This is a genomic window from Occultella glacieicola (genome assembly GCF_004353825.1).
Lineage (GTDB): Bacteria > Actinomycetota > Actinomycetes > Actinomycetales > Beutenbergiaceae > Occultella > Occultella glacieicola.
Map to the genome: position 1 here is coordinate 1 of NZ_SMNA01000019.1, position 41,916 is coordinate 41,916.

The window sequence follows — 41,916 nt, forward strand, 5'->3', positions numbered from 1 at the left end:
GGGCCGCCAAGGCGGAGCGGCACGCCCGCGAGGTGGCCGCCCAGCGGGCCCGGCGCCGCGCCGAGCAGTCCCGGGTGGCCGCCGCCGTGCGGGCCGGCGCCGGCCGCGCGCTGGAGCTGATCGAGTCCTCGCTCGCGCTCGCCCACACCCAACGCCAGGAAGCGGAGGACGCCCGCGCGCAGCGGGACGCCGAGCTGACCACGGTGCGGGCCGAGCTCGACGAGCTCTCCAAGCAGCACTCCGAGCTCACCGACGTGGTGCACCGCGACGAGGTCGCCCGCGCCCAGCAGAAGCTCCGGATCGAGCAGTACGAACAGCGTGCCGTCGACGAGCTCGGCCTGGACCCGCAGGTCCTGATCGCCGAGTACGGACCGGACCAACTGGTGCCGGCGGTGCCCGCACCGGGAACCCCGCAGGACGAGATCCCCGAGCCCCGGCCGTACGTGCGCGCCGAGCAGGAGAAGCGGCTGCGGGCGGCCGAGCGGGCGTTGTCGCTGCTCGGGCGGGTGAACCCGCTGGCCCTCGAGGAGCATGCCGCGCTCGAGGAGCGGCACCGGTTCCTCACCGAGCAGCTGAACGACCTGAAGAAGTCCCGCGCCGATCTCCTGGAGATCGTCAAGGAGATCGACGAACGCGTCGAGCGGGTGTTCACCGACGCCTACACCGACACGGCCGCGCAGTTCGAGGGGGTCTTCGCCCGGCTGTTCCCGGGTGGCGAGGGCCGGCTCGTCCTGACCGACCCCGACAACATGCTCACCACCGGCATCGAGGTGGAGGCGCGCCCACCCGGGAAGAAGGTCAAGCGGCTGTCCCTGCTCTCCGGCGGCGAGCGCTCCCTGACCGCCGTGGCGCTCCTGGTCGCGATCTTCAAGGCCCGGCCCAGCCCGTTCTATGTCATGGACGAGGTGGAGGCCGCGCTCGACGACGTGAACCTGGGCCGGCTGCTCGACATCTTCCGAGAACTGCAGGAGGACTCCCAGTTGATCGTGGTCACCCACCAGAAACGCACCATGGAGATCGCGGACGCCCTGTACGGGGTCACGATGCGCGGCGACGGCGTCACCACCCTGATCAGTCAGCGGCTGCACGAGAACGTCGGGTGAACGCTGCACCACGTGTGAGCGACATCATGATCACGATCGGGTGACGGCTCGGCGGGTCCGGCGCGGCGGACCGCCGCGCTGGTGATACTTGGGGCGTGATTGATGCACTGCTCGTGGTCGCCGTCGGCGTGTTGCTCGCCGTCGTGGTGGTGGTCGTCCTCGTGCGCCGGCACGTCCCGGCCGAGGGCATGCGGACCTGGCTGGGCGAGTCGCTGCGGTCCGTGCGCGAGCGGCAGGACCCTGCGGCCCAGGCCGATCTCCTGGAGCGTGCCGCGGCCGGCGCCCAACGTCCCCTCAGCGTCTCCGACATCCTCGACCTCGCCGAGGAAGGGCCCGCCTATCACACGCCGGTCGACCTGCGTGAGGTCATGGAGCGGGCCCGGCCCGGCCGCTGATCCCCGGTTCCCGCCGGGAAGTGGCTGTGCACCGGCGGTGTGGGCCACACTGAGTCCGTGCTCGAAGACATCTGGATCTATCTCGTCCTGGCCGTCGTGGTCATCGGCGGCGGCGCCGTCGCCCTGTTCGCCGGGCGCGGTCGCAAGCCGCGCGACCTACCGCCCGGGTCGGGCGACAGCGGCGGTGCCAGGTCCGGGACCGCCACGCTCGACACCGGCACCGACACTGCTGCGGGGCCGGTAGCCCCGCCCGAGGCGGACACCGACACGACGGCGCCACCCCCCGCCGTCGAGCAGGAGTCCGACGCCCCGCAGGCCGCGGCGCTCGAGCGGCCGGAACCGGCGGCCGGCCGGATGGTCCGGCTCAGGGAGCGGCTGGCCCGCTCCGGGGCCCTCGGGTCGACCCTGCTCAGGTTGCTGTCCCGCGGGGACATCTCCGAGGCCGACTGGGAGGAGATCGAGGAGACCCTGCTCCTCGCCGACATCGGCGCCGGACCCACCGACGAGTTGATGACGGCGCTGCGCACCCGGGTCAAGGTCCTCGGCACGACGGACCCGGAGCAGGTCCGCGACATCCTCCGCGAGGAACTCCTGACCCTGGTGGACCCGGACATGGACCGCCGGCTGGCCGCGAGCCCCGTCGTCGGGGACGACGGTGAACCGCACCCCGCTACGATCCTGATGGTCGGCGTCAACGGGACCGGGAAGACCACCACCGTCGGCAAGCTCGCTCGGCTCCTGGTCGCCGAGGACCGGGACGTGCTCCTCGGTGCCGCGGACACGTTCCGGGCCGCCGCCGCGGACCAGCTCGCCACTTGGGGCGAACGCGTCGGGGTGCCCGTGGTCCGTTCGGACCGGGACGGCGCCGACCCGGCCGCGGTGGCCTTCGACGCCGTCAAGGCCGGCCGCGAGGCCGGCGTGGACGTGGTCCTGGTGGACACCGCCGGCCGCCTGCAGAACAAGGCCGGCCTGATGGACGAGCTCGGCAAGATCAAGCGGGTCGTGGCCCGGCAGGCGCCGGTCTCGGAGGTGCTGCTCGTCCTCGATGCGACCACCGGGCAGAACGGCATGCGGCAGGCCCAGGTCTTCGCCGAGGTCGTCGATGTCACGGGGATCGTGCTGACCAAGCTCGACGGCACGGCCAAGGGCGGCATCGTGGTCGCGGTCCAGCGTGAGCTCGGGGTGCCGGTGAAGTTCGTCGGTCTCGGCGAGGGTCCGGACGACCTGGCCCCGTTCGACCCGAAGGGCTTCGTCGACGCGCTGGTCTCCTGACCCTCTCGCGCTCTGCTCCGACGTCCCAGGATTCGAGACCAGCATCTCGTGAAACCTGACGTTCACACCGAACGGGAATCTGTCACACCCCCGTAACACGGGTGGTGGGGCGGTGAAACGACGCTCCACGAGTCTTCTCCACAGACCGGCCGCCCGAGCCGGTGTGTGGAGAGGCGAGCGAATGGAAGAGCTCAATTTCGGAGCCACCGCCTGGATGCTGACGTCGGCGTCCCTGGTGCTTCTGATGACACCCGGTCTGGCGTTGTTCTACGGCGGCATGACCCGGAGCAAGTCCGTCCTGAACATGATGATGATGTCGTTCGGCGCGATGGGCGTCATCGGCGTGATCTATGTGCTCTGGGGCTGGTCGATGTCCTACGGAGCGGACGTCGGTGGCATCTTCGGCAACCCGTTCGACCAGTTCGGGCTGGTCGGCACGATCTACGACGAGAACGGTGAGTTCCTCATCGACTCCTTCGGCGTCCCGGGGATCGTCGGGGTGGCGTTCCAGGTGACGTTCGCGATCATCACCACCGCGCTGATCAGCGGTGCGATCGCGGACCGCACCAAGTTCTCCTCCTGGATGGTGTTCGTGGCCATCTGGGTCACCCTCGCCTACTTCCCGATGGCCCACATGGTCTGGGGCGGCGGGCTGCTCTCCGGCGACGGACCGTTCGCCTCGATCGCCGCCCCGATCGACTTCGCCGGCGGCACCGTGGTGCACATCAACGCCGGGGTCGCGGGCCTCGTGCTCGCGCTGATCATCGGCAAGCGCAAGGGCTTCGGCACCGACCCGATGCGTCCGCACAACCTGCCGCTGGTGATGCTCGGCGCGGCGCTGCTCTGGTTCGGCTGGTTCGGCTTCAACGCCGGCTCGGCGTTCACCGCGGACGGCACCGCCGGCCTCGCCTGGGTGAACACGACCTCGGCGACGGCGGCCGCCATGCTGGGCTGGCTGCTCACCGAGCGCATCAAGTACGGCAAGGGCACCTCGCTCGGCGCCGCGTCCGGCGTGGTCGCCGGCCTGGTCGCGATCACGCCCGCCGCCGGTGCGCTGAACCCGGTCACCTCGATCGCGCTCGGTGCGATCGCCGGGGTGCTCTGCGCCCTGGCCGTGGGACTCAAGCACCGCTTCGGCTACGACGACTCGCTCGACGTGGTCGGCGTTCACCTGGTCGGTGGGCTGGTCGGCACCGTCCTGATCGGGGTCTTCGCCACCGACACGGGGCTGATCTTCGGCGGCGGCCTGAACCAGCTCGTCGTGCAGGTCATCATCGCCCTGGTCGCGATCGTCTTCTCCGGGGTCATCACCGCCGTCATCGGGCTCGCCATCAAGGCCACCATGGGCTGGCGGGTGCCGGAGGAGGATGAGGTCCGGGGGATCGACCTGTCCGAGCACGCCGAGACCGCCTACGAGGAGATCAACTCATGAAGCTCATCACCGCAGTGATCCAGCCGCACAAGCTGGACGAGGTCAAGTCCGCCCTGGAGGCCGCCGGCGTCCGCGGGATGACGGTCAGCGAGGCCAGCGGCTACGGCCGGCAGAAGGGCCACACCGAGGTCTACCGGGGTGCCGAGTACACGGTGGACCTGGTCCCGAAGGTGCGCGTGGAGGTGCTCGTCGAGGACGGCGACGCCACCACCCTCGCCGGGGTCGTGGTGAGCGCCGCGCAGTCCGGGAAGATCGGCGACGGCAAGGTCTGGGTCAGCCCCGTCGAGGACGTCATCCGGGTCCGCACCGGAGCCAGCGGTCCGGATGCCCTGTAGGCGATGACCGCCTCACCTTCCAGGCACCAGGAGGCCCCGCAGTCATTGCTGCGGGGCCTCCGCCAGGCCCGCCTGGCGCACCCCACCAGTCCGGCGGGCGCCCGGTACCGGTCCGCGCTCGCCGCCCTGGTGGACGGCGCGCTGACCGACCTCTGGCACGACGCCGCCGCGCGGTCCGGCGTGGACGTGGGCACCGGCATCGCGTTGAGCGCCGTCGGCTCCCACGGGCGCCGAGATGCCGGACCCACCAGCGACCTCGACCTGATGCTCGTCCACGACGGGCAGACCCACACGCCCGAGCAGGTCGCGGCCCTCGCCGAGGCGCTCTGGTACCCGATCTGGGACTCCGGGCTGGACCTCGACCACTCGGTACGGAGCCTGGCCCAATGCCGACACGTCGCGTCCGCGGACCTGCCGGCCGCCGTCGGCCTCCTCGACGTGCGCTGCCTCGCCGGTGACGCCGGAGTCCTGCACCGGGCCAGGTCGGCGGTCCTCGCGGACTGGCGCTCGGCGGCCCGGCGCCGGCTGCCCGAACTGCTGAACTCGACCCGCGCGCGAGCCGAGCGGCACGGTGAGCTCGCGTACCTGATCGAGCCGGACCTGAAGGAGGCCCGCGGCGGGATCCGCGACGCCGTGGTGACCTGGGCGCTCGCCGCCACCTGGCTGACCGACCGGCCGCACGGGGACGTCGACGCCGCCTACGAGCACCTGCTCGACGTGCGCGACGCGCTCGCTTCCGTGACCGCAAGGCACACCAACAGGCTGCTGCGGGTGCATCAGCCGGACGTGGCCGCGCGCCTGGGGTACGGCGATCCCGACGAGCTGCTGGCCGGGATCGCGCAGTCGGCCCGGGTGGTCGCCTACTCCCTGGACACCACGGTGCGGCACGCCAAGCAGGCGTTGCGGCGCCCTTCGTTGCGGCTGCGCCCGGCCCTCGTCCGGGGCCGGCGGATGCCACCCCGCCTGCGCACAGTTGCGGACAACCTGGTCGAGCACGACGGCGAACTCGTCCTCGGGATCGGCGCCCGCCCCGAGGCGGACCCCGAGCTCGCGCTGCGGGCCGCGGCGACGGCGGCTCGCAGCCGGCTGCCGCTGTCACCGGTGACGGTCGCGTCGCTGCAGCGGACGACGTCCCTGCCCACGCCGTGGCCGGCGACGGCCACCGAGCACCTGCTCGCGCTCCTGCGCAGCGGCGACGCGCAGATCCCGATCTGGGAGGTCCTCGACCTGGCCGGCCTGGTCACGCGCTGGTTCCCCGAGTGGGCCGCCGTGCGGAACCGGCCGCAGCGCAGCCCGGTGCACATCTACACCGTCGACCGGCACCTGGTGCAGACGGTCGCGAACGTGCACGCCGTCACCCGCCGGGGCGAGCTGGTCAGCACCGAACCCGCCGAACCTGCCGAACGGGACACCGTGCTCTGGGCGGCCCTGTTCCACGACATCGGAAAGGTCGCGGGGGCGGGCGATCACGCCGCGGTGGGGGAGCGACTCGTCGGCCCGATCCTCGAACGGCTCGGCCTGGCCGAACAGACCCGCCACGACGTGCGCCTGCTGGTGCGCCACCACCTTGTCCTCGCCGAGACCGCCACCAGTGCGGACCTGGACGACCCGGCCGTCGCCGCCCGCGTGGCCGCGACGATGGAGGACCGCCCGGCGATGGTCGCCCTGCTGCGGGTGCTCACCGAGGCGGACGCCCGAGCCGCGGGCCCGAAGGCCTGGACGGCGTGGCGTGCGCGGCTGGTGGACACCCTGACGGCGCGGGTGCTGGCCCACCTGGGCTGAGGGCTGGCCCCGGGCGGATATCCTGGAAGGCAGTCCCGCCCACTCGCTTAAGGAATCCGCGTGTTCGCCAGCCTCTCCGATCGGCTCTCCGCCACCTTCAAGTCGCTACGTGGCAAGGGGCGGCTCTCCGAAGCGGACATCGAGACCACGGTCTCCCAGATCCGCCGGGCCCTACTCGATGCCGACGTCGCGGTCCCGGCCGTGCGCGCATTCACGTCCGCCGTGCGTGAACGGGCGAGCTCGGCCGAGGTCTCGCAGGCGCTGAACCCCGCGCAGCAGATCGTCAAGATCGTCAATGAGCAGCTCATCGAGATCCTCGGCGGGGAGAGCCGCGAGGTGCGGTTCGCCAAGCACCCGCCGACCGTGATCATGCTGGCCGGTCTGCAGGGTGCCGGTAAGACGACGCTCGCCGGAAAGCTCGGGAAGTGGCTGAAGGAGGAGGGCCACACGCCGCTGCTGGTGGCCTCGGACCTGCAGCGCCCGAACGCCGTCACCCAGCTCCAGGTGGTCGGTGGCCAGGCCGGCGTGCCGGTCTGGGCGCCCGAGCCGGGCAACGGGGTCGGCAACCCGATCGAGGTTGCCCGCACCGGGGTGGCACACGCCCGGGAGAAGTACTACGACGTCGTCGTCGTCGACACCGCCGGACGTCTCGGCGTCGACGCCGAGCTGATGCAGCAGGCCGCGGACATCCGCGACGCGGTGAACCCGGACGAGATCCTGTTCGTGGTCGACGCCATGATCGGTCAGGACGCGGTCACCACCGCCCAGGCGTTCGCGGACGGCGTCGGGTTCACCGGGGTGGTGCTCTCCAAGCTGGACGGGGACGCCCGTGGTGGTGCGGCGCTGTCCATCCGGACCGTCACCGGTAAGCCCGTCCTGTTCGCCTCGACCGGTGAGAAGCTCACCGACTTCGAGCGGTTCCACCCGGACCGGATGGCTTCGCGCATCCTGGACATGGGTGACGTGCTGACCCTCATCGAGCAGGCCGAGAAGGCCTTCGACGAGGACCAGGCGCAGGAGATGGCGAACAAGATCGCCGGCGACGGCGACTTCACGCTGCAGGACTTCCTCGGCTACATGCAGCAGATGAAGCAGCTCGGCTCGATGAAGAAGATGCTCGGCATGCTGCCGGGCATGGGCCAGATGCGCGAGCAGCTGGAGAACTTCGACGAGCGTGAGGTCGTCCGGGTCGAGGCCATGGTGCAGTCGATGACACCGGGTGAGCGTCAGAACCCGAAGATCATCAACGGCTCCCGCCGGTCCCGGATCGCGAAGGGGTCCGGTTCCACCGTGAGCGAGATCAACGGGCTCCTGGACCGCTTCGAGCAGGCCAAGACGATGATGCGCTCGATGGCCCGGGGCGGGATGAAAGGTGGCATGCCAGGCGCGATGGGCGGGTTGCCCGGCATGGGCGGCATGCCCGGCGGTGGGAAGAAGTCCCGTGGCCGGATGGCCCCGCCGCCCAAGCGCGGCAAGAAGGGCAAGTCCGGGAACCCGGCCAAGCGGGCCCAGCAGGAGCGGGAGGCCGCCGAACGCGCGGCCGCCGGCCCGAAGGCGCCGGCCGGTTCGGCGTTCGGCATGGGTTCGGCCGACCCGGCCTCCGTCGACCCGTCGGCGCTGGAACTGCCGAAGGGCTTCGAGAAGTTCCTCGGCCGCTGATGCCGCGGCCGGCATGAGCTCCTCCGGCGACCCGATCGCCCTGGTCGGCACGATCGTCGCCGACAGTGAGCGCGAGCACCGGCGCGCCTGGGTGCGCGAGGGGCGCCTCACGCTCACCGAGCCCGGTTCGAGCCCGACGGCGGAGGTCACCGTCTCCGGGTGGGTGCTACCAGGTCTCGTGGACCTCCACTGCCACCTCGGCCTCGGCCCGGACGGCGGGGTCGACGAGGCCACCACCCTGGCCCAGGCCGCGACCGACCTGGCCGCCGGCACCCTGCTCGTCCGGGACGCCGGGTCGCCGATCGACAACCGCTGGCTCCAGCGCGGGCCCGGGTCAGCTCCGGGCCCTCGCCTCGACGCCCCGGAACTGGTCCGGGCCGGGCACCACCTGGCCCGACCGAAACGCTATCTGCGGTACTACGCCAGTGAGCTCGACGACGTCGCCGACCTGCCCGCCGCGATGGCCGAACAAGCCGCCTTCGGGGACGGCTGGGTCAAGATCGTGGGGGACTGGATCGACAGGGCCCGCGGCGCCGACAGCGACCTCGAGCCGCTCTGGCCGGCGGACCTGATTGCCGCGGGCATCGCCGCCGCCCACGACGCCGGGGCGCGGGTCACCGTGCACACGTTCGCGACCGAGACGATCGACCCGGTGCTGGACGCCGGAGTGGACTGCCTCGAGCACGGCACGGGCATGACCGGGGCCCAGATCGAGCGCGCCGCGGCAGCGGGTGTCGCGGTGGTGCCCACGCTGCTGCAGATCGACCGGTTCGAGGCGATCGCGGCGCAGGGCGCGGCGAAGTACCCCCGCTACGCGGCCCGGATGCGCGCCATGTACGCCCGGCGGTACGCGCAGGTCCGGGACCTCCATGACGCCGGGGTGCGGTTGTTCCTCGGCACCGACGCCGGCGGCACGATCGCCCACGGACGGATCGCCGACGAGGCCGCCGAACTGGTCCGGGCCGGACTGCCGGCGACCGACGTCGTGGCCGCCGCGAGCTGGCTCGCCCGTGACTACCTCGGGCGCCCCGGCATCGCTGAGGGTGCGCCCGCGGACCTGGTCGTCTACCCGGCGGACCCCCGCGAGGACATCGCCGTCCTCGCCCACCCCAGCGCCGTCATCCGGGCCGGGCACCTCCTCCCGCGCTGACCCCGGTTGCTCGCCCTAACCTGTCCTCATGGGCCAGGTGCGGGTGGGCATCTCAGGTTGGCGATACCGGCCGTGGCGCGGAACGTTCTATCCGCCCGGCCTCGCGCAACGCCGCGAACTCGGCTACGCGGCCGAGCGGGTGACGTCGATCGAGATCAACGGAACGTTCTACGCGCTGCAGCGGCCGGCCAGCTTTCGCGCGTGGCGGGCGGACGTCGGCGACGACTTCGTGTTCGCGGTCAAGGGCGGCCGCTACATCACGCACCTCAAGCGCTTGGCCGACGCCCGGACGGCGCTCGCGAACTTCTTCGCCTCGGGCGTGCTCGCCCTCGGTCCCACCCTCGGACCGATCCTCTGGCAGTTGCCCCCGAACCTCGCGTTCGACGCCTCGCGGATCTCGGAGTTCTGTGCGGCACTGCCCCGCACGAGCACGGAGGCCTCGACCCTGGCGGCGGAGCACGACGACAAGCTCAAGGCGGAGGCGTGGACCGAGGTCGAGTCCGACCGGCCCCTGCGCCATGCCATCGAGGCACGCCACCCCTCGTTCGCGGATCCCGAGTTCGCGCGCATCCTCACCGAGACAGGGGTCGCGTCCGTGGTGTCCGACGGGGGGTCGGCCTGGCCCGCGTTCGAGTTCGTGACCACGGATCTGGTGTACGTGCGCCTGCACGGCGCCGACGAACTGTATGCGAGCGGCTACGACCCCACCGCGATCGACGCGTGGGCCGCCAAGGTCGCCGGGTGGGCGCAGACCGCGGATGTGCTCGTCTACTTCGACAACGACGCCAAGGTGCGCGCGCCCTACGACGCGCAGGCGCTGCTCGCGCGCCTTCGCGAGGACCACGGCCCGCCCGGCCTCGGGTAGCACCTCGCGGCGGGTCATCTCCGCATCACGATTGACACCCCTTCGGTTCTGTGGTTCATTAGTCGAGTAACGAACCAATGAACGGAGGTCGTCGTGTTCGACGGTCGTGAACCGATCTACATCCAGATCGCGGATCAGATCCGCGGCGACATCCTCGCGGGCAACCTCGCGGAGGGGGAGCAGGTGATGTCCACGACCCAGTACGCGACGACGTTCCGGATCAACCCGGCCACCGCGGCCAAGGCCTTCGCCCAGCTCGTGGACGAGGGCGTTCTCTACAAGCAACGAGGAGTCGGCATGTTCGTCGCCGAAGGGGCACCCGCCCGGCTGCGGTCCGATCGGCGGGAGACGTTCCTGGCCGAGCGGCTCGAGCCGGTCCTCGCCGAGGCCCGCGTCCTGGGCATCGGCTCGGCGGACCTGATCCGCTGGATCGAGCGCGCGGGCGACGACCCCGAACAGACCACCACCGAAGACACGACCACCGAAGGAGAACAGCGATGAGCGGCTACGCCGTCTCCGTCCGCGACCTGACCGTACGGTACGGCCGGACCACCGCCGTCGACCGGGTGTCGTTCGACCTCGAGGCCGACGGCATCTACGGCCTGCTGGGCCGCAACGGGTCGGGTAAGACCAGCACCCTCTCGGTGCTCGCCTCGTTGCGTCGCGCCACTGCGGGCACCGTGCTCGTCGACGGTGCGGACCCGTTCGAGAACGAAGCGCTGATGGCTGGGATCGCTCTGATCCGGGAGAGCGGCGACGTCCTGGCGAACGCGAAGATCTCCGTGAACTTCGACTACTTCCGCCGCGTCCGGCCCGCCTGGGACCCGGACTTCGCGGAGGAACTCGTCGACGTCTTCGGGCTCAACCGGAAGAAGCCGATCAGTACGTTCTCGCGCGGGCAGAAGTCCGCGTTCGGTGCCGTGATCGGCCTCGCGAGCCGCGCGCCGTTGACCATGTTCGACGAGGTCTACCTCGGGATGGACGCCCCGTCGCGGTACCGGTTCTACGACCTGCTCCTGGCCGACTACGCCGAGCACCCGCGCACGATCATCCTCTCCAGCCATCTGATCAGCGAGATCGAGCGGCTGTTCTCGGGGGTCGTCGTCATCGACGAGGGCCGGCTGCTGCTGAGCGAGGACGTGGACGAGTTCCGCACCCGCGGCGCCACGTTCACCGGACCGGTGGCCGCGGTCGACGCGGTGACCGCCGGCCTGCGGGTGGTGGCGAGCCGGTCCCTCGGCCCCACCAAGGAGGTCACCGTGTACGGCGACCTCGACGAGACGACGCTGGCCGGTGCCCGGTCCGCCGACATCGCGATCGGCGGCGTCAGCGTCCAGGACCTGTTCGTGCACCTGACCGAGAAGGAGTCCCGATGACCACCGACGCTCCCCAGTGGGTCCGCGTGACCCTCCGGATGACGAGGTCCGCGCTCATGTCGCTGGCCTGGTTCTGGGCCATCTGCCTGATCGCCGCCACCGTGGTCACGATCGTCCTGGCGTGGCGGCTCGGCGAACCGCCGTTCTCGATCATGTCCACGGTCCGCTACGGCGGGATCTGGTACCCCTTCAGCGTCGGGCTCATCCTGGTGACCGCCACCATCAACGTGCACGTCGCGGCCGGCCAGACCCGCCGGTCGTTCGTCATCGGGTCACTGCTCAGCGGCGCCCTCGCCGGCCTGCTGAGCGGGGTCATCATGACGGTGCTGCTGCCTCTCGAGGCCGAGGTCTACCTCGCCCAGGGCTGGCCGCACCTGACCACGTCCGCCGCTGCGATCCCCGAACCCTGGGGCACCTCCCTGCTCCTGCACTGCGCCATCTTCGTGACCGGGTCGGTGTCCGGGGTGCTCGTCGGCCTCACCTACTACCGCTGGTCGGCCTGGGCCACCCTGGCCCTGCCCCTGACCGTCCTGGCGCCCGTGATCGCCTCCGGTATGGACGGCCGGTCCCTCACGATCGCCGCCATCTGGGCGGCCTCCGCTGTCACCGCCGTGGCCGCGTACGTCCTTGCCCGCACCATTCCGATCCGCAAACCCCTGGAGATGTCATGACCACTGTCGTGCAGGTCGAGAACCTGCGTAAGTCCTACGGAGCCAAGGTCGCCGTCGCAGACGTCAGCTTCGCCGTCGAACGCGGAGAGATCTTCGGGATCCTCGGCCGCAACGGCGCCGGCAAGACCACCTCGGTCGAGACCCTGGCCGGTCTGCGCCGGGCCGACGGCGGATCGGTCAGGGTGCTCGGCGTCGACCCCCGGAAGGACCCACAGGCGATCAGGACCGTCGTCGGCGTGCAGTTGCAGGAGGCCCGCCTGCCGGCCCGGATCACCGTGATCGAGGCACTCCACCTGTTCGCCTCGTTCTACCCGGACCCCGCGGACCCGGAGGAACTGCTCGGCATGCTCGGGCTCACCGAGCACCGCGGCAAGCAGTTCGCCAAGCTGTCCGGCGGACTCAAGCAGCGGCTGTCGATCGCCCTGGCGCTGGTCGGCAATCCCCAGGTCGCGATCCTGGACGAACTGACCACCGGCCTGGACCCCCAGGCTCGACGAGAGGTCTGGGACCTGGTGGAACGGGTCCGCGACTCCGGCGTCACGATCATCCTGGTCACTCACTTCATGGACGAGGCCGAGCGGCTCTGCGACCGCCTCGTCGTGATCGACGAGGGCCGCGTCGTGGCCGCCGGGTCGCCCGCGGAGCTGATCCGCGGCGGCAACGACGAGCGCACCTTCCGGATGCGCCTACCCGACGGCGCGGCGGACCAGTTCGACCTGATCGGCTCGCTCGCCGACGTGCACACCGTGATCGCCGTCGAAGACGAGGTGGAGGTGACCGGCAGCACCCACGTGCTGCCCGCCGTCATCCTCGCCCTCGCCGAGTCCGGGATCGTCCCGGACGAGATCCGCACCATGACCAGAACGCTCGAGGACGTCTTCGTGGACGTGACCGGGCACGCACCGGAAGAGGAGTTGGCAGCATGAGTGCCACGACCGCAGTACCCACGACCGCCGGGCGGCGCCCGATGCGCGGGCTGGGCGCCCTGACCGCCTCGGAAGCCAGGCTGTTCCTGCGGGATGTCGGCAGCGTGGTGTTCGCCGTGCTGTTCCCGGCGCTCCTCGTGGTCGGCGTCGGATACGCACTGCCGGGGATGCGCGACCCGATCGAGGGGATGGGGGCGCCCTGGGACGGCCATCTGGCCATCCAGCTGTACATCCCGATCGCCCTGTCCCTCGCGGTCGCCACGGTCGCATTGAGCACCCTGCCGACGCAGATCGTCACTGCCCGTGAGCTCGGGGTGCTTCGGCGGATCTCCACCACACCGATGCGCCCGCAGGGCGTGCTGATCGCGCAGGTCGTTGTCAATCTCGGCGTGCTCGTGCTCGCCAGCCTGCTCGCCCTGGTCGCCGCGGCGCTCGCGTTCGGGCTCCCGGCACCCCAGTCCCCGGCGGTCGCGGCGCTCGCGTTCCTCGTCGGGGCGGCAGCGACCGCGGGTGTCGGACTCCTGATCGCGGCTCTCGTACGGAAGGCCTCCGCGGCCGGCGGCATCGGGATGATGGTCTATTTCCCGATGCTGTTCTTCGCGGGCATGTGGACGCCCGGGCCGTTGATGCCGGACACGGTCGCCGCGATCGCCCAGTTCACGCCGCTCGGAGCGCTCAGCCAGGCGCTCACGGCCGCCTGGTTCACGGGCGAGTTCCCCGCCCTGCAGCTGGTGGTGATGGTCGCCTACATCGTGGTCCTGTACCCGCTGGCGGCGAAGCTGTTCCGCTGGCAGTGAGCCGGCGGAGGTGACCCGGCCACGGTGATCCGGGCTGCCGGACGCGCCCGGGGTGAGGCATCTCACCCCGGGCGTCGCCGGGTCGGCCCACGGCCGGGTGGAACGCACCCGTGCGGGTCTGGCAGAATGGCCCGCTGTACACCGCTGGTGTTCGGCCCTCTCACCGAACAGCCGGCGTGTCCCGAACCCGATCCGCAGCGCCGGCCCCACTGGTGCCCTCGAACGGGCTCACCCATACATGAACCAGGAGTGACCACCACAGTGGCCGTCAAGATCCGTTTGAAGCGTCTCGGCAAGATCCGGGCGCCGTTCTACCGTGTTGTCGTGGCCGACTCGCGCACCAAGCGCGATGGCCGCGTGATCGAGGAGATCGGGAAGTACCACCCGACCGAGGAGCCCTCCCTGATCGAGATCGACCGCGAGCGGGTGCAGTACTGGCTCGGCGTCGGCGCGCAGCCGAGCGAGCAGGTCCTCGCCCTGCTCAAGGTCACCGGCGACTGGCAGACCTTCAAGGGTCTCCCGGGCGCCGAGGGGACCCTGAGGCTCAAGGAGGGGGCCGCCGAGGCCGCCGCTGCGATCAAGGCTGCCGAGGACGAGGCCGAGCTCCGCAAGGCCAAGGTGTCCGAGGCGAAGGCCGAGCAGGCCGCCGCCGATGCCAAGGCCGCCGAGGACGCGAAGGCAGCCGAGGAGGCCGAGGAGGCCGAGGCCACCGAGGCACCGGCCGAGGCGAGCGCCGACACCTCCGAGGCGCAGGCCTGATGTTGGCCGATGCCCTCGAGCACCTCGTGCGCGGCATCGTCGACCACCCCGACGACGTCGAGGTCACCTCGCGCACGCTGCGCCGGGGGGATCTGCTCGAGGTCCGGGTGAACCCCAGCGACCTCGGCCGGGTGATCGGCCGCTCCGGTCGCACCGCCCGCGCGCTGCGGACCGTGATCGGCGCCCTGTCCGCCTCCGGCGCCGTCCGGGTGGACGTGGTGGACGTCGACCGCCGCTGAACCACGAGTGCCATCGAGTCAGGCCCGCCCCGGCCACGCCGGGTGCGGGCCTGATCCGTCCGCGGGCCGGACCGGTACCGCGGGGCGGGACGGGGTGGCCCCGTTTCCCCGCCACCTCGCCGATAGGACATGATCGACGCGTGAACGCTTCTGAGAGCCTGCTCCGGGTCGCGACCGTCGGGGGCGCCCACGGACTGCGCGGCGAGCTGCGCCTGGCCGTGCACACCGACGACCCCGAGAACCGCCTGGCCCGTGGCGCCGTACTGCAGACCGAACCCCCCGCCGTCGGACCCCTGACGATCGCCGCCGTGAGCCACCGGCAGAACCACTGGTACGTCCGCTTCGACGGCGTCGCCGACCGGACCGCGGCCGAGGGCCTGCGCGGCGTGGTGCTGCTCGCCGAACCCGTCGACGACGAGGAGGAGGACGCCTGGTACCCGCACGAGCTCGCCGGACTGCGCGCCGAGTCGCCCGACGGCGCCCACCTCGGTGCCGTCGAGGGGATCCGGCACCTGCCCGCGCAGGACGTGCTGGTCCTGCGCGAGGTCACCGGGGAGCGCACCCTCATCCCGTTCGTCCGCGCCATCGTGCCGACCGTCGACCTGCCGGGCGGACGGGTCGTCATCGACGCCCCGCCCGGCCTGCTCGCGGGCACCGAGCCGGAGGCCGGCCGGTGAGCGGGCGCATCGACGTCCTGACGATCTTCCCGGGCTATCTGGCACCGCTGGAGCTCTCCCTGGTCGGTAAGGCCCGCCGTGACGGCCTCCTCGACATCGGCGTGCACGACCTGCGCGACTGGACCAGCGACCGCCATCGCACCGTCGACGACACCCCGTTCGGCGGTGGGGCCGGGATGGTGATGCGACCGGACGTGTGGGGTGACGCTCTCGACGGTGTGCTGGTCGCCGACAGCCCGTCCCGCACCCTGCTCGTGCCGACCCCGGCAGGGGCCCGGATGACCCAGGCCCTCGCCGAGGAACTGGCGCTGCTGGTGTCCGCCGGCGGTCAGCTCGTGTTCGCCTGCGGGCGGTACGAGGGCATCGACGCGCGCGTCACCGAGCACTACTCCGGGCGCGAGGACGTCACCGTCCGGGAGATCTCCCTCGGTGACTATGTGCTCAACGGCGGCGAGGTGGCTGCGCTCGTGGTCATCGAAGCCGTCGCGCGGCTGCTCCCGGGGGTGATCGGGAACCCGGAGTCCCTGGTCGAGGAGTCCCACGGTGCCGCAGGACTGCTCGAGTACCCCGTGTACACGAAGCCGCCGTCCTGGCGTGGGCTGGACGTGCCGGACGTGCTGCTCTCCGGCGATCACGGCCGAATCCGGTCCTGGCGTCGCGCCCGCGCCGTGGAACGGACGGCACTGCGCCGGCCCGACCTGATCACCGGTCAGGGTTCGCCGCAGATCCGGCTGGCCCGTCCCGTGGACGCCGAGGCGATCGCCGACGTTGCCGCTCGGACCTTCCCTCTCGCCTGCCCACCCCAGCTGCCGGCCGCGGACGTCCGCGCGTTCATCGACGAGCACCTGACCGCGGTCGACTTCCGCCGGTACCTGCGCGACCGCGATCGTGACGTCCACGTGGCCGAGGTCGCGGGCGCCGTCGTCGGCTACACGATGACCGTCCACGGCGAGCCGTCCGACCCGGACGTCGCCGCCGCGGTCACGACCCGCCCGACGGCGGAACTGTCCAAGTGCTACGTGCTCCCCGAACATCACGGGGCCGGGGTGGCACGCGCCCTGGTGGCCGCGACCGCGGCCAGGGCGCTCGAGCGGGGTGCGGGGTCGCTCTGGCTCGGTGTGAACCAGCAGAACGAACGCGCCCAGCGGTTCTACCGCCGGTGCGAGTTCGCCCGGGCCGGCACCAAGACGTTCACGGTCGGGACGTTCCGCGCCGACGACTACGTGATGACGCGCACACTCGCGGTCACCTGATTTCCGCCTGCACCGGCGGTATGGCAAACTAGGTCAGTCGCGCGGGCCGCGACGCGCTCTGCCGCAGGGGAGTGCGACTCAAGCCGCCCAGCAGCGCGACCACCACTGACCTCAGGTGGCTCCGGCCGCCCAGACCATCGCGCGTGACCTGTGCGCACGAGCGGGAAGGCATCACCATGCAGACTCTGGACAGTGTCGACGCAGGCTCCCTGCGTTCGGACATCCCCTCGTTCCGCGCCGGCGACACGCTCAAGGTGCACGTCAAGGTCATCGAGGGCAGCCGCTCCCGTATCCAGGTGTTCCAGGGCGTCGTGATCGCCCGCTCCGGCGGTGGCGTGCGCGAGACCTTCAAGATCCGCAAGGTCAGCTTCGGTGTCGGCGTCGAGCGCACCTTCCCGCTGCACTCCCCGACGGTCGACCACATCGAGGTCGTCACCCGCGGTGATGTGCGCCGCGCGAAGCTGTACTACCTGCGCAAGCGCCACGGCAAGGCCGCCAAGATCAAGGAGCGTCGCGAGACCCCCGCGAGCTGAACGCAGTGACCAGCGGGCCCTCCGGCCCGCTTGAGGAGGACGGGACGGCGCGGTGACGCAACGGCAAGACGGCCCACAGGGCCTGCCCGAGGATCACCCCGCCGACCCCGAGACCGACACCCCCGAGACCGCCGAGGCGACGCCGTCGGCCGGTTCCGACGACGACCTCGGCGGCGCCGCGGGTGACGACGACACCGAGGATGAGGACGCCCGGGCGAAGCCGCGCCGCGGCGCGCTCCGGTCCTTCCTGCACGAGTGCGTCATCGTGCTGGTGGCGGCCCTCGCGCTGTCGCTGATCATCAAGACCTTCCTGGCGCAGGCCTTCTACATCCCGAGCATCTCGATGGAGGACACCCTCCTGGTGGGGGATCGGCTGGTCGTCAGCAAGCTCACCCCCGGCCCGTTCGAGCTCGAGCGCGGGGACATCGTCGTCTTCCTCGACCCGGGTGGCTGGCTGGACAACCCCGAGCCGGAGCCGCTGAACCCGGTCGAGCAGGTGCTCACCTGGATCGGCATCCTGCCCGAACACGCCGATGAGCACCTGATCAAGCGGATCATCGGGCTGCCCGGTGACCACGTGGTCTGTTGCAACGAGGCCGGCCAGATCACCGTCAACGGCGCGGCCATCGACGAGCCGTACATCATCGACGGCGCCGTGCCCAGCACCGACCCGTTCGACACCGTGGTGCCCGACGGGCACCTGTGGGTCATGGGTGACAACCGGCCCCGCTCGGCCGATTCGCGGTACAACGCCGCGTCGGTTGGCGGAGGGTTCGTTCCGATACGTAACGTGGTGGGTACCGCCTTCGTCATCATCTGGCCATTGGATTCGATCACGTGGTTGAGCAACCCCGAGGAAACGTTCGCCGACGTCCCCGACCCGTCGTGAGCCGACCGCCCACCCGGCTGCTGGAGCGCGAGCTCCTGGCCGGTGGGCGCCGGTACGTGGCCGGCATGGACGAGGTCGGGCGCGGTGCACTCGCCGGGCCGGTGAGCGTGGGGGTCGTGGTCGTCGACGCGGACACCGGCCGCAGCCCCGCGGGCCTACGTGACTCCAAGCTGCTGCGTCCGGCGTTGCGGGAAGGGTTGTGCGCGCCGATCCGGCGCTGGAGCGTGGCGAGCGCCGTCGGTCACGCCGACCCGGTGGAGATCGACCGGATCGGCATCATCGCCGCGCTCCGGCTCGCCGGCACCAGGGCCCTCGCGGCGATCGCCGGTGACGGCATCGAGGTGGACGTGGTGATCCTCGACGGGAACCACGACTGGCTGACCGCCCCGGCCGACCTGTTCACCCCAGCGGCACCGACGCCGCCGGTGACGACCCGGATCAAGGCCGACCTCACCTGCTCGGTGGTCGCTGCCGCGAGCGTGCTCGCCAAGTGCGAACGCGACGCCATGATGCGCGAGCTGCACCTGGAGTTCCCCACCTACGCCTGGCATGACAACAAGGGGTACTCGGCGCCGGAGCACCTGGCCGCTCTCGGTTCGTGCGGTCCGAGCGTGCTGCACCGGCGGAGCTGGTCGCTGCCGGGCGTGGGCACCGAAGGCACCGCCGGTGCTGTGACCATGGACGCGGAGGCGCCCGTGGCCGCCGGAGGAGGCATGATGGACCAGTGAGTGCAGAGGACCTGGAGAACTACGAGACCGACATGGAGCTCGCGCTGTACCGCGAGTACCGGGACGTCGTGGGACTGTTCTCCTACGTGGTGGAGACCGAGCGCCGGTTCTATCTGGCGAACCAGGTGGACCTGCAGGTCCGGTCCGCCGGCGGCGAGGTGTTCTTCGAACTCTCGCTCGCGGACGCCTGGGTCTGGGACGTGTACCGGTCGGCGCGGTTCGTCAAGTCGGTGCGGGTGGTGACGTTCAAGGACGTCAACGTCGAGGAGCTGGCGAAGCCGGACCTGGAACTGCCCCGATAGCACGGCGGGTCCCCTCCACAGGGGCGCCGCGGCGCCCGCGTGTCCACAGCCTGGGACCTGACCGGTCCGGGCCCTGACCGCCGCGGGCAGCATCGCCTGCGGAGGTGGTCGCGATGCTCGCGAAGGACGAGGTGGGCCGGTCCGGGGAACTGCTCGCCCGCAGGTGGCTGGAGCGCGAGGGGTTCGAGGTGCTCGCCGCGAACTGGCGCTGTCCGGCGGGTGAGATCGACATCGTGGCCCGGGATGGCGACGACGTGGTCATCGTCGAGGTGAAGACCCGGTCCTCGCTGCGGTTCGGGCATCCCGCCGAGGCGGTGGACCGGGCCAAACTGGCCAGGCTGCGCCGGTTGGCCGGACTGTGGCTGGCCGAGCATCCGACCCGGTGTGCCGGGCTGCGGATCGACGTCGTCGCCATCTGGCACCCGGCCGGGCAGCAGCCGCGCCTGGAACACCTGCGCGGGGTGAGCTGAGGTGGGCCTCGGCCAGACCTGGTCGGTGGCGTTGATCGGGCTGGTCGGCCACCCCGTCCAGGTCGAGACCCATGTGCAGTCGGGCCTGCCGCACTTCGGGCTGGTCGGCCTCCCGGATGCCTCCCTCGGGGAGGCCAAGGAGCGCGTCCGGGCCGCCGTGGCCTCCAGCGGCCTGGCCTGGCCGGCGTCGAGGGTCACGGTCAACCTCTCACCCGCGGACCTGCCCAAGTCCGGCTCCGGCTTCGATCTCGCCATCGCCGTCGCCAGCCTGCTCGCGGCCGGCCGGATCGACGGCGACGTGGCCCGGGACCGGGTGCACCTGGGGGAGCTCGGTCTCGACGGCCGGATCCACCCGGTTCGGGGCATCCTGCCCTCGGTCGCCGCAGCGGTCGCGGCCGGGCACGCGCAGGTCGTGGTCCCGCAGGCCAACGCCGACGAGGCCCGCCTGGTGCCCGGCGCCGTGGTGCACGCCGCCGCGCACCTCGCCCACCTCGCCGGGACCTACGGCGCGGACATCCCGCGCCTGCTGACGGTCCCGGCCGCACCGGTGAGCCGCCCGAACGCCGTGTCGGCGCCGCGCTCGGGCGCGGTCAAGGACCTGGCTGACGTACTCGGCCAGAGCGAGGCCCGTCGTGGGCTCGAGGTCGCGGCCGCCGGGGGGCACCACCTGTACCTGGTGGGGCCGCCGGGCACGGGCAAGACGATGCTTGCCTCTCGGTTGCCCGGGCTCCTGCCGGACCTCACCGAGGCGGAGGCGCTCGAGGTCACCTCGGTGCACTCGGTCGCCGGCACGTTCGACGCCGCCGGCGGGCTCCTGGTCCGGCCCCCGTTCGAGGACCCGCATCACACCGCAACACCGGCGTCGGTGGTGGGCGGCGGTTCCGGGCTGCCCCGGCCCGGGGCCGCCTCCCGGGCACATCGCGGCGTGCTGTTCCTGGACGAGGCGCCCGAGTTCTCCGTCCGGGTCCTGGAGACCCTGCGCCAGCCGCTCGAGGAGGGTCAGCTGGTGATCCACCGGGCTCGCGGCGTCGCCCGGTTCCCGGCCCGCTTCCAGCTCGTGCTCGCGGCCAACCCGTGCCCCTGCGGCAAGTCGGTGGGGAAGGGACTGGACTGCACCTGCACGCCGATGGCCAAGCGTCGCTACGGTGCGCGGCTGAGCGGCCCGCTGCGCGACCGGATCGACATCCGGCTGGAGGTGCCGCAGGTCACCCGGGCCGAGCTGAACGCGGCAGGCCCGCCGGAGTCGACGGCGGTGGTCGCGGCCCGGGTCCGGGCCGCCCGGGAGCGTCAGCGCGAGCGACTCGCGGGCACGGGATGGGTGACGAACGCGGAGGTGCCCGGCTCCTGGCTCCGCGACCGGACCCGACGCGTCGAGCCGGCCGTCACCGTTCTGCTGGACGCCGAGCTCGATCGGGGCCGGCTCAGCCTGCGCGGGCTGGACCGGGTCCTGCGGGTCGCGTGGACGCTGGCCGACCTCGCCGAACGCGACCGGCCGACGAGCACCGACGTCGGTGAGGCCCTCGGGCTCCGGATGGTGGGCACCCATGCGTGAGCGGCTGCCGTTCGACCACCTCGACGACCGGCTGGCCCGGGCCGCGTGGAGCCGCCTGGCGGAACCGGAGGACCGGGCCGCGACCCGGCTCGTGGCCGCGCTCGGGGCCGGCCCCGCCCTGGACTGGCTCCTGCATGCCGAACGTGGGCTGTACCCGGCCGTGCCCGTGCCGCCCCCGCGGGGGAACTGGGGCACCGCGGCCGCGCGTTGGGCCCCCAGGCTGGCCGGTCTCGACCCGCGTCGGGAACTCGAGGTGATCGCCCGCCGCGGCGGGGAACTCATCCTGCCCGGCTCGAGGGCGTGGCCGGTCGGACTGGACGATCTCGGCGAGTGCGCGCCGCTCTGCCTGTGGGTGATCGGTGCCCGCGACCCGGCGACCCTCGCCGCCTCGTCGGTGGCGCTCGTCGGATCCCGGGCCAGCACCGCGTACGGCGAGCGGGTCGCCGCGGACCTGGCGATGGGCGTGCAGCCGAAGGACATCACCGTGGTCTCCGGCGGCGCCTACGGGATCGATGCGGCCGCGCACCGGGCCACCCTGAGTGTGGATGGTCCGGCGCTCGCGGTGATGGCCGGAGGGCTCGACCGCTACTACCCGAACGGGAACACCCGGCTGCTCGAGCAGGTGGCCGCCACCGGCGCCGTGGTGGCCGAGGCGCCACCGGGCACCGCGCCGATGCGGACCAGGTTCCTGTCCCGGAACCGGCTGATCGCGGCGCTCGCCCGGGCCACCGTGGTCGTCGAGGCGGCGTGGCGCTCGGGGGCGCTGAGCACCGCGTCCAGGGCCGCCGGCCTGTTCCGCCCGGTCGGTGCGGTGCCGGGCCCGGTCACCTCGGCGGCCTCCGCCGGCGCCCACCGGCTGATCCGGGAGTCCGGCGCGATCTGCGTGACCGACGCCGCGGAGGTTGCCGAGCTCGTCCAACCGGTGGGGACCGCGCTGCCCGAGGAGCCGGCCGTGGCCGCCGGGCTTCTCGACGACCTCGACGGCGAGCAGGCGCGGGTCCTGGACGCGTTGCCGGCCCGCGGTGGGGCGGTGTTCGGCGCCGTGGTGCGCAGTGCCGGGATGGACGAGGTGTCCGTGCGGGCCGCCCTCGGGTTCCTCGAACTGTCCGGCCGGGTCACCCGCGAGGGCGGGGCGTGGCGGCGGGCGCGGGTGCGCGGGTAGGGCGCCGCTCGGCGGTTCCTGCCGTGACCGGTCGGCGAGCCGCCGCGCCGGTCGCGGCCGTGCGCGTGGCACGCTGGAGACATGTCTGCATCGCGTTCGGGTGCCGGTGCGGTGCGGCCGCACCGGATCGCCGAGCGCCCCGGTGACGGGGCGATGCTCGACGCGTTCGACGCGCACCTGCGCGCTCAGCGCGGTCTGTCCGACCACACGGCCCGGGCCTACCGGGGTGACGTGCGCACGCTGCTCGACGTGCTGCCGACCGGCGACGCGGACGGGCCGACCGTTCTCGCCGAGCTCGACCTGACCGCGTTGCGATCCTGGCTGGCCGGCCAGTCGGGGCGGGGCCTGTCCCGCTCGACCCTGGCCCGGCGTGCCGCGGCCGCGCGCACGTTCACCGCGTGGGCGACGCGCACCGGCCGGATGGCCCAGGATCCGGCGCTGCGACTGCTGGCGCCACGCCCGGACTCCGTGGTCCCCGGGGTCCTGGCCGTGGACGAGGCCGACACGCTGCTGGCCGTGGCCAGGACCCGGGCCGACGACGGTGAACCCGGCCACGTCCGCGACTGGGCCGCCCTCGAGCTCCTCTACGCCTCCGGAGTGCGGGTGTCCGAGCTGGTCGGCCTGGACCTTGCCGACGTCGACCACGCCCAGCGGCTGGTGCGGGTGCTCGGCAAGGGCAACAAGGAGCGGATGGTGCCCTTCGGGGTGCCGGCAGGCCGCGCGCTCGCGCAGTGGGTCGGGGCCCGGGCGGGCCTCGTGGACCCGGCGGCGGCGGCGACGAACGCCCTGTTCCTCGGGGACCGGGGCCGGCGCCTCGGCACCAGGCAGGTCCGCGGCACCGTCCACGCGCTCGCGGCGGCGGCCGGCGTCCGCGACCTCGCCCCCCATGGGGTCCGGCACTCGACGGCGACCCACCTGCTCGAGGGCGGTTCCGACCTCCGTTCGGTCCAGGAGGTCCTCGGGCACGCATCGCTGGCGACGACCCAGCGCTACACCCACATCTCGGCCGAGCGGTTGCGGGCCTCGTTCCAGCAGGCCCACCCGCGCGCCTGAGGGGTACCGGCCCGTTGATCCGCGTTGCCCGCGCAAGGACTCCGACTAGCCTGGGTGACATGGCATCGGAGCCGGACTCTCCTCCTTCCGCAGCGGAACTGGCCGACGGTCACGAACACGCGCTCGCGCTCATCTCGGCGCCGTTCGTCGCGGCCCTGATCGACGCCGCGCGGATCCCCGTCGGCGGCTCGGTCATCGACCTGGTCTGTGCCACCGGAGTCGCGACCCGGGCCGCGGCCGAGGCGGCCGGACCGATGGGACGGGTGGCCGGAGTGGACACCGACGCCGGGCTGCTCGACGTCGCCGCGGACCACCGGGCCGGACTCGTGATCGAGTGGGTGCAGGCGGACCCCGAGGCGCTGCCGTTCCCGAGCGGAACCTTCGACCGGGTGATCAGTCAGCAGGGCCTGCAGCGGATCCCTGACCTGCGGGTGGCCGTCGAGGAGGCCTGCCGCGTGCTTAGGGTGGACGGCGGGTTCGCGGGCACGGTGTGGCTGCCGCTGGACCACAACCCGTTCTTCGCCGCCGAGGCCACCGCCATAGCGGCACTCGCCGGGAGGGACGCCCTGGTCGGCGTCGAGGAACTCCCGGACCGGATCGCGTTGGTCGCTCACGAGTTGCGCGCCGGCGGACTGGTGGAGATCACCACGTCGGAGGTGGCCACCACGGTCGAGGTGCCGGCGGACGAGCACTTCATCGCCGAGCACCTGGCCACCTCGTTCTGGGCCAGGGACCTCGACCAGGCCGGCCGGGCACGGGCCGCGAGGGCGGTGCTGGCGGACCTCGCCGGGTACCGGACGGGCTCCGGGACGATGACGCTGCCGTTCGCGTCCGCGGTGGTCCACGCATTCCCCTGAGCCGCGCCGGCGGCGCCGTGGCCGCAGCGACCGGGTAGAGCCGGATCACCGGGTCCGCCACCAACAGTGTCAACGGGTCCAGGTAGCGTTGTGGTGCGGTCCGGGCACCCCAGTGCAGGCACCAGGTCGCCGGGCCGCAGTGCGGTCCGGCGTCACCGGCGGACAGCCGGCCGACGACGTCGCCACGCGTCACGACGGCGCCGACGGTCAGGGTCGTCGTCACCGGCTCATACGTGGTGCGGACCCCGTCGGGGTGGTCGATCGAGACCACGTCCCGGTCCACCACCCGGCCGGCGAAGGCGATCACCCCGTCCGCCGCGGCCAGGACGTCCTGGCCGGGCAGGCCGGCAAGGTCGACGCCGCGGTGACCGGGCGACCAGACCTGCTCGGGTTCGCTGAACGGGCGCAGCACCGCGGGCTCGGGTGCCAGGGGCCAGTCATAGGCCCCGACGGCGGCCCTGGCCGGGTCCGGATCCCCGACGGGGGACGCCCCGCCCGGCCCGGCGTCGCCGAGCGGCGCCGGGGCCGGTTGGGGCGACGGTCCCAGCGGCGCGAGGACGGCCAGCCCGGCGGCCAGCGTGAGCGCGACGACGCCGAGGACCGGCGCGTGGGTGTTCGTCATCCACCCAGCACACCTGCCGGGGACGGCTCACACCCGCGGGGCGCGGCGCTCTGGGGACGGCCGTGCCCTCCGCGCACCCCTGTGGGTGCCGTGCCTTCGGGCGCTCCGGGCCGGCGCGGGGGCCGTGCTCCGGCCCGGTCCGTGGATCCGGTAGACTCGCACCCGCAGGTGGTACGTCCTCCGGGACCGCCGCCTGACATCGCGCGCTCACAGACCACTCCCAGCGAGTGGGGTCGTGCGGCAGGGTCCGGATCGGATGATCCGGTGCCGAACGGCCGTGAGCACCAGGAATGAGCACCGCCCGGTGACTCATGAGACAACCGAGTTGTGCCCGGCCCATGTGCCGCGGCACGTGATGTGTGGGGTCCGCCCCACGTCGAAAGGACGAGCCATGGCCGTCGTCAGCATGCGTCAGCTCCTCGAGAGCGGTGTCCACTTCGGGCACCAGACCCGCCGTTGGAACCCGAAGATGAAGCGCTTCATCTTCACCGAGCGCAACGGCATCTACATCATCGACCTCCAGCAGTCGCTGCTGGACATCGACCGCGCGTACGAGTTCGTCAAGGAGACGGTCGCCCGCGGCGGCAGCATCCTCTTCGTCGGCACCAAGAAGCAGGCGCAGGAAGCGGTGGCCGAGCAGGCCACCCGCGTGGGCATGCCCTTCGTGAACCAGCGCTGGCTCGGCGGCATGCTGACCAACTTCGGCACCGTGAGCAAGCGCCTGCAGCGCCTCAAGGAGCTCGAGGAGGTCGACTTCGACGACGTCGCCTCGAGCGCCTTCACCAAGAAGGAGCTGCTCATGCAGCGCCGCGAGCGGGACAAGCTCTCCCGCACCCTGGGCGGCATCCGCGACATGGCCAAGGTGCCCTCCGCCGTCTGGGTCGTGGACACGAAGAAGGAGCACCTCGCCGTCGCCGAGGCGCGCAAGCTCAACATCCCCGTGGTGGCCATCCTGGACACCAACTGCGACCCGGACGAGGTCGACTTCCCGATCCCGGGCAACGACGACGCGATCCGCGCCGTGAGCCTGCTGACCCGGGTGGTGGCCGACGCCGTCGCCGCTGGCCTGGTTGCCCGACACGGTGGCGGCAGCGACGCGGCGGCGACCGAGGCCGAGCCGCTCGCCGAGTGGGAGCGCGAGCTGCTCGCCACCCACGAGGCGCAGCAGGGTTCCGAGGCCAGCGCCGAGGGCACGGCCGCCGAGGCGACCGCTGCCGAGGAGGCTGCGCCGGCCGCGCCGGAGGCCGTCGCCGAGGCGGCGGACGCCGCCGACGTGACCCCCGCCGTCGAGGTCCCCGCGGCCGCCGAGGAGGCCCCCGCTGCCGAGGAGGCCCCCGCCGCCGAGGCGACCGCTGCCGAGGAGGCCCCCGCGGCCGCCGAGGAGACGGACGCCGAGCAGGCCTGACGAACAGTCCCTACGAGACCAAGGATCTGGGAAGGATCACACATGGCGAACTACACCGCTGCCGACATCAGGGCCCTGCGTGAGCGCACGGGCGCCGGCATGCTCGACGTCAAGAAGGCTCTCGACGAGGCCGACGGCGACGCCGAGAAGGCGATCGAGATCATTCGGGTCAAGGGCCTCAAGGGCGTGAGCAAGCGCGAGGGTCGGTCCGCCTCGGACGGCCTCGTCGCAGCGTCGATCAACCCGACGCCCGACGGCGAGGGCCAGGTCGGCGTGCTGGTCGAGGTCAACTCCGAGACCGACTTCGTGGCGAAGAACCAGGTCTTCATCTCGCTCGCGGACCGGGTGGTCGCCGCTGCGGTGGCCTCCGGCGCCGCGGACGCGGACGCCCTGCTGGCCGCCGAGAGCGATGGCGTGTCCGTCTCGTCGGTGGTCGACGAGACCGCCGCCACCCTGGGCGAGAAGATCGTGGTTCGCCGCGTGGCCCGGGTGGCCGGCGAGCACGTCGCCTCCTACCTGCACCGCACCGCCAAGGACCTTCCGCCACAGGTGGGTGTCCTGGTGTCCTCCGACGCTGCCGGTGCCGAGGTCGCACACGACGTGGCACTGCACATCGCGGCGTACTCCCCGCAGTACCTCAGCCGCGACGAGGTGCCTGCGGACAAGGTGGCCGACGAGCGTCGGATCGCCGAGGAGACCGCTCGCAACGAGGGCAAGCCGGAGCAGGCGCTCCCGAAGATCATCGAGGGGCGTCTGAACGGCTTCTTCAAGGAGGTCGCCCTCCTGGATCAGGCCTTCGCGAAGGACCCGAAGAAGACGGTCGGCCAGGTCGTCACCGAGGCCGGTGGCACGATCACCGGTTTCGCGCGGTTCCGCGTCGGCGCCTGAGTAGCACGCACTCGGCGGTGGCCCCGGTCCTGATCCAGGGCCGGGGCCACCGCTGTCATACGCTCACCCCAGCACGTCCCCGCAGCGTTCTCACCCAGGAGGATCACGCCGATGTCTGCGCTCACCACCCCGGCCCCGACCAGGCGTCGGGTCCTGCTCAAACTCTCCGGCGAGGTGTTCGGCGGTGGCAGCGTGGGGCTCGACCCCGATGTGGTCGCCTCGATCGCACGTGAGATCGCCGAGGCCGTGCACGAGGGCGTGCAGGTCGCCATCGTGGTCGGCGGCGGCAATTTCTTCCGAGGCGCCGAACTGTCCCAGCGGGGCATCGACCGGGCCCGGGCCGACTACATGGGCATGCTCGGCACCGTGATGAACTGCCTGGCTCTGCAGGACTTCCTCGAGAAGGCCGACGTCACCACCCGCGTGCAGACCGCGATCACCATGGGACAGGTCGCCGAACCCTACATCCCGTTGCGAGCGATCCGGCACCTCGAGAAGGGCCGGGCCGTGATCTTCGGCGCCGGCGCCGGGATGCCCTATTTCTCCACGGACACGGTCGCGATCCAGCGCGCCCTCGAGACCCACTGCGAGGAGGTCCTCGTCGGCAAGAACGGCGTTGACGGCGTCTACACCGCGGACCCCCGGGTCGACTCCACGGCCACCAAGCTCGACTTCCTCACCTTCGACGACGCGATCCAGAAGGATCTGCGGGTGGTCGACTCCACCGCCCTGGCGATGTGCCGCGACAACCAGCTGGCCATGCGCATCTTCGGGATGGAAGGGCCCGGTAACGTGGCCGCAGCCCTTCGGGGTGAGAGGATCGGCACATCAATGACGTCCGGTGCAACAACCGACCAGAGCAAGGAGCAAGCGTGATCGACGAGACCCTCTTCGAGGCCGAGGAGAAGATGGACAAGGCCGTCGAGGTGGCGCGTGAGGACTTCGGCAACATCCGCACGGGTCGCGCGAACGCCGGCATGTTCAACAAGCTCGAGGTCGAGTACTACGGCGCCCCGACCCCGCTCCAGCAGCTCGCCTCGATCACGATTCCCGAGGCCCGCACGGTGCTGCTCTCGCCCTACGACAAGACCTCGATGGCCGCGATCGAGAAGGCCTTGCGCGAGTCGGACCTGGGCGTCAACCCGGGCAACGACGGGAACCAGATCCGGATCGTGCTGCCCACCCTGACCGAGGAGCGCCGACGCGACTACGTCAAGCTGGCCAAGGCGAAGGGCGAGGACGCACGCGTCGCCGTGCGGAACGTGCGCCGGCGCGCCAAGGAGGAACTCGACCGCATCGCCAAGGACGGCGAGGCGGGCGAGGACGAGGTCAACCGAGCCCAGGCCGAGCTCGACGCGCTCACCAAGAAGCACACCGAGACCGTCGACGCGCTGCTCGCGGGTAAGGAGAAGGAGCTGCTCGAGGTCTGAGCGGCTCCCGGGCCATGGTCGATCCACATCCGTCACCGACCGGGGGCGGCACGCCGTCCACCAGACGGGCCCTGCGCGCCGCGGAACGGGCGGCCCGGCTGGAGGCCGAGCTCAACGGCACGGCGGACGCCGTCGGGACCGCCGCGGCTCGAGCCGGCTCCCCGGCGGCGTCGGCACCGTCGCCGGCGCCCGCCACGGCACCGGCACCTGCCCCCGGCCCGTCACCCGGTTCGGCGGCGTCACCTGCAGCGGTGTCGGCGCCCGAGCCCTCGATGACGTCACCGAGCGCCCCGGCGGCCGGCTCCGCGACGCCGTCGGGCGGTCCGCAGGACCGAGCGATCGCCGATACCGACGCCCACGCCACGCCGGATCCGGGCGAACCCGACGGCACCGACTCCCCGCCCCCGCCCTCGCGCGCCGGCCGCAACCTGCCGGCGGCGATCGGCGTCGGTCTCGGCCTCGGCGCGATCGTGGTCGCCTCCCTGTTCGTCCGCAAGGAGGCGTTCGTCGTGCTCGCGGTGATCGCGTGTGCGGCGGGCCTGTGGGAGCTCGAGCGAGCTCTGCGCACCCGGGACATCCGGCTGCCGTACCTGCCGCTGGTCGTGGGCACCGTCGGCATGCTGGTGTCGGCGTACCAGGCCGGGATCGAGGCACTGCTGGTCGCGTTCCTGCTCACCGCCGGCGGCGTGTTCATCTGGCGGGTCCTGGATGGCGGCGGTGTCGACGCCCTGCGCGATGCCACGGCCGGGATCTTCGCGGCTGCCTACATCCCGTTCCTCGCGGGCTTCCTGATGATCATGCTGTCCGCGGACGACGGGCCGTGGCGGGTCCTGATGTTCATCGCCCTCGTGGTCGCCAACGACACCGGCGGCTACATCGCCGGAGTGCTGTTCGGCAAGCACCCGATGGCCCCCTCGGTCAGCCCGAAGAAGTCCTGGGAGGGCGCCGCCGGGTCCGTCGTGCTGGCGGCGCTGGTGGGGGTCGGCTTCACGGTCTTCGCCCTTGACGCGCCGTGGTGGGCGGGTCTCGCACTCGGTGTGGTGGCCGTGGTCGGTGCCACCATGGGCGACCTGTCAGAGTCGATGCTCAAGCGGGACCTCGGCGTCAAGGACATGGGCAACTTGCTGCCCGGGCACGGCGGCATCCTCGACCGGGTGGACTCGATCCTGATCTGCTCCCCGGTCGTGTTCGCCCTGCTCCTGGTCGTCGCACCCGCCTGACGCGCAGGCGGGTGCGACGACGGACCAGACCCTCAGTAGCGGGCGTGGTTCAGCCGGTCACGGAACTGAGTTCGTTCGGGACCACCGGCAGCACGGCACTGTCGATCACCGCGGCGCCCTGCAGGTCCACCACGAACACGGTGGACGTGGCCGGTTCGGTGACGTAGGCGAACGAGCCTTCCACCCGCAGCGTCGGGCGCGGGTCCTGCCATTGCTCGGGCTCGGTCCAGGAGCCGGTCACCGGGATCTCGCTGGTCACCGTGCCCGCCTCGGGATCGATGACCCGCAGCGTCCCGTCGGTGCCGAGCACCAGGGCCTCGCCGCCGGGCCCGCGGGCGAGCGAGCGGAAGGTGTAGCTGACGCCAAGGTCCACGAGCCGGATCTCGGCCGTCCGGGTGTCGATCAGGGAGACCCGGGTAGGGCGTTCGAGATCGGCGTCGGGGTCGGACTTGTAGTCGCCGAGCACCACGGGGGAGGCGTCCGAGCCGGCCAGGTTGCCGATCCGTCCGTATGCGTCCGGAGCCGCAGCGTGCGTGAACTCCGACCCGGTCACGACCAGGGCGCCGTTCTCGCAGCCGAACACGACGGTCTCCTCGGCGGCCACCGTCTCACCGTGCACGCCGGGGCAGGTCTCGGCGCGCGCGACCTCGTCTCCCTCGGCGTCCAGGAGCACCACGCCCGAGCGGGCCTGCGAGTCGCCGATGGTGTGCAGGAGGCTGTCGTCGGTGCGCACCACCGCGACCCCGTGATGCGCCTGCGGGGTGCTCGTGGTCGCCAGCACCGGCGCCTGCGCACCGGCCGCCAGTTCGTGCGGGTCGAGCACGGTGATCTCACCGGTGCCATCGGCGAACAGGACGGTGCGGTCGGCGTGGGTGACGACGTGTCCGGGATGGTCCGCCGCGATCGCGACGTCGGTGAGGAGCGGGTCGGTCGTGTAGGAGTGCGAGTGGTCGCCGTGCGCCTCGCTGAACGCGCCGGTGTCGAGCAGACGGAACTCCTCACCCAGGGTCAGGAACAGGTGGCGCCCGTCGCCGGCGGGGTTCACGCGGATGAATCCCTCCGCCGGGAAGTCCGCCAGCACCTCGAGCGACAGGGCGTCGACGATCAGGACGCCACCGTCGTAGGTGACCGCCAGCCGCGGTGACGGGCCCGCCGCCTCCTCGGTGGGCCGGCCGTCCGCGGGCGCGGCTTCCTCGTTGTCGTGGTCGTGCCCGTCCTGGGTCGTGGTGCCGCCGGTGACCTCGGGGGTGGCCGTCGGCGCCGCGCAGGCGCCGAGGAGGACGACGGCGGAGGTCAGGAGGGCGAGTGGGGCCAGTCTTCGTGTTCGTCTCATGGCGAGAATGATTCTCACTCTAGTTAGGCTACGTCAAGTCGGACGGCGGCGCGACGTTGCCGAGCGTCTGGGAGACTGGGGGCATCATGACCACTCCCGCACAGCCCCAGGTCCTGCCCGGGCATGCCCCGGACGCCGGTGACCGCCCGCGTCTGTCCTTCGCGGTTCCTCGCCGCGGCAAGCCGCCGAAGCACCTCGCCGACCTCACCCTCGCCGAACGCGCCGCCGTGGTCACCGAGCTCGGGCAACCCGCCTATCGGGCGAAGCAGATCTCCACCCACTACTTCGGGCATCTCACCCGTGACCCCGAGGAGATGACCGACCTGCCCGCCGGGCTGCGGCAGGACCTCGTGCCCCAGCTCCTACCCGACCTGCTCACCGAGGTCCGACGGCTCGAGGCCGACGGGGGAGACACGGTCAAGACGCTCTGGTCCCTGTTCGACGGCGTGAAGGTCGAGTCGGTCCTGATGGGCTACTCCGACCGGGCCACGCTCTGCGTCTCCAGCCAGGCCGGCTGCGGGATGGCGTGCCCGTTCTGCGCCACCGGCCAACAGGGCCTGACCCGGAACCTGTCGACCGCCGAGATCATCGAGCAGGTGCGCCGGGCCGCGGTCAGCTGCCGCGACGGGGAACTGCCCGGCGGGCCGCGCCGGCTCACGAACATCGTGTTCATGGGCATGGGTGAGCCGCTCGCGAACTACCGCACGGTGATCAACGCGGTGCGCCGGATGGTCGATCCCTCGCCGGACGGTCTGGGGATGTCGGCCCGGCACATCACGGTCTCCACGGTCGGCCTGGTGCCGGCCATGAGGAAGCTCACGGCCGAAGGGATCCCCGTCACGCTGGCGCTGTCCCTGCACGCCCCGGACGACGAGCTGCGCTCGGAGCTGATCCCGATCAACACGCGGTGGACCGTCGGCGAGGCGCTGGACGCCGCCCGCGAGTACTTCGAGGTGACCGGCCGGCGGGTCAGCATCGAGTACGCCCTGATCAAGGACATGAACGACCACGCGTGGCGTGCTGACCTGCTCGCCGCCGAACTGCTCAAGCGGGGCAAGGGCTGGGTGCACGTGAACCCGATCCCGCTGAACCCCACGCCGGGCTCGATCTGGACCGCGTCCGAGAAGGACGTCGAGGACGCGTTCGTGGCACGCCTGCGCTCGGCGGGTATCCCGACCACGGTGCGGGACACTCGCGGGAGCGACATCGACGGGGCGTGCGGGCAGCTCGCCGCCGAGGTGTGACCGAGCCGGTCCCACCACCGTCAGCCCGGCCTGCGGGAGGCACCGCGGTCGTACCTCTAGGCTGTGCACGTACGCGCCGGATCGAGGAAGGGATCGCCGATGGAGGGCCTGTTCTCCACCGTCGGGAGTTTGTCGAGCGGGTATGACCGCGAGCAGGTCGACGAGTTCTTCGAGCGGGCCAAGACGGCCTACGAGGGCAGCGGCGACGAGACCCTGACCGCGGCGGACGTGCGGCAGGTGGCTTTCGACCTGGTCCGGCACGGGTACAGCCCGGCCGCGGTGGACGCCGCCCTGGACCGGCTCGAGGGCGCGTTCATCCAGCGCGACCGCTCCGACTTCATCGCCACCCACGGCCAGGAGGCCTGGATGGAGCAGGTGGCCGAGCGGGCCACCACGCTCTACCCCCGCCTCGTGCGTCCGGAGGGCGAGCGGTTCGCCCCGCCGGTACGGGGTCGCGGCTACGACGCTGATGCCGTGGACGACATCCTGGACCGGCTCGTGGACTACTTCGACTCCGGTGAGAGGCTCAGCGCCGCCGACCTCCGGCAGGCCACCTTCCCGTCCGCTCCGCGCGGCCGGGCATACGGTGAGGGTCCGGTGGACGCGTTCCTCGACCGCGCCGTGGACGTGCTGCTCGCGGTGGAGTGACCCGCGGCTGGCTCGCTCTCAGAAACCCGACGTACCCTGAGTCGGCACTGCGCAGCCGGGACGGTCCCGGGCCCGGTGCACTGGGGTATCCATGGACTTCTGGTTGGGCGTGCTCTTCGTCGCGGTCGGGCTGATCATCTCGATCGCGCTGCACGAGATCGGCCACATGGTGCCCGCCAAGCTCTTCGGGGTGAAGGTCTCCCAGTACTTCGTCGGGTTCGGCAAGACGCTGTGGTCCACCAAGCGCGGTGAGACCGAGTACGGCGTCAAGATGCTGCCGCTCGGCGGCTACGTTCGGATGGTCGGGATGTTCCCGCCGTCCCGGGTGCAGGTCAGCGACGATGCCGCGGCCGAGGCGAGGCTGCGCCGTCGTGGTCTGCGCGGACTGATGGACTCGATGGCCGAGGACGCCCGCGCGGCCAGCGCCCAGGAGATCGGCGAGGAACTCCACGAGGGCGAGCGGCACCGGGTCTTCTACGAGCTCAGCACGCCGAAGAAGCTCGTGGTGATGTTCGGCGGGCCCGTGGTGAACCTGATCATCTCCACGGTGCTGTTCGCGATCATCCTCACCGCGTTCGGGACCGCGGTCGCCAGCAACCGGGTCAGCAGCGTCTCCGAGTGCATCGTGCCGGTCACCGAGCAGCGCGAGTGCACCGCCGCGGATCCTGAATCCCCGGCCGCCCTCGCCGGCCTCCAGACCGGTGACCGGATCGTGTCCTGGAACGGTGCGGAGGTCACGGAGTGGGCGGACATCTCCACGGCGATCGCCGACGGCGACACCGAGCCGGCGACCGTCGTCGTGGACCGTGACGGCGAGGAGGTCACCCTCACGGTGACGCCGGTCCTGGAGGACCGGCCGGTCGTGGCGGACGGGGCCGTGGTGACGGACGCCGACGGCGAACCCGTCCTCGAGCCGACGCCGTTCGTCGGGATCTCGGCTGCCTACGAACTCTCGCCGCAGCCGCTGTCCGCGGTGCCGGCGTTCGTCGGCTCGGTCTTCACCGGCACCGTCGACGTGGTGCTCTCCCTGCCGCAACGCCTGGTCGCGATCACCCAGGCCGTCTTCGGCACCGAGGAACGCGACCCCGGGGTGGTCGGCCTGATCGGCGTGGGCCGGTTCGCCGGCGAGATCGCCTCGATCGACTCCGCCGACTACGGGGCCACCGAGCGCACCGCGGACCTGCTCTCCCTGGTGGCGTCGCTGAACATGGCGCTGTTCGTGTTCAACATGATCCCGCTGCTGCCGCTGGACGGCGGGCACATCGCCGGTGCCCTGTACGAGGGGGCCCGGCGCCGCCTCGCGCAGGCGTTCGGCCGCCCGGATCCGGGACACGTGGACACCGCGAAACTGATGCCCCTGACCTACCTGGTCATCATCTTCCTCGGTGGCATGAGCCTGCTGCTGGCCTTCGCGGACATCGTCAAACCCGTCACCCTCGGCTGAGCGGCCCGAGGTGAGGCACAATCGCAGCATGCCCACGTGGCCCTGGCGCGGATCCCTGCAGACCCACCCCGATGTGGTGGTCCAGGATGCCCGCTCGGCCGACGTTGCCGAACTCATCGCGTTCGCCGAGGAGGACCCGGTCGACGCCGCACTGCTGGGTGAGCACGTGGAGGCGATGTCCTCCTACGGCTTCTACCGGGACCAGCTGCTGTGCATCCGGGAACCGGCCGGACTGACCGGCCTGTGCTGGACTGGGGGGAACCTGGTGCCGCTGCGCCTGTCCGACGCGGCGATCCCGGTCGTCGCCGACCACGTGCGCCGGCGCTCGCGGCGGTTCTCCTCGGTGGTCGGCCCGGCCCACGACGTGATGCGGCTGTGGGAGGCGATGCGGGGCTTCGCGCCCACGCCGCGGGACATCCGCCCGGACCAGCCGTCCATGATGATCGACGGCGACCCACTGGTGGCCCCCGACCCCGGGGTCTCGCTGACCTCCGCGGGTGACCTCGACCTGCTCCTGCCGGCGTGCGTGGCGATGTTCACCGAGGAGGTCGGCTACTCCCCGCTCACCGCCGGCGGCGGCTACGAGCGCCGGGTCCGCTCCTTGGTCCAGGGCGGCCGGTCGCTGTCCCGGATCGAGGACGGCCCCGAGGGCCGACGCGTGGTGTTCAAGGCCGAGCTCGGCACCGTGGCCCTCGGTGTCACCCAGGTGCAGGGCGTCTGGGTGCACCCGGACCTGCGCGGCCGGGGCCACGCCGCGGCCGGCATGGCCGCCGTGATCGCCTACGCCCGCGCCCAGGTCGCGCCGATCGTGTCGCTGTACGTGAACTCCTACAACACCGCCGCGCTCGCGGCCTACCGCAGGGTCGGCTTCCGTGAGGTCGGCACCTTCGCCACCATCCTGTTCTAGGGCAGGCAGGCCGCCGAGCCCCGTCGCCCATCCCGCCCCAACCCGGCCCCGCCGCAGCCCGGCCCGCCCCCATCCGAGCTAGCCCCAGCTGAGATAGCACCGGCGCCCCTGAGATCGGACCCGCCTGGATCCGATCTCAACCACGCGGGTGCTATCTCAGAGCTACGGGCACCCGACCGCGGGGGCGCGCCCACCCGTCACGGAGCGCGGCGAGGGTCACCGCAGCAGCTTCGACATCCGTCGGTCCGCCAGGACCTTGCCTCCGGTCTGGCAGGTCGCGCAGTACTGCAGGGCCGAGTCGGCGAAGGAGACCTCCCGGATCACGTCGCCGCACACCCCGCACTCCTGCCCGGCGCGCCCGTGCACGCGCATCCCGGACCGCTTCGCATCCTTCAGCTCCGCGGCCGGCCGGCCCGAGGACGCCTCGATCGCGGGCCGGAGCACCGCCCCGACCGCCTCGTACAGCCTGGTCACGGCCTCGTCGTCGAGCGTGGAACTGATCGCGAACGGGCTCATCCGCGCCGCGTGCAGGATGTCGTCGCTGTAGGCGTTGCCGATCCCGGCGATCGTGCCCTGCTCGCGCAGCACCCCCTTGATCTGTTGCTTGCGCCCCGCGAGGATCGCCGCGAAGGCGTCCCGGGTGAACTCCGGCGAGAGCGGCTCGATGCCGAGGCTCGCGATCGCCGGCACCTCCTCGGGCGTGCCCACCACGTACACGGCCAGCCGCTTGCGGGTGCCGGCCTCGGTGAGGCTGAAGCCCGACCCGTCGTCGAGGTCCACGCGCAACGCCACCGGCGACTTCGGCGACCTCGACACGCCTCCCGGGAGTTTCTCGTGCCAGCGCAACCAACCCGCCCGGGCGAGGTGGAAGACCAGGTGGAGTTCGCCGTCGGGCACCGTGCCGACCTGCAGGTCGAGCCACTTGCCCCGCCGGGCGACGCCGGCCACCGTGCCGCCGGCGAGTGCGTTCGGCGCGGGGGAGAACGTCTTCAGGGTCTGGATCCCGAGCACGTGCACGGCGGCAACCGTGCGCCCGACGGTGCGTTCGGTGAGGAAGTCGACGAGGCCCTGGACCTCCGGTAGTTCCGGCATCCCCCCAGTCTGGCAAGGGAATTCCGCTGGTGCCAGGGAAGATAGACTCGCCCGCGTGCTGATGCGGATGTCGAAACTGTTCCTGCGGACCCTGCGTGAGGATCCGGCCGACGCCGAGGTCGCGAGCCACCGCCTCCTGGTGCGCGCCGGCTACATCCGGCGGGCCGCTCCCGGGATCTACTCCTGGCTGCCGCTGGGCCTGAAGGTGCTCGCCAAGGTCGAGGCCGTGGTGCGCGAGGAGATGGACGCGATCGGCGCCCAGGAGGTGCACTTCCCGGCGTTGCTGCCGCGCGAGCCCTACGAGGCCACCGGCCGCTGGACCGAGTACGGCCCGAGCCTGTTCCGGCTGGCCGACCGCAAGGAGGCCGACTACCTGCTCGCGCCCACGCACGAGGAGATGTTCACGCTCCTGGTCAAGGACCTGTACTCCTCCTACAAGGACCTGCCGCTCGCGCTCTACCAGATCCAGACCAAGTACCGCGACGAGGCCCGCCCCCGCGCCGGGCTGATCCGCGGACGCGAGTTCATCATGAAGGACGCCTACTCGTTCGACATCGACGAGGCGGGGCTGGCTGCCTCCTACGACGCCCAGCGCGGCGCCTACGAGCGGATCTTCACCCGACTCGGCCTGGACTACGTGATCGTCTCGGCGATGTCCGGGGCCATGGGTGGGTCCCGCTCCGAGGAGTTCCTGTTCCCGTGTGAGATCGGAGAGGACACCTTCGTCCGCTCGCCCGGCGGGTACGCGGCGAACGTCGAGGCGGTGCACACGCCGTCGCCGGAGCCGGTCGAGGCGAGCCTGATCGCCGGCCTGCCCGCGGCCGAGGTCGCGGATACCCCGGACACCCCGACCATCGAGTCGCTCGTCGAGGTGGCGAACGCCACGCGACCGAAGCCCGACGGCGGCGCCTGGACGGGCGCGGACACGCTGAAGAACGTCGTGGTCACCCTGGTGTCGCCGACCGGCGTCCGGAGCCTGCTCGTGATCGGGCTGCCGGGGGACCGGCAGGTCGACGCCAAGCGTCTCGAGGCCGCGGTGTTCCCGGCCGAGGTCGAGCCGGCCGGCGAGGCCGACCTGGCCGCCCACCCCGAGCTGGTCGCCGGATACATCGGCCCCGGGGTGCTCGGGCCGAACGGTGCGCCCCGTGACGACACCGACGGTGCCAGAGGTGCGGTGCGGTACCTGCTCGACCCCCGGGTCGTGGACGGCACGTCCTGGATCACCGGGGCGAACGAGGCCGGCAAGCACGTGTTCGGACTCGTCGCCGGGCGCGACTTCACGGCGGACGGCGTCATCGACGTGGCCGAGGTGCGCGAGGGGGACCCGGCGCCGGACGGCTCCGGGCCGCTCGAACTCGCCCGTGGCATCGAGATCGGCCATATCTTCGCCCTCGGGCAGAAGTTCGCGAAGGCGCTCGACCTGAAGGTGCTCGACTCGGGCGGCAAGGCCGTCACGGTCACGATGGGCTCCTACGGCATCGGGGTCAGCCGGGTGCTCGCGGCGATCGCCGAGAACACCTGCGACGACAAGGGCCTCTCCTGGCCGGTCGGAGTCGCGCCCGCCCACGTGCACGTGCTCGCCACCGGCAAGGACGAGGCCGTCTTCACGACGGCGCAGGGCCTGGCCGACGAACTCGTCGCGGCAGGCATCGAGGTGCTCTACGACGACCGGGTCAAGGTGTCCGCGGGTGTGAAGTTCGCCGACTCCGAACTGCTCGGGCTGCCGTTCGCGCTCGTGGTCGGCCGGGGGCTCGCCGACGGGGTCGTGGAGGTCCGCACCCGCGCAACCGGGGAGCGGGAGGAGCTCGCTCCGGAGGTGGCCGTGGCCCGCCTGCGCGACCTGTTGGCGTCGGCGTCAGCCTAGGCCGGGGTACGTCGCCACGCGGGCATCCGGGTCCTGGCCGAGGAACGCGGCCTGCGTGGCGAGCGCGATGAGCGGGGCTCGGACCGCAGGGTCGGCGTCCGGCACAGCGGTGAGCCAGCCGGGCAGGAGTTCGGCGATCAGGCCGGTGCGGGTGGCCTGCAGGTCCTCGAGGTCGACGGCGTAGGCCGCCGCGCGCGGATCGGCATCGGTGCCGTCGACGCCGGTCGCGACCGCCACGTCCTCGGCCATCTCCCGCAGCGTGATCGCCGCCGCCGCGGCGCCGGTGCGCGCCGTCCCCTCGGCACGGGCGGCGATGATCTCCTGCGTGTAGCCGAGCGCGTCGAGGGTCCGCCCCACCGGCGCGGCGGACGCCGGGAGCGAGGCCGGAATGCCGAGGTCGGCGGCCGCCGGGTCGGCTGAGCCGTCGGCGCCGGTGGGCAGGCCGAGGTCGGTGCGAAGTTCAGCCGCCCACAGGGCCCGGTTGATCGAGATCGAGGCGAGCAGGGTCGCCAGGTCCGCGTCGGCGGCCGGGTCCGCGGCCCGGGCGTCGGCCGAGCTCGACTCGAGCGCGGCGAGCACGTCCTCGGCGGTGGCCGGGTCCGACGGCGTGGGGTCGCCACCGGTGGGCTCGTCACCGGGTTCGTCACTGGGCTCGGGCTGGTCGTCGGTGGTCGCGGTGGGGCGTGGCGGAGGCGTCCAGACGCCGCCGAGGTCATCGAGATGGGTGGCGGCGTCGGCGGCGATGTGCGCGAGATCACTCGCCAGGTCACCGGCGGCCCCGTCCGGCCCGGCATCGGCCCCGGCGGACTCGGCGAGCGCCTGGAGGTCGGCCGCCTCGAGCGCGGCCCCCTGCCGCAGGATCTCGCCGGGTCCGGGGCTCGGCACCTGCGGAGGCGGGTCGTCCAGGCGCACACCGCACCCGCTCAGGAGCACCGCAGCGGCCACCAGCACGACGCCGAGGCGGCGGCCCGCGGAACGGCGCATGCGTGGACTCACGCGTTGATCCTGCCACGGCGCACACCTACGCTGGGGTGTTCGCGCTGGGCCGCGCGCCGCCGCACCAGGGCGGGCATGATTGGTCCAGACACCCTCACTGAGACAGTGACAACTTCACAAGGAGACTCCGATGAGCCGATCGCAGGGCCCTGGCGCCGACGTGGGCGCCCTGTTGTTCGAGGCACTCGAGCCGGTCGTCGCCGGCGGCGGGCTGTTCCTCGAGGACGTGTCCGTGGTCGGCTCGTCCGCGCGCCGCGTGGTCCAGGTGACCGTCGACCTGGCCGACGGTCCGGGTGGGGTCGGCTCCGACCTCCTCGCCGACGTGTCCCGAGCCGTGTCGGCCCGCCTGGACGAGGTCGAGGACCTCATCGACGGCACCTATCTGCTCGAGGTCTCCACCCCGGGCGTGTCCCGGCCCCTCACCGAGCCCCGGCACTTCCGCCGCGCCGTGGGCCGGCTGGTGACGCTCACCACCTCCGGGGGCACCCTCGCCGGCCGGATCCGCGCGGTCGAGGCCGATGGCATCGTGCTGGAACCCGGCGAGGACCGCCCCGAGGCCGTCACCGTCCCCCTGACCGACGTGGTCCGAGGCACGGTCGAGGTCGACTTCCGCCGCGTCGACGACGCGCAGGACTGACCGGGACTGAGAGGAGCACAGACATGGACATCGACATGAACACCCTGCGTCTGATCGAACGAGAACGGGACATCCCGTTGGACGTCCTCGTCTCCGCCATCGAGCAGGCGCTGCTCTCCGCCTACCACCGGACCGACGGTGCCGCCGAGAGCGCCCGGGTGGAACTGGACCGTACCAGCGGGCACGTCACCGTCTACGCGCGCGAACGACTGGAGGACGGTGAGCCCGGCGAGCCTGGTGAGCGGGGCCCGGAGTACGACGACACCCCGGCCGATTTCGGCCGGATCGCCACCTCGACCGCCCGCCAGGTGATCCTGCAGCGGCTGCGGGACGCCGAGGACGACGCGGTGCTGGGCACGTTCCGCGGCAAGGAGGGCGACGTGGTCGCCGGGGTGATCCAGCAGGGCTCCAACCCGAAGGTGGTCCTGGTGGACATCGGCGGCATCGAGGCGGTGCTGCCGGCCCACGAGCAGGTGCCCACCGAGACCTACACGCACGGTGAGCGTCTGCGCGCCTATGTGCTCGAGGTGAGTCGCGGTCCGAAGGGCCCGTCGATCACGATCTCGCGAACCCACCCGAACCTGGTCCGGCGCCTGTTCGCACTCGAGGTGCCCGAGGTGGCCGACGGCAGCGTCGAGATCGCCGCGTTGGCCCGCGAGGCCGGTCACCGCACCAAGATGGCCGTGCACTCCACGGTCGCCGGGCTCGGCGCCAAGGGCGCCTGCATCGGGCCGATGGGGCAGCGGGTCCGGGCCGTCATGGCGGAACTGCACGGCGAGAAGATCGACATCGTGGACTACAGCGACGACCCGGCCACGTTCGTGGCCTCGGCCCTGTCGCCCGCCCGGGTCAGCAGCGTGGAGATCGTCGACGCGGCGTCCCGCTCGGCCCGCGTCGTGGTCCCCGATTACCAGCTCTCCCTGGCGATCGGCAAGGAGGGGCAGAACGCGCGCCTCGCCGCCCGGCTGACCGGGTGGCGCATCGACATCCGGCCCGACACCCCGGCGCCGGGCGACGTGGCCGCGGGGTCCGCGGGCGAGCAGGAGTAGTACACTCTTCCGTGGGCCTCCGCGCCCGATCCTCCCACCTGCTTCACGCACGCCGTTCAGGTGTGCCGGTTTCCGGCCACCCGAGAGCTGAGAGGTCATTGCGATGACTGACAGCAGCCGACAGTCTCCGACCGTCGGACCGGTACGCACCTGCGTGGGATGTCGAGAGCGGGGTCCACGGTCCGGCCTGGTACGCCTGGTGGCAGATCGGACGGTCGCGGCTCACGCCGTGGTCGTCGATGTGACCGCGAGCGCACCCGGACGGGGAGCCTGGGTGCATGCGCATCCGGACTGCCTGGACCGCGCCGTCAGCCGCCGAGCGATCGGACGCGCGCTTCGAATCGAGGCGCCCGCCGAGGTCTCGCGGGTGCAGGAGTGGTTCGCCCGGAACGTCCGCACGACACCGTCGATCATCGAACAAGAGAGCGGGTCAGAAGCCGATGGGCACCCGATGAGTACCCAGCGATGAGTCAGCAGCACTAACGACGGTCCGTCCCTGTCTTGGGCGGGCCGAGACAGGAGAGTTGTGGCAAAGGTCCGCGTCCACGAGTTAGCGAAAGAGCTCGGCGTCGACAGCAAGACAGTGATGGCGAAGCTGAACGAACTCGGCGAGTTCGTGAAGTCCGCCTCCTCCACCATCGAGCCGCCCGTCCAGCGGCGGCTCCGGGAGGCCTTCCCGGCCGCGGAGGCCGTCCAGGCCGCCCCGGCGAAGAAGGCCGCACCCAGCAAGCCTGCGCCGCGCACGCAGGCCACGACCGAGCCTGCACTCGAGCAGGCCCCGGCAGCCGCGGCAGCCCCGGCGGAGCCGGTTGCGCCCGCGCCGGCTCCGGTTGCGCCCGCTGCCGAGGCGACCCCGCAGCCTGCTCCGCAGGCCGCGGCCAAGGCCCCGGCGCCCGGCCC

Annotated in this window: 43 protein-coding genes and 2 pseudogenes; 41 read left to right on the forward strand and 4 right to left on the reverse strand. The window is 72.1% G+C overall.

Translation table 11 applies throughout. The features are described 5' to 3' along the window. The 27 genes from EXU48_RS23530 to EXU48_RS25240 form a co-directional block, all read left to right on the forward strand. Nucleotides 1-1,103 (forward strand): AAA family ATPase (locus EXU48_RS23530; protein WP_165962966.1); only part of this gene is annotated, 1,103 nt, incomplete at its 5' end. Nucleotides 1,104-1,198: 95 nt separating this feature from the next. Next, complete coding sequence (locus EXU48_RS23535) at nt 1,199-1,498, forward strand: hypothetical protein (protein WP_133110147.1); 300 nt, start codon at nt 1,199-1,201, stop codon at nt 1,496-1,498. Between the two features lie 57 nt (nt 1,499-1,555). Further along, nucleotides 1,556-2,770: a signal recognition particle-docking protein FtsY gene (gene ftsY / locus EXU48_RS23540; RefSeq protein WP_133110148.1), complete on the forward strand. Its 1,215-nt coding sequence runs from the start codon at nt 1,556-1,558 to the stop codon at nt 2,768-2,770. Between the two features lie 181 nt (nt 2,771-2,951). Next, nucleotides 2,952-4,202: an ammonium transporter gene (locus EXU48_RS23545; RefSeq protein ID WP_133110149.1), complete on the forward strand. Its 1,251-nt coding sequence runs from the start codon at nt 2,952-2,954 to the stop codon at nt 4,200-4,202. Then, nucleotides 4,199-4,537 carry a P-II family nitrogen regulator gene (locus tag EXU48_RS23550; protein WP_133110150.1) on the forward strand — a complete coding sequence of 113 codons (339 nt, stop codon included), beginning with the start codon at nt 4,199-4,201 and terminating at the stop codon, nt 4,535-4,537. Before EXU48_RS23545 ends, EXU48_RS23550 begins: the two co-directional genes overlap by 4 nt. Nucleotides 4,538-4,540: 3 nt before the next feature. After that, entirely contained in the window at nt 4,541-6,319 is a 1,779-nt protein-coding gene (locus EXU48_RS23555) for a [protein-PII] uridylyltransferase family protein (protein WP_133110151.1), read from the forward strand. 60 nt (nt 6,320-6,379) lie between these two features. After that, nucleotides 6,380-7,978 (forward strand): signal recognition particle protein, encoded by a 1,599-nt coding sequence (ffh, locus tag EXU48_RS23560; RefSeq protein WP_133110152.1) that lies wholly within the window; start codon nt 6,380-6,382, stop codon nt 7,976-7,978. A 13-nt stretch (nt 7,979-7,991) separates the two neighbouring features. Further along, a complete protein-coding gene (locus tag EXU48_RS23565) occupies nt 7,992-9,128 on the forward strand; it encodes an amidohydrolase family protein (RefSeq protein WP_133110153.1) in 1,137 nt (378 codons plus the stop codon). A gap of 28 nt (nt 9,129-9,156) precedes the next feature. Then, nucleotides 9,157-9,993 (forward strand): DUF72 domain-containing protein, encoded by an 837-nt coding sequence (locus EXU48_RS23570; protein WP_133110154.1) that lies wholly within the window; start codon nt 9,157-9,159, stop codon nt 9,991-9,993. A gap of 93 nt (nt 9,994-10,086) precedes the next feature. Further along, nucleotides 10,087-10,494 carry a GntR family transcriptional regulator gene (locus EXU48_RS23575; protein ID WP_133110155.1) on the forward strand — a complete coding sequence of 136 codons (408 nt, stop codon included), beginning with the start codon at nt 10,087-10,089 and terminating at the stop codon, nt 10,492-10,494. Beyond that, complete coding sequence (locus EXU48_RS23580; RefSeq protein WP_133110156.1) at nt 10,491-11,369, forward strand: ATP-binding cassette domain-containing protein; 879 nt, start codon at nt 10,491-10,493, stop codon at nt 11,367-11,369. Before EXU48_RS23575 ends, EXU48_RS23580 begins: the two co-directional genes overlap by 4 nt. Continuing rightward, a complete protein-coding gene (locus EXU48_RS23585) occupies nt 11,366-12,040 on the forward strand; it encodes a hypothetical protein (RefSeq protein ID WP_133110157.1) in 675 nt (224 codons plus the stop codon). Before EXU48_RS23580 ends, EXU48_RS23585 begins: the two co-directional genes overlap by 4 nt. Next, a complete protein-coding gene (locus EXU48_RS23590; protein WP_133110158.1) occupies nt 12,037-12,966 on the forward strand; it encodes an ABC transporter ATP-binding protein in 930 nt (309 codons plus the stop codon). The genes EXU48_RS23585 and EXU48_RS23590 overlap by 4 nt, the downstream gene beginning before the upstream one ends. After that, the gene (locus EXU48_RS23595) at nt 12,963-13,763 is read left to right on the forward strand and encodes an ABC transporter permease (RefSeq protein WP_133110159.1); all 801 of its coding nucleotides are present in this window, start codon (nt 12,963-12,965) and stop codon (nt 13,761-13,763) included. The genes EXU48_RS23590 and EXU48_RS23595 overlap by 4 nt, the downstream gene beginning before the upstream one ends. Before the next feature lie 261 nt (nt 13,764-14,024). After that, the gene (gene rpsP, locus EXU48_RS23600; protein WP_133110186.1) at nt 14,025-14,522 is read left to right on the forward strand and encodes a 30S ribosomal protein S16; all 498 of its coding nucleotides are present in this window, start codon (nt 14,025-14,027) and stop codon (nt 14,520-14,522) included. Then, a complete protein-coding gene (locus tag EXU48_RS23605) occupies nt 14,522-14,761 on the forward strand; it encodes an RNA-binding protein (RefSeq protein ID WP_133110160.1) in 240 nt (79 codons plus the stop codon). The genes rpsP and EXU48_RS23605 overlap by 1 nt, the downstream gene beginning before the upstream one ends. 140 nt (nt 14,762-14,901) lie before the next feature. Continuing rightward, nucleotides 14,902-15,438, forward strand: a complete 537-nt coding sequence (rimM, locus tag EXU48_RS23610; protein ID WP_235857237.1) for a ribosome maturation factor RimM — start codon at nt 14,902-14,904, stop codon at nt 15,436-15,438. Next, a complete protein-coding gene (trmD, locus tag EXU48_RS25545) occupies nt 15,435-16,691 on the forward strand; it encodes a tRNA (guanosine(37)-N1)-methyltransferase TrmD (protein ID WP_133110161.1) in 1,257 nt (418 codons plus the stop codon). The genes rimM and trmD overlap by 4 nt, the downstream gene beginning before the upstream one ends. Before the next feature lie 176 nt (nt 16,692-16,867). Continuing rightward, nucleotides 16,868-17,224: a 50S ribosomal protein L19 gene (rplS, locus tag EXU48_RS23620; protein ID WP_133110162.1), complete on the forward strand. Its 357-nt coding sequence runs from the start codon at nt 16,868-16,870 to the stop codon at nt 17,222-17,224. Between the two features lie 52 nt (nt 17,225-17,276). Next, nucleotides 17,277-18,113 (forward strand): signal peptidase I, encoded by an 837-nt coding sequence (gene lepB, locus EXU48_RS23625; protein WP_235857238.1) that lies wholly within the window; start codon nt 17,277-17,279, stop codon nt 18,111-18,113. Further along, on the forward strand, nt 18,110-18,841 hold the full coding sequence (locus EXU48_RS23630) for a ribonuclease HII (protein WP_235857239.1): 732 nt from the start codon (nt 18,110-18,112) through the stop codon (nt 18,839-18,841). Before lepB ends, EXU48_RS23630 begins: the two co-directional genes overlap by 4 nt. Beyond that, on the forward strand, nt 18,838-19,143 hold the full coding sequence (locus EXU48_RS23635) for a DUF2469 domain-containing protein (protein ID WP_133110163.1): 306 nt from the start codon (nt 18,838-18,840) through the stop codon (nt 19,141-19,143). The genes EXU48_RS23630 and EXU48_RS23635 overlap by 4 nt, the downstream gene beginning before the upstream one ends. A gap of 104 nt (nt 19,144-19,247) precedes the next feature. After that, complete coding sequence (locus tag EXU48_RS23640; RefSeq protein WP_133110164.1) at nt 19,248-19,613, forward strand: YraN family protein; 366 nt, start codon at nt 19,248-19,250, stop codon at nt 19,611-19,613. A gap of 1 nt (nt 19,614) precedes the next feature. Continuing rightward, on the forward strand, nt 19,615-21,165 hold the full coding sequence (locus EXU48_RS23645) for a YifB family Mg chelatase-like AAA ATPase (RefSeq protein ID WP_133110165.1): 1,551 nt from the start codon (nt 19,615-19,617) through the stop codon (nt 21,163-21,165). Then, complete coding sequence (gene dprA / locus EXU48_RS23650) at nt 21,158-22,327, forward strand: DNA-processing protein DprA (protein ID WP_133110166.1); 1,170 nt, start codon at nt 21,158-21,160, stop codon at nt 22,325-22,327. The genes EXU48_RS23645 and dprA overlap by 8 nt, the downstream gene beginning before the upstream one ends. An 81-nt stretch (nt 22,328-22,408) precedes the next feature. Continuing rightward, nucleotides 22,409-23,380 (forward strand): tyrosine-type recombinase/integrase, encoded by a 972-nt coding sequence (locus EXU48_RS23655; RefSeq protein WP_133110167.1) that lies wholly within the window; start codon nt 22,409-22,411, stop codon nt 23,378-23,380. 59 nt (nt 23,381-23,439) lie between these two features. After that, nucleotides 23,440-24,237 (forward strand): class I SAM-dependent methyltransferase, encoded by a 798-nt coding sequence (locus EXU48_RS25240; protein WP_133110168.1) that lies wholly within the window; start codon nt 23,440-23,442, stop codon nt 24,235-24,237. 112 nt (nt 24,238-24,349) lie between these two features. On the opposite strand, the pseudogene EXU48_RS25245 reads toward EXU48_RS25240, so the two are convergent. Next, nucleotides 24,350-24,859: pseudogene (locus tag EXU48_RS25245) on the reverse strand (M23 family metallopeptidase); the annotation flags it as partial. A gap of 391 nt (nt 24,860-25,250) precedes the next feature. Here EXU48_RS25245 and rpsB point away from each other — a divergent pair. From rpsB to EXU48_RS23690, 5 genes are all read left to right on the forward strand, one after another. Continuing rightward, the gene (gene rpsB / locus EXU48_RS23670) at nt 25,251-26,264 is read left to right on the forward strand and encodes a 30S ribosomal protein S2 (RefSeq protein ID WP_133110170.1); all 1,014 of its coding nucleotides are present in this window, start codon (nt 25,251-25,253) and stop codon (nt 26,262-26,264) included. A 42-nt stretch (nt 26,265-26,306) separates the two neighbouring features. Next, complete coding sequence (tsf, locus tag EXU48_RS23675) at nt 26,307-27,152, forward strand: translation elongation factor Ts (protein WP_133110171.1); 846 nt, start codon at nt 26,307-26,309, stop codon at nt 27,150-27,152. 111 nt (nt 27,153-27,263) lie between these two features. Beyond that, nucleotides 27,264-28,028: a UMP kinase gene (gene pyrH, locus EXU48_RS23680; RefSeq protein ID WP_133110172.1), complete on the forward strand. Its 765-nt coding sequence runs from the start codon at nt 27,264-27,266 to the stop codon at nt 28,026-28,028. Beyond that, a complete protein-coding gene (gene frr / locus EXU48_RS23685) occupies nt 28,025-28,582 on the forward strand; it encodes a ribosome recycling factor (RefSeq protein ID WP_133110173.1) in 558 nt (185 codons plus the stop codon). Before pyrH ends, frr begins: the two co-directional genes overlap by 4 nt. Before the next feature lie 272 nt (nt 28,583-28,854). Continuing rightward, on the forward strand, nt 28,855-29,802 hold the full coding sequence (locus EXU48_RS23690) for a phosphatidate cytidylyltransferase (RefSeq protein ID WP_133110174.1): 948 nt from the start codon (nt 28,855-28,857) through the stop codon (nt 29,800-29,802). Nucleotides 29,803-29,851: 49 nt separating this feature from the next. On the opposite strand, the gene aztD is transcribed toward EXU48_RS23690, so the two are convergent. Continuing rightward, nucleotides 29,852-31,135, reverse strand: coding sequence for a zinc metallochaperone AztD (gene aztD, locus EXU48_RS23695; RefSeq protein WP_133110175.1), 1,284 nt, complete (start codon nt 31,133-31,135; stop codon nt 29,852-29,854). An 86-nt stretch (nt 31,136-31,221) separates the two neighbouring features. On the opposite strand from aztD, the gene rlmN reads away from it, so the two are divergent. The 4 genes from rlmN to EXU48_RS23715 all read left to right on the forward strand — a co-directional run bounded on the left by rlmN (nt 31,222) and on the right by EXU48_RS23715 (nt 35,378). After that, nucleotides 31,222-32,379, forward strand: a complete 1,158-nt coding sequence (rlmN, locus tag EXU48_RS23700) for a 23S rRNA (adenine(2503)-C(2))-methyltransferase RlmN (protein WP_133110176.1) — start codon at nt 31,222-31,224, stop codon at nt 32,377-32,379. A gap of 99 nt (nt 32,380-32,478) precedes the next feature. Next, entirely contained in the window at nt 32,479-33,027 is a 549-nt protein-coding gene (locus tag EXU48_RS23705; RefSeq protein WP_133110177.1) for a DivIVA domain-containing protein, read from the forward strand. A gap of 91 nt (nt 33,028-33,118) precedes the next feature. Continuing rightward, nucleotides 33,119-34,471 (forward strand): M50 family metallopeptidase, encoded by a 1,353-nt coding sequence (locus EXU48_RS23710; protein ID WP_133110178.1) that lies wholly within the window; start codon nt 33,119-33,121, stop codon nt 34,469-34,471. 28 nt (nt 34,472-34,499) lie between these two features. After that, nucleotides 34,500-35,378, forward strand: coding sequence for a GNAT family N-acetyltransferase (locus EXU48_RS23715; RefSeq protein ID WP_133110179.1), 879 nt, complete (start codon nt 34,500-34,502; stop codon nt 35,376-35,378). Nucleotides 35,379-35,594: 216 nt separating this feature from the next. Here EXU48_RS23715 and EXU48_RS23720 read toward each other — a convergent pair whose 3' ends face one another. After that, nucleotides 35,595-36,470 (reverse strand): Fpg/Nei family DNA glycosylase, encoded by an 876-nt coding sequence (locus tag EXU48_RS23720; protein WP_133110180.1) that lies wholly within the window; start codon nt 36,468-36,470, stop codon nt 35,595-35,597. A gap of 67 nt (nt 36,471-36,537) precedes the next feature. Here EXU48_RS23720 and EXU48_RS23725 point away from each other — a divergent pair, with 67 nt between their 5' ends. After that, complete coding sequence (locus EXU48_RS23725; protein WP_207947882.1) at nt 36,538-38,334, forward strand: proline--tRNA ligase; 1,797 nt, start codon at nt 36,538-36,540, stop codon at nt 38,332-38,334. Here EXU48_RS23725 and EXU48_RS23730 read toward each other — a convergent pair. Further along, complete coding sequence (locus EXU48_RS23730; protein WP_133110182.1) at nt 38,326-39,330, reverse strand: hypothetical protein; 1,005 nt, start codon at nt 39,328-39,330, stop codon at nt 38,326-38,328. The two genes, EXU48_RS23725 and EXU48_RS23730, sit on opposite strands and share 9 nt — an antisense overlap. 130 nt (nt 39,331-39,460) lie before the next feature. On the opposite strand from EXU48_RS23730, the gene EXU48_RS23735 reads away from it, so the two are divergent. The 4 genes and pseudogenes from EXU48_RS23735 to EXU48_RS23750 form a co-directional block, all read left to right on the forward strand. Continuing rightward, nucleotides 39,461-39,967, forward strand: coding sequence for a ribosome maturation factor RimP (locus EXU48_RS23735; RefSeq protein WP_133110183.1), 507 nt, complete (start codon nt 39,461-39,463; stop codon nt 39,965-39,967). A gap of 23 nt (nt 39,968-39,990) precedes the next feature. Then, on the forward strand, nt 39,991-41,016 hold the full coding sequence (gene nusA, locus EXU48_RS23740; protein ID WP_133110184.1) for a transcription termination factor NusA: 1,026 nt from the start codon (nt 39,991-39,993) through the stop codon (nt 41,014-41,016). A 103-nt stretch (nt 41,017-41,119) separates the two neighbouring features. Beyond that, the gene (locus tag EXU48_RS23745; RefSeq protein WP_133110185.1) at nt 41,120-41,485 is read left to right on the forward strand and encodes a YlxR family protein; all 366 of its coding nucleotides are present in this window, start codon (nt 41,120-41,122) and stop codon (nt 41,483-41,485) included. 117 nt (nt 41,486-41,602) lie between these two features. Continuing rightward, a pseudogene (locus EXU48_RS23750) lies at nt 41,603-41,916 on the forward strand (translation initiation factor IF-2); the annotation flags it as partial.

Bases quoted from the DNA above. Each gene is read 5' to 3' on its own strand.
- EXU48_RS23570 (WP_133110154.1), top strand. From the start codon at position 9,157: ATGGGCCAGGTGCGGGTGGGCATCTCAGGTTGGCGATACCGGCCGTGG.
- EXU48_RS23715 (WP_133110179.1), top strand. From the start codon at position 34,500: ATGCCCACGTGGCCCTGGCGCGGATCCCTGCAGACCCACCCCGATGTG.
- EXU48_RS23585 (WP_133110157.1), top strand. From the start codon at position 11,366: ATGACCACCGACGCTCCCCAGTGGGTCCGCGTGACCCTCCGGATGACG.
- EXU48_RS23590 (WP_133110158.1), top strand. From the start codon at position 12,037: ATGACCACTGTCGTGCAGGTCGAGAACCTGCGTAAGTCCTACGGAGCC.
- EXU48_RS23735 (WP_133110183.1), top strand. From the start codon at position 39,461: ATGAGCCGATCGCAGGGCCCTGGCGCCGACGTGGGCGCCCTGTTGTTC.
- pyrH (WP_133110172.1), top strand. From the start codon at position 27,264: ATGTCTGCGCTCACCACCCCGGCCCCGACCAGGCGTCGGGTCCTGCTC.
- EXU48_RS23545 (WP_133110149.1), top strand. From the start codon at position 2,952: ATGGAAGAGCTCAATTTCGGAGCCACCGCCTGGATGCTGACGTCGGCG.
- dprA (WP_133110166.1), top strand. From the start codon at position 21,158: ATGCGTGAGCGGCTGCCGTTCGACCACCTCGACGACCGGCTGGCCCGG.
- aztD (WP_133110175.1), bottom strand. From the start codon at position 31,135: ATGAGACGAACACGAAGACTGGCCCCACTCGCCCTCCTGACCTCCGCC.
- tsf (WP_133110171.1), top strand. From the start codon at position 26,307: ATGGCGAACTACACCGCTGCCGACATCAGGGCCCTGCGTGAGCGCACG.
- EXU48_RS23555 (WP_133110151.1), top strand. From the start codon at position 4,541: ATGACCGCCTCACCTTCCAGGCACCAGGAGGCCCCGCAGTCATTGCTG.
- EXU48_RS23690 (WP_133110174.1), top strand. From the start codon at position 28,855: ATGACGTCACCGAGCGCCCCGGCGGCCGGCTCCGCGACGCCGTCGGGC.
- EXU48_RS23745 (WP_133110185.1), top strand. From the start codon at position 41,120: ATGACTGACAGCAGCCGACAGTCTCCGACCGTCGGACCGGTACGCACC.
- EXU48_RS23725 (WP_207947882.1), top strand. From the start codon at position 36,538: ATGTCGAAACTGTTCCTGCGGACCCTGCGTGAGGATCCGGCCGACGCC.
- EXU48_RS25240 (WP_133110168.1), top strand. From the start codon at position 23,440: ATGGCATCGGAGCCGGACTCTCCTCCTTCCGCAGCGGAACTGGCCGAC.
- EXU48_RS23605 (WP_133110160.1), top strand. From the start codon at position 14,522: ATGTTGGCCGATGCCCTCGAGCACCTCGTGCGCGGCATCGTCGACCAC.
- EXU48_RS23720 (WP_133110180.1), bottom strand. From the start codon at position 36,470: ATGCCGGAACTACCGGAGGTCCAGGGCCTCGTCGACTTCCTCACCGAA.
- rlmN (WP_133110176.1), top strand. From the start codon at position 31,222: ATGACCACTCCCGCACAGCCCCAGGTCCTGCCCGGGCATGCCCCGGAC.
- EXU48_RS23655 (WP_133110167.1), top strand. From the start codon at position 22,409: ATGTCTGCATCGCGTTCGGGTGCCGGTGCGGTGCGGCCGCACCGGATC.
- EXU48_RS23580 (WP_133110156.1), top strand. From the start codon at position 10,491: ATGAGCGGCTACGCCGTCTCCGTCCGCGACCTGACCGTACGGTACGGC.
- rplS (WP_133110162.1), top strand. From the start codon at position 16,868: ATGCAGACTCTGGACAGTGTCGACGCAGGCTCCCTGCGTTCGGACATC.
- EXU48_RS23595 (WP_133110159.1), top strand. From the start codon at position 12,963: ATGAGTGCCACGACCGCAGTACCCACGACCGCCGGGCGGCGCCCGATG.
- EXU48_RS23550 (WP_133110150.1), top strand. From the start codon at position 4,199: ATGAAGCTCATCACCGCAGTGATCCAGCCGCACAAGCTGGACGAGGTC.
- nusA (WP_133110184.1), top strand. From the start codon at position 39,991: ATGGACATCGACATGAACACCCTGCGTCTGATCGAACGAGAACGGGAC.
- EXU48_RS23705 (WP_133110177.1), top strand. From the start codon at position 32,479: ATGGAGGGCCTGTTCTCCACCGTCGGGAGTTTGTCGAGCGGGTATGAC.
- EXU48_RS23565 (WP_133110153.1), top strand. From the start codon at position 7,992: ATGAGCTCCTCCGGCGACCCGATCGCCCTGGTCGGCACGATCGTCGCC.
- EXU48_RS23710 (WP_133110178.1), top strand. From the start codon at position 33,119: ATGGACTTCTGGTTGGGCGTGCTCTTCGTCGCGGTCGGGCTGATCATC.
- rpsB (WP_133110170.1), top strand. From the start codon at position 25,251: ATGGCCGTCGTCAGCATGCGTCAGCTCCTCGAGAGCGGTGTCCACTTC.